General features: G+C 69.2%; 53 protein-coding genes and 3 tRNA genes (1 of these 56 only partly in view). 26 read left to right on the top strand and 30 right to left on the bottom strand.

Features of this window, described 5'->3' with window-relative positions:
* Positions 1–488 carry the end of a patatin-like phospholipase family protein gene (locus ACERZO_RS27300; protein ID WP_372667610.1) on the top strand. 553 nt of this gene lie to the left of the window's left edge, so only the last 488 of its 1041 coding nucleotides appear in the window; the start codon falls outside the window, past its left edge; the stop codon is at positions 486–488.
* Here ACERZO_RS27300 and ACERZO_RS27295 read toward each other — a convergent pair.
* From ACERZO_RS27295 to ACERZO_RS27280, 4 genes are all read right to left on the bottom strand, one after another.
* On the bottom strand, positions 474–1055 hold the full coding sequence (locus tag ACERZO_RS27295; RefSeq protein ID WP_372667609.1) for a class F sortase: 582 nt from the start codon (positions 1053–1055) through the stop codon (positions 474–476). The two genes, ACERZO_RS27300 and ACERZO_RS27295, sit on opposite strands and share 15 nt — an antisense overlap.
* Positions 1052–1804 (bottom strand): hypothetical protein, encoded by a 753-nt coding sequence (locus ACERZO_RS27290; protein ID WP_372667608.1) that lies wholly within the window; start codon positions 1802–1804, stop codon positions 1052–1054. The genes ACERZO_RS27295 and ACERZO_RS27290 overlap by 4 nt, the downstream gene beginning before the upstream one ends.
* A 60-nt stretch (positions 1805–1864) precedes the next feature.
* Positions 1865–2905, bottom strand: coding sequence for a trans-sulfuration enzyme family protein (locus ACERZO_RS27285; RefSeq protein ID WP_372667607.1), 1041 nt, complete (start codon positions 2903–2905; stop codon positions 1865–1867).
* A gap of 71 nt (positions 2906–2976) precedes the next feature.
* Positions 2977–6195 carry a penicillin acylase family protein gene (locus tag ACERZO_RS27280; RefSeq protein ID WP_372667606.1) on the bottom strand — a complete coding sequence of 1073 codons (3219 nt, stop codon included), beginning with the start codon at positions 6193–6195 and terminating at the stop codon, positions 2977–2979.
* Positions 6196–6334: 139 nt separating this feature from the next.
* On the opposite strand from ACERZO_RS27280, the gene ACERZO_RS27275 reads away from it, so the two are divergent.
* Together ACERZO_RS27275 and ACERZO_RS27270 are read left to right on the top strand one after the other, a co-directional pair.
* On the top strand, positions 6335–6709 hold the full coding sequence (locus tag ACERZO_RS27275; RefSeq protein ID WP_372667605.1) for an FKBP-type peptidyl-prolyl cis-trans isomerase: 375 nt from the start codon (positions 6335–6337) through the stop codon (positions 6707–6709).
* Positions 6710–6828: 119 nt separating this feature from the next.
* Complete coding sequence (locus ACERZO_RS27270) at positions 6829–7569, top strand: S1 family peptidase (RefSeq protein WP_372667604.1); 741 nt, start codon at positions 6829–6831, stop codon at positions 7567–7569.
* A gap of 162 nt (positions 7570–7731) precedes the next feature.
* Here ACERZO_RS27270 and ACERZO_RS27265 read toward each other — a convergent pair.
* Positions 7732–7814 (bottom strand) — tRNA-Leu (locus ACERZO_RS27265).
* Positions 7815–7945: 131 nt separating this feature from the next.
* Between ACERZO_RS27265 and ACERZO_RS27260 the strand changes: the two genes are divergently transcribed.
* The 7 genes from ACERZO_RS27260 to pknB all read left to right on the top strand — a co-directional run bounded on the left by ACERZO_RS27260 (position 7946) and on the right by pknB (position 17425).
* Positions 7946–9184: a DUF3662 and FHA domain-containing protein gene (locus ACERZO_RS27260; protein ID WP_372667603.1), complete on the top strand. Its 1239-nt coding sequence runs from the start codon at positions 7946–7948 to the stop codon at positions 9182–9184.
* A gap of 100 nt (positions 9185–9284) precedes the next feature.
* Complete coding sequence (locus ACERZO_RS27255) at positions 9285–9746, top strand: FHA domain-containing protein FhaB/FipA (RefSeq protein ID WP_003079002.1); 462 nt, start codon at positions 9285–9287, stop codon at positions 9744–9746.
* The gene (locus ACERZO_RS27250) at positions 9743–11158 is read left to right on the top strand and encodes a PP2C family protein-serine/threonine phosphatase (RefSeq protein ID WP_372667602.1); all 1416 of its coding nucleotides are present in this window, start codon (positions 9743–9745) and stop codon (positions 11156–11158) included. The genes ACERZO_RS27255 and ACERZO_RS27250 overlap by 4 nt, the downstream gene beginning before the upstream one ends.
* Positions 11158–12645, top strand: a complete 1488-nt coding sequence (locus tag ACERZO_RS27245; protein WP_372667601.1) for an FtsW/RodA/SpoVE family cell cycle protein — start codon at positions 11158–11160, stop codon at positions 12643–12645. The genes ACERZO_RS27250 and ACERZO_RS27245 overlap by 1 nt, the downstream gene beginning before the upstream one ends.
* Positions 12642–14111: a peptidoglycan D,D-transpeptidase FtsI family protein gene (locus ACERZO_RS27240; protein ID WP_372667600.1), complete on the top strand. Its 1470-nt coding sequence runs from the start codon at positions 12642–12644 to the stop codon at positions 14109–14111. The genes ACERZO_RS27245 and ACERZO_RS27240 overlap by 4 nt, the downstream gene beginning before the upstream one ends.
* A 3-nt stretch (positions 14112–14114) precedes the next feature.
* Positions 14115–15464, top strand: coding sequence for a serine/threonine-protein kinase (locus ACERZO_RS27235; RefSeq protein WP_372667599.1), 1350 nt, complete (start codon positions 14115–14117; stop codon positions 15462–15464).
* Positions 15461–17425, top strand: coding sequence for a Stk1 family PASTA domain-containing Ser/Thr kinase (gene pknB / locus ACERZO_RS27230; protein WP_372667598.1), 1965 nt, complete (start codon positions 15461–15463; stop codon positions 17423–17425). The genes ACERZO_RS27235 and pknB overlap by 4 nt, the downstream gene beginning before the upstream one ends.
* Positions 17426–17480: 55 nt before the next feature.
* Here pknB and ACERZO_RS27225 read toward each other — a convergent pair whose 3' ends face one another.
* From ACERZO_RS27225 to ACERZO_RS27210, 4 genes are all read right to left on the bottom strand, one after another.
* Positions 17481–17798 (bottom strand): effector-associated constant component EACC1, encoded by a 318-nt coding sequence (locus tag ACERZO_RS27225; RefSeq protein ID WP_372667597.1) that lies wholly within the window; start codon positions 17796–17798, stop codon positions 17481–17483.
* 100 nt (positions 17799–17898) lie between these two features.
* The gene (locus tag ACERZO_RS27220) at positions 17899–18540 is read right to left on the bottom strand and encodes a hypothetical protein (protein ID WP_372667596.1); all 642 of its coding nucleotides are present in this window, start codon (positions 18538–18540) and stop codon (positions 17899–17901) included.
* Positions 18528–19319: an ABC transporter ATP-binding protein gene (locus ACERZO_RS27215; RefSeq protein WP_372667595.1), complete on the bottom strand. Its 792-nt coding sequence runs from the start codon at positions 19317–19319 to the stop codon at positions 18528–18530. Before ACERZO_RS27215 ends, ACERZO_RS27220 begins: the two co-directional genes overlap by 13 nt.
* Positions 19316–19960 carry an aminodeoxychorismate/anthranilate synthase component II gene (locus ACERZO_RS27210; RefSeq protein WP_372667594.1) on the bottom strand — a complete coding sequence of 215 codons (645 nt, stop codon included), beginning with the start codon at positions 19958–19960 and terminating at the stop codon, positions 19316–19318. Before ACERZO_RS27210 ends, ACERZO_RS27215 begins: the two co-directional genes overlap by 4 nt.
* A gap of 112 nt (positions 19961–20072) precedes the next feature.
* Between ACERZO_RS27210 and ACERZO_RS27205 the strand changes: the two genes are divergently transcribed.
* Complete coding sequence (locus ACERZO_RS27205) at positions 20073–21392, top strand: FAD-dependent oxidoreductase (protein WP_372667593.1); 1320 nt, start codon at positions 20073–20075, stop codon at positions 21390–21392.
* Here ACERZO_RS27205 and ACERZO_RS27200 read toward each other — a convergent pair.
* Both ACERZO_RS27200 and ACERZO_RS27195 read right to left on the bottom strand, forming a co-directional pair.
* The gene (locus tag ACERZO_RS27200) at positions 21389–22045 is read right to left on the bottom strand and encodes a response regulator (RefSeq protein ID WP_372667592.1); all 657 of its coding nucleotides are present in this window, start codon (positions 22043–22045) and stop codon (positions 21389–21391) included. The genes ACERZO_RS27205 and ACERZO_RS27200 overlap by 4 nt on opposite strands.
* Positions 21985–23805 carry a sensor histidine kinase gene (locus tag ACERZO_RS27195; RefSeq protein WP_372667591.1) on the bottom strand — a complete coding sequence of 607 codons (1821 nt, stop codon included), beginning with the start codon at positions 23803–23805 and terminating at the stop codon, positions 21985–21987. Before ACERZO_RS27195 ends, ACERZO_RS27200 begins: the two co-directional genes overlap by 61 nt.
* Positions 23806–23974: 169 nt before the next feature.
* On the opposite strand from ACERZO_RS27195, the gene ACERZO_RS27190 reads away from it, so the two are divergent.
* From ACERZO_RS27190 to ACERZO_RS27180, 3 genes are all read left to right on the top strand, one after another.
* Entirely contained in the window at positions 23975–24688 is a 714-nt protein-coding gene (locus ACERZO_RS27190) for an ABC transporter ATP-binding protein (protein WP_372667590.1), read from the top strand.
* On the top strand, positions 24685–25419 hold the full coding sequence (locus ACERZO_RS27185) for an ABC transporter permease (protein WP_372667589.1): 735 nt from the start codon (positions 24685–24687) through the stop codon (positions 25417–25419). The genes ACERZO_RS27190 and ACERZO_RS27185 overlap by 4 nt, the downstream gene beginning before the upstream one ends.
* Positions 25420–25511: 92 nt before the next feature.
* Positions 25512–25904, top strand: a complete 393-nt coding sequence (locus ACERZO_RS27180) for an SCO5389 family protein (protein WP_372667588.1) — start codon at positions 25512–25514, stop codon at positions 25902–25904.
* Here the strand turns inward: ACERZO_RS27180 and ACERZO_RS27175 are convergent.
* The 3 genes from ACERZO_RS27175 to ACERZO_RS27165 are packed head-to-tail and all read right to left on the bottom strand — an operon-like array spanning position 25873 to position 28078.
* On the bottom strand, positions 25873–26886 hold the full coding sequence (locus tag ACERZO_RS27175) for an LLM class flavin-dependent oxidoreductase (RefSeq protein WP_372667587.1): 1014 nt from the start codon (positions 26884–26886) through the stop codon (positions 25873–25875). The two genes, ACERZO_RS27180 and ACERZO_RS27175, sit on opposite strands and share 32 nt — an antisense overlap.
* Positions 26859–27014 (bottom strand): hypothetical protein, encoded by a 156-nt coding sequence (locus tag ACERZO_RS27170; RefSeq protein WP_086675995.1) that lies wholly within the window; start codon positions 27012–27014, stop codon positions 26859–26861. Before ACERZO_RS27170 ends, ACERZO_RS27175 begins: the two co-directional genes overlap by 28 nt.
* Positions 27014–28078 carry a class E sortase gene (locus tag ACERZO_RS27165; protein WP_372667586.1) on the bottom strand — a complete coding sequence of 355 codons (1065 nt, stop codon included), beginning with the start codon at positions 28076–28078 and terminating at the stop codon, positions 27014–27016. Before ACERZO_RS27165 ends, ACERZO_RS27170 begins: the two co-directional genes overlap by 1 nt.
* Positions 28079–28261: 183 nt before the next feature.
* Here ACERZO_RS27165 and crgA point away from each other — a divergent pair, with 183 nt between their 5' ends.
* Both crgA and ACERZO_RS27155 read left to right on the top strand, forming a co-directional pair.
* Complete coding sequence (gene crgA, locus ACERZO_RS27160; RefSeq protein ID WP_033261030.1) at positions 28262–28528, top strand: cell division protein CrgA; 267 nt, start codon at positions 28262–28264, stop codon at positions 28526–28528.
* 70 nt (positions 28529–28598) lie between these two features.
* Positions 28599–29012: a PH domain-containing protein gene (locus ACERZO_RS27155; protein WP_372667585.1), complete on the top strand. Its 414-nt coding sequence runs from the start codon at positions 28599–28601 to the stop codon at positions 29010–29012.
* Here the strand turns inward: ACERZO_RS27155 and ACERZO_RS27150 are convergent.
* Both ACERZO_RS27150 and ACERZO_RS27145 read right to left on the bottom strand, forming a co-directional pair.
* Positions 29009–29962 carry a rhomboid family intramembrane serine protease gene (locus tag ACERZO_RS27150; RefSeq protein WP_372667584.1) on the bottom strand — a complete coding sequence of 318 codons (954 nt, stop codon included), beginning with the start codon at positions 29960–29962 and terminating at the stop codon, positions 29009–29011. The two genes, ACERZO_RS27155 and ACERZO_RS27150, sit on opposite strands and share 4 nt — an antisense overlap.
* A 38-nt stretch (positions 29963–30000) precedes the next feature.
* The gene (locus ACERZO_RS27145) at positions 30001–30510 is read right to left on the bottom strand and encodes a peptidylprolyl isomerase (protein WP_372667583.1); all 510 of its coding nucleotides are present in this window, start codon (positions 30508–30510) and stop codon (positions 30001–30003) included.
* A gap of 97 nt (positions 30511–30607) precedes the next feature.
* Here ACERZO_RS27145 and ACERZO_RS27140 point away from each other — a divergent pair, with 97 nt between their 5' ends.
* Entirely contained in the window at positions 30608–31144 is a 537-nt protein-coding gene (locus tag ACERZO_RS27140) for a hypothetical protein (RefSeq protein WP_372667582.1), read from the top strand.
* 61 nt (positions 31145–31205) lie between these two features.
* Here ACERZO_RS27140 and ACERZO_RS27135 read toward each other — a convergent pair whose 3' ends face one another.
* Positions 31206–31658 carry a DUF6918 family protein gene (locus ACERZO_RS27135; protein WP_372667581.1) on the bottom strand — a complete coding sequence of 151 codons (453 nt, stop codon included), beginning with the start codon at positions 31656–31658 and terminating at the stop codon, positions 31206–31208.
* A gap of 147 nt (positions 31659–31805) precedes the next feature.
* Positions 31806–32339: a DUF2020 domain-containing protein gene (locus tag ACERZO_RS27130; RefSeq protein ID WP_372667580.1), complete on the bottom strand. Its 534-nt coding sequence runs from the start codon at positions 32337–32339 to the stop codon at positions 31806–31808.
* Between the two features lie 82 nt (positions 32340–32421).
* On the opposite strand from ACERZO_RS27130, the gene ACERZO_RS27125 reads away from it, so the two are divergent.
* The 4 genes from ACERZO_RS27125 to ACERZO_RS27110 are packed head-to-tail and all read left to right on the top strand — an operon-like array spanning position 32422 to position 36291.
* Positions 32422–33039: a hypothetical protein gene (locus ACERZO_RS27125; RefSeq protein ID WP_372667579.1), complete on the top strand. Its 618-nt coding sequence runs from the start codon at positions 32422–32424 to the stop codon at positions 33037–33039.
* A 1-nt stretch (position 33040) separates the two neighbouring features.
* Entirely contained in the window at positions 33041–33679 is a 639-nt protein-coding gene (locus tag ACERZO_RS27120) for a pyridoxine/pyridoxamine 5'-phosphate oxidase (RefSeq protein ID WP_372667578.1), read from the top strand.
* Between the two features lie 52 nt (positions 33680–33731).
* The gene (locus ACERZO_RS27115) at positions 33732–34859 is read left to right on the top strand and encodes an SMP-30/gluconolactonase/LRE family protein (RefSeq protein WP_372667577.1); all 1128 of its coding nucleotides are present in this window, start codon (positions 33732–33734) and stop codon (positions 34857–34859) included.
* 43 nt (positions 34860–34902) lie between these two features.
* Entirely contained in the window at positions 34903–36291 is a 1389-nt protein-coding gene (locus ACERZO_RS27110; RefSeq protein ID WP_372667576.1) for an alpha/beta fold hydrolase, read from the top strand.
* Here ACERZO_RS27110 and ACERZO_RS27105 read toward each other — a convergent pair.
* The 3 genes from ACERZO_RS27105 to ACERZO_RS27095 form a co-directional block, all read right to left on the bottom strand.
* Positions 36275–36853 (bottom strand): lipoyl(octanoyl) transferase LipB, encoded by a 579-nt coding sequence (locus tag ACERZO_RS27105; protein ID WP_372667575.1) that lies wholly within the window; start codon positions 36851–36853, stop codon positions 36275–36277. The genes ACERZO_RS27110 and ACERZO_RS27105 overlap by 17 nt on opposite strands.
* Before the next feature lie 28 nt (positions 36854–36881).
* Positions 36882–36954, bottom strand: a tRNA-Ala gene (locus ACERZO_RS27100).
* Positions 36955–36985: 31 nt separating this feature from the next.
* A complete protein-coding gene (locus ACERZO_RS27095) occupies positions 36986–37153 on the bottom strand; it encodes a DLW-39 family protein (protein WP_372667574.1) in 168 nt (55 codons plus the stop codon).
* A 406-nt stretch (positions 37154–37559) separates the two neighbouring features.
* On the opposite strand from ACERZO_RS27095, the gene ACERZO_RS27090 reads away from it, so the two are divergent.
* The 3 genes from ACERZO_RS27090 to ACERZO_RS27080 all read left to right on the top strand — a co-directional run bounded on the left by ACERZO_RS27090 (position 37560) and on the right by ACERZO_RS27080 (position 43270).
* The gene (locus ACERZO_RS27090; RefSeq protein WP_372667573.1) at positions 37560–37925 is read left to right on the top strand and encodes a maleylpyruvate isomerase N-terminal domain-containing protein; all 366 of its coding nucleotides are present in this window, start codon (positions 37560–37562) and stop codon (positions 37923–37925) included.
* On the top strand, positions 37877–38344 hold the full coding sequence (locus ACERZO_RS27085; protein ID WP_372667572.1) for a hypothetical protein: 468 nt from the start codon (positions 37877–37879) through the stop codon (positions 38342–38344). The genes ACERZO_RS27090 and ACERZO_RS27085 overlap by 49 nt, the downstream gene beginning before the upstream one ends.
* A 570-nt stretch (positions 38345–38914) precedes the next feature.
* Positions 38915–43270 carry a HEAT repeat domain-containing protein gene (locus ACERZO_RS27080; protein WP_372667898.1) on the top strand — a complete coding sequence of 1452 codons (4356 nt, stop codon included), beginning with the start codon at positions 38915–38917 and terminating at the stop codon, positions 43268–43270.
* A 227-nt stretch (positions 43271–43497) separates the two neighbouring features.
* Here ACERZO_RS27080 and ACERZO_RS27075 read toward each other — a convergent pair whose 3' ends face one another.
* Positions 43498–44238, bottom strand: a complete 741-nt coding sequence (locus ACERZO_RS27075; RefSeq protein ID WP_372667571.1) for a hypothetical protein — start codon at positions 44236–44238, stop codon at positions 43498–43500.
* On the opposite strand from ACERZO_RS27075, the gene ACERZO_RS27070 reads away from it, so the two are divergent.
* Positions 44229–44864, top strand: coding sequence for a site-specific integrase (locus ACERZO_RS27070; RefSeq protein WP_372667570.1), 636 nt, complete (start codon positions 44229–44231; stop codon positions 44862–44864). The two genes, ACERZO_RS27075 and ACERZO_RS27070, sit on opposite strands and share 10 nt — an antisense overlap.
* A 139-nt stretch (positions 44865–45003) precedes the next feature.
* On the top strand, positions 45004–46584 hold the full coding sequence (locus ACERZO_RS27065; RefSeq protein ID WP_372667569.1) for a pentapeptide repeat-containing protein: 1581 nt from the start codon (positions 45004–45006) through the stop codon (positions 46582–46584).
* Positions 46585–46640: 56 nt separating this feature from the next.
* On the opposite strand, the gene ACERZO_RS27060 is transcribed toward ACERZO_RS27065, so the two are convergent.
* The 8 genes from ACERZO_RS27060 to dnaN all read right to left on the bottom strand — a co-directional run bounded on the left by ACERZO_RS27060 (position 46641) and on the right by dnaN (position 56203).
* Positions 46641–46714: transfer RNA gene (locus ACERZO_RS27060), tRNA-Ile, on the bottom strand.
* 49 nt (positions 46715–46763) lie between these two features.
* Positions 46764–47417, bottom strand: a complete 654-nt coding sequence (locus tag ACERZO_RS27055; RefSeq protein WP_372667568.1) for a DUF3566 domain-containing protein — start codon at positions 47415–47417, stop codon at positions 46764–46766.
* Between the two features lie 49 nt (positions 47418–47466).
* Entirely contained in the window at positions 47467–50025 is a 2559-nt protein-coding gene (gene gyrA / locus ACERZO_RS27050) for a DNA gyrase subunit A (RefSeq protein WP_372667567.1), read from the bottom strand.
* 42 nt (positions 50026–50067) lie between these two features.
* Positions 50068–52035 (bottom strand): DNA topoisomerase (ATP-hydrolyzing) subunit B, encoded by a 1968-nt coding sequence (gyrB, locus tag ACERZO_RS27045; RefSeq protein ID WP_372667566.1) that lies wholly within the window; start codon positions 52033–52035, stop codon positions 50068–50070.
* Between the two features lie 197 nt (positions 52036–52232).
* On the bottom strand, positions 52233–52727 hold the full coding sequence (locus tag ACERZO_RS27040) for a DciA family protein (RefSeq protein WP_372667897.1): 495 nt from the start codon (positions 52725–52727) through the stop codon (positions 52233–52235).
* Between the two features lie 253 nt (positions 52728–52980).
* On the bottom strand, positions 52981–54135 hold the full coding sequence (gene recF, locus ACERZO_RS27035) for a DNA replication/repair protein RecF (protein WP_372667565.1): 1155 nt from the start codon (positions 54133–54135) through the stop codon (positions 52981–52983).
* 10 nt (positions 54136–54145) lie between these two features.
* Positions 54146–55036: a phosphogluconate dehydrogenase (NAD(+)-dependent, decarboxylating) gene (gene gnd / locus ACERZO_RS27030; RefSeq protein ID WP_372667564.1), complete on the bottom strand. Its 891-nt coding sequence runs from the start codon at positions 55034–55036 to the stop codon at positions 54146–54148.
* A gap of 33 nt (positions 55037–55069) precedes the next feature.
* On the bottom strand, positions 55070–56203 hold the full coding sequence (dnaN, locus tag ACERZO_RS27025; RefSeq protein ID WP_372667563.1) for a DNA polymerase III subunit beta: 1134 nt from the start codon (positions 56201–56203) through the stop codon (positions 55070–55072).
* Between the last annotated feature and the right edge of the window lie 560 nt (positions 56204–56763).

Raw genomic sequence — 56763 nt, 5'->3', positions numbered from 1 at the left:
GGCCGGAGCGCAAGATCGTGCTCAGCGACGCCGGCGTGTACGACAACCTCGGCCTCGACCCGATCGAGAACCAGCGCGCGACCGTCCTGGTCAGCGACGCGGGCAAGAAGATGAAGCACGAGGAAAAGCCGCACCACAACTGGCCGATGCAGCTGTTCCGCGTGCTGACCGTGATGGACAACCAGGTCCGCGAGCTGCGCACCGGCTCGTTGCTGAAGTCCTATGAGGACAAGCAGTTCGCCGGAACGTACTGGGCGACCTACAGCGACATCACGCACTTCGAACTGCCGGACGCCCTGCCGGCCCCGGTCGAGCAGACCCGCGCGCTGGCCGAGACGAAGACGCGGCTGAGCCGGATGTCCGAAAAGGTGCAGGACAACCTGATCAACTGGGGGTACGCGGTCTGCGACGCGGGCATGCGCCGCTGGGTGTGCCCGGGGACGTCGTTGCGGCCGGAGTTCCCGTACCCCGGCTCAGGTGTCGGCTAGGTTCGCGTAGACGACGATGTTGTCCTTGTAGCTGTGTTCGGCGTGGTCGAACGCGCCACCGCAGGTGATCAGGCGCAGCTCGGGCTTGTCGCTGTTGCCGTACACGGCGTCACGCGGGAACGTGTCCTTCGGAACCTGCGTGACGCGGTCGACGACGAACTTGAGCTGCCGGCCGTCGCTGCGGTCGATGTCCACCTCGTCGCCGGGCGCGAGGTCCTTGAGCTTGTAGAAGATGCCGGGCTTCTTGTCGCCGTCGACGTGCCCGAGCACGATCGCCGGGCCGACGTCACCGGGCACCGGCGAGAGCTTGTACCAGGCTGCTTGCATCGGGGTGTGCACCGACGGGACGGAGATCGAGCCGTCGGTCTTGACCGCGACGGCGAGCAGGCTGGACTCCGCGCCGATCTTGGGGATCTTGACCGAGGTGGGCCGCAGTCCCTTGAACGGCACGGTGACCGGCACCGACGCGGGGATGGGTGCGGGCGCGGCTTTTGGCTGCTCCGGGGTGCTGCAGGCAGCCAGCGTCAGGACGAGGGCGAGGGCCGCCCCCGCCCGCCGGACGGTCACCAGGCGGTGCCGCCGAAGCCGGTCTCGACGCCGCCCTTGGGAGCGACCTTGACCTGGGCTTTCGGTGCGGCATTGCCGGCCGGAGTGGCGGTGGTGGTCGGAGTCGTGCTCGAGGTCGCGGTGGTCACCGGCGCGGTGCTCGACGGGATGCTGGTGCTGGTGACCGGCGGCTGCTCCTGCTCGAAGTCGACGGTGCCGGAGCCCTCGACGCCGCCGCAGGTCCAGCTGAACTTGGCGGTCGTGGTGCCGGCGGGCGCATCCACTACCCGCACGGTGTAGTTCCAGAGACCGTTCGCCTCGTCCTGGTCCGGGCCGCCGGTGACGCTCAGGTACTGGGTCGCCACCTCACCCGGCTTGCCGGCCGCACAAGCGATGACCAGGATGCCTTCGCCGCTGAGCCCGACGAAGCCGTGGCCGGTGTTGTCCGGCTGGGTCTCGTCGGCCGGGGCCGCTTCCTGGGTGTCGTCCTTGACGTCGGGCTCGGCCTTGGGCGCGACCCGCTTGTCCGTGGTCTTGACCTCGGGCGGGGTCGGGCTCGCCGTGGTGATGGCCGAGGTGGACGACGGGACCGTCGTCGTGGTCTCGGTCGTGGCCGGTGCCGTGGTGGTCGGGGTTTCCGAGGTGGAGGTGGTCGTTTCCGTGCTCGACGTGGGGGTTTCGTCCTCCGCCAGCGCGGCCGGAGCGGCGGCGAAGGTGGCCAGCGCCGCGGCCGAAACGACCCCCGCGACCCGGTTCAGCGTTCTACCCACGATGACTCCCAACGGCGGTGGACCTGCGATGCCGGACTATCGAGGTCTCACCCGTCCGCGTTACTCCGGGAGGGCGAAGGTCAGATCCGCCCAAAGGTCCTCCGGGTCCTCCAACCCGACGCTGAACCGGACCAGCCCGGGCGGCACGCGCTCCTCACCCGGGAGCCACGCCCGCCGCTCGACCAGGCTTTCGACGCCGCCGAGGCTCGTCGCCGGGACGATCAGCCGGACCGCCGCGCAGAAGCGGTCGGCCGTCTCGGCGTCGGCCAGGTCGAACGAGACCATCATCCCGAAGCCCGGGTAGCGCACGCGCTGTACCGCGGAGTGCTCGCCGAGCCGCGACGCGAGCAGCGCGGCGGTTCGGGACTGCTCCGCCAGCCGCACCGGCATGGTCCGCAGGCCGCGCAGCGCGAGCCACGCCTCGAGCGCGCCCGGCGTCGAGCCGACGCGGGTCCGGGCCCCCTTCAGCTCCGCCGCGACCTCGGGGTCCTTGGCCACGGTGATGCCGAGCAGCAGGTCGCTGTGTCCGCCGATGAGCTTGGTCGCGCTGTGCACGACGACGTCGGCGCCCAGCTCCAGCGGCCGCTGCTGCAGCGGCGTCGCGAAGGTGTTGTCGACGACGACCCGGCCGCGGGCGGCGGCGGCGATCGTCTCGATGTCCATCACGTCGAGGGTCGGGTTGGTCGGCGACTCGAGCCAGACCAGGTCGGACGTCGCCGCCTCGGCCACCCAGGCCCCGGTGTCGGCCGGGTCCAGCTCGGTGACGGCGAGCTTGCCGAGCTTCTGCGCGTGGGCGAGCACCCCGCGCGTCACGGCGTAGCTGAACGTCGGCACGACCACCCGCGACCCGACCGGCAGCAGGTCCAGCACCGCGGACAGGGTGGCAACGCCGGACGCGAACGCCGTCGCGTGGCCGCCCTCCAGCGCCCCGACCGCTTCTTCCAGCGCGTGCCAGGTGGGTGTCCCGTCACCGCGCGCGTACACGAAGTCGCCACCGGCCTGGTACGTGCTGGTGGCGACGAGCGGGGTGTTCAGCGGCTCACCCGGTCCGTGCGGCCGGCCGGCGGTGATGGCCTTGGTGCGGGGCGTCCAGTCGTCCATGCGCCTCACGGTAACCGCGCACCCGGTGGGGTGGCCGGGCCGCCCGCGCGTCCACGGGCGGCCCGGCCTGCTCAGTGGGCGTACACCTCGAACTCGTACAGCGAGTAGCCGTACTTGGTGCCGCGCTGGACGCCCTGCATCTTCACGAACCGCGCCGACGTCGGGGCGAACGAGAGGTTGTCCTGCCCGCCGTCGCCGTCGGTGACCACGGCCGCGTCCGTCCAGTTCACCGCGTCGGGCGAGGTCTGGATCCGGTAGCTCTTCCCGTACGCGGCTTCCCAGCTCAGCAGCACCCGCGAGACCTGCTGGACCGAGCCGAGGTCGACGGTGATCGCCTGGTCGTCGCTCCAGTCGCTGGCCCAGCGGCTCGAGGCGTTCCCGTCGATGGCGTTCGACGCCGGCGAGTTGTAGAAGCCGGTTTCGGCACTCGTGGCGCTGACCGTCTTCCCCGGCGCGAGGTTCGCGATGTTGTCGCCGCGGTGGGCGGTGTACTCGACGACCTGCTGGAACGTCGGGCGGTTCTGCCAGCTGATCTTGTCCTGCGTGATGCCGCCGAGCGGGTTGTGGATGATCGTGTCGGCGCACCACTGGTCGCCCGCGGAGCAGCTCGCGTCACCGGGGTAGACGGTGTTCGCGGCCTGGCCGGCGGCGGTGGTCAGCGAGTCGACGAGCGCCTGGCGGCACGTCGTGACGTTGCCGCCGCCGCAGAACGTCTGGCCGAGCGGGCCGGCCACCGGCTGGCCGAGCACCTGCCGGATGTCCTTGCTGACGTAACCCCACCAGCCGAACTGGAACGACGAGCCCTTGTGCGGCTGGCCGGTGTGCCGGCCGTTGCCGTTCTGCCAGCCGGACGGGCTTTCGTTGATGCCCAGCACGCCGGTCATCGCGTTGTAGGCGTCGTCGCCCATGCCCGGCTTGAACTCGGCCTGGACGAGCAGTGGCCACCAGGCGTCGAAGATGCGGATCGCGTCGGCGTCCGCGTACGCCTTGCTGCCCGGCGAAGTCTCCTTGCGCAGGTGGCCGTTCGAGAGCCACGTCTTGAGCTTCGCCTCGGCGTCCGCGGCCGCGCCGGTGGTCGGCGTCTTGTCGAGCACCTGCAGCAGCAGCGGCAGGACGCGTTCGGCGCGCAGGTCCGCGAGGGCGGCGTCTTCCATCGCCTGGGTCAGGTTGACCCGGGTGACCTTGGTACCGCTGGAGATCAGCTGCTTGACCCGCGAGTCGAGCAGGTCGACGCGGTGCACGGCGGACTTGTCCGCGCCCGCGGCCGCGTAGCCGTTGGCCTGCGCGTTGTTCCAGCTGACGTAGTAGTCCTGGTTGATCGACTGCGGGTGCTGCGACGCCGGCGTGTAGGTCGCGACGTTGCCCGCCGGGTTCCAGCCGTTCCAGTCGTGGCCCTGGTCACCCCACACCGGCAGGTTCGGGTCCACATTGGACTGCCGGGACGGGTTGCTGCCCGAGTTGAAGTACGCGATGTCCTTCGAGTCGGCGTAGAACCAGTTGAACGTGTAGTTGATGTCGGCCGCGGCCTTCTGGAAGTCGGCCGCGGACTTGACGAAGCCCGGGTCGTTCAGCTCCTGGAAGCCGATCAGCGAATCGACCTCGTGGAAATAGGACGAGCGCAGCGCCGCGTACGCCACCGGCTTGCCGCCGACGGTCGCCCGGCTCTGCACCGGACCGTACTTGGTCCGGTAGCTGCGCAGGGTGTACGAGCCCGCCGCGGTCCCGTCGGCCACGGTCGGCTTCCAGGCGTTCTTGACCTCGACGGTCTCCATCGGGATGCACTGGCCTTGCCAGGTGTAGTAGTTCGAGTCCTTCGTCGGCGCCTTGCCGCTCGGGTCGCACAGCGTCAGGGCGTAGGTGTCGATGATGTCCTGCGCCGACGTCGTCGCGCTCCACGAGTAGTCCTGGCCGCGGCCGAGGAGCGTGTACATGCTCAGGCCGGCGAAGGCCGCGCCGCGCGAGCTGATGCCCGGGCCCTGCAGTTCCTGCAACAGCAGCAGCTGCGGGGCGAAGTAGCCGGTCTGCGGGCCGAACACCGCGACCGGGTGGCCGCTGGCGGTCTTCGCGCCGGAAACGAGCAGCGCGTTGGACATGCCGTGCTTCTCGCTCAGCATGTTCGCCGGCAGCACGCCGTTCTCGAACATCCCGCGGGCGGGTTCCTGCTCGGCGGGCGCGGCGACGTCCACAGTGGACGGCGTCGCGGTCGAAGCCGAGCCGGTCTGGTCGAACACCAGCTGCTGTCCGGTCACCGAGCCCTTGTCCGGCAGGGCCTGGCCGACCGCGTTGGCCGGCGTCTTGCCGTACGGGAAGGTCTGGCCGTCGTGCAGCGTCTTGACGGCTTCGGGGTCGTCTTCGGAGCGCAGGCTCTGCCACACTTTCTCGCCCTGCACGACGCCGTACTTCTCCTGCATCGCCAGCTTCGCGATGGCGTTCTGCACCTCGCCACCGCCGCCCGCGCCGAACTCGGCGCCGACCAGCGAGGCGAGCGCGACCAGGTCGGTCAGCTTGAACGGGTCGATCGACCCGGCGTTGGTGATCGAGTCGACGTGCCCGGTCAGCACGTATTCACCCGGGAAGTACCGGCCGTTGTAGGAGTCGCTGATGTACTTGTTGATGCCCTCGACGTAGGCCTGCGCGTCGGCGAGGCCCTGCGCGCCACGCGGGCCGCTGTTCGCGACGCGGTCGATCTGCTGCTGCAGCTCTGCTTCGGTGTACGGCGCGTTCGAGAAGAACTGCTGCTCCAGCTCGCGGTTGGCCTCCGCGCCGCCGGCGAACGGCGTGACCTGCCCGCGCGCGGCGTGGCGCAGGACGTCCATCAGCCACAGCCGGTCCTGCGCGGCCGCGTACCCGGCGCCGAACTCGGTGCCCGAGCGCGTGGTCCCGGTGATGTGCGGGACACCGAGGGCCTTGTCCCGCACGATCGTCACGTCCGAACGCGGCTTGGTCGTGCTCGCGACCTGGTCGGCGGCGACGCCGAACGACGAGTCGTTGAAGTACTGGTTGATCGCGCTCGTGGTCAGCGTCTTGTAGCCGTTGGCCAGCGACGAGTACTTCCCGAGCTGGTCGGACGCGTGCGCCGGGCGGGTGCCGAACACCTTGTGCGCCAGGATGTCGGCGAGGGTGGCGTTGCCGTTCTCGCCGGGCGGCAGGATGTCGCTGCACTGCCCGCCGCAGTAGTCGTCGGGCGACGCGGCCGCCTGCGCGGCCGGAGCGGTGACGGCGACCTGGGTGAGTCCGGCCACGAGGGCCCCCAGTGCCGTCAAGGTCAGGGCGCGGATGCCACGTCGCATGCCGGGCTCCCCTCAGTCAGAAGAGTGACGAAGCGCACGCTACCGAGCAGTAGCCCAAGTGTGAAGACTATTCGCGTTTTTCAGCCCTTGGACGTAGTCCGAACGGCGCAGCCTCGTGCGCGTGGGTACGGTGAGTGCCATGACCTTGGAAAAGCCCCAGATCGACCGCCCCGAGGGCAACCCTCCGGCCGACCTCGAGATCACCGACATCACGGTCGGTGACGGCACGGAAGCCACGTCGGGCAAGACCGTCACCGTGCACTACGTCGGCGTCTCGCACTCGACCGGTGAGGAGTTCGACGCGTCGTGGAACCGCGGCGAGCCGCTGCGCTTCGGCCTCGGCGCCGGACAGGTCATCTCCGGCTGGGACCAGGGTGTCGCGGGCATGAAGATCGGTGGCCGCCGCAAGCTCGTCATCCCGCCCCACCTCGCCTACGGCGACCGCGGCGCGGGCGGCGTCATCAAGCCGGGCGAAACCCTGATCTTCGTGGTCGACCTCGTCGGCGTGAACTAGGTCTGCTTCGTCGCCTTCTGGTCCGGGCGTCACCCGGGTGACGCCCGGCCAGGGAATTCCCAGCGCACGGCCGCGCCAATAACCTCGAACGTCGATCACCCATCCGACGAAGGGGAGAAATGCGCCTGCGCGCCCTGCTCGCCGCTGTTGTCCTGACCACCGCCACCGCCCCCGCCGCCTTGGCCGCGCCGGGGATCGCGCACGGCTCCGACGTTCCGCCCGGGCAGTTCGGGTTCGTCGCGAAGCTCGCGATGACGAAGGTCCCGCGCCCGGACGGCTCCACCTACAGCAGCTACTGCACCGGCTCCCTGATCGCGCCCGGCTGGGTGCTGACGACGGGCCACTGCTTCCACGACGCGAACCGCAACCGCGTCGCCGGCAAGGTCCCGTACCCGACCACGGTGACGCTGGGCCTGGTCGACGAGGCGACGGAGTCCGGCATCGCCCGCCGGGTGACCGAGGTGGTCCAGGCAAAGGAGAACGACGTGGCCCTCGCCCGGCTGGACACCCCGGTGACGGCGGTGCCGCCGCTGAACATCGGCCGCACGGCGCCGAAGGTGGGCCAGCAGCTGACGCTGGCCGGCTGGGGCAGCACGACCGGCACGAACCCCACCCCGGCGAGCCGCATGCAGCAGGGCACGGTCGCCGTCGCCAAGGTGGAGCAGACGACCGTGGGCGTCCGCGGCGCCGCTCCGGAGATCACGACGAGCGCCTGCACCTACGACTCGGGAGCCCCGTACTTCACCGGCGGCGAACTCGTCGCGGTCGAGGCGACCGGGCCGGGCTGCCCCCACGCCGGCATCGAGACGGCCAGCCGGGCCGACGTGCTGGCGGCCTGGGTCGCCAAATCGACAGCTTGATACACCCGAAAGTCCGCCGTGAGCGAACACCACGCAGAGCCAAACGGGTGATATTCCCCACCTGACGAAGGCACCGTGGGGGTCCGGGGGCTCGGCCCCCGGGAGAAATCAGGACAACGGGAAAGGGCCCGGTCGCGCTAGCGACCGGGCCCTTGAACAGCGTGGGCGAGGAGGGAGTTGAACCCTCACGTCCTTTCGGACACACGGACCTGAACCGTGCGCGTCTGCCATTCCGCCACTCGCCCGAGTGCTTCCTTACGGCAGCGAGGAGAAGACTAGCAGGCCGTTTGAACGGGTTTCACCGGGGGCCGTGTAGAGGCTCGCTCACCCGGATAGGATCGATAGCGGAAGCACACGTGTGAGGAGGTTTTCCCCGGTGAGCCGCGTCGAGCGTTTCGACAGACGCCTCGAGAACCTGGTGGGGAACACTTTCGCGCGCATGTTCGGTGGCAACGTCGTCACGCAGGAAGTGGCGATCGCCCTGGAGCGGGAGAGTGAGGAGAACGTTCGTGAGCTGGCAGGCGGTCGGCAGCTCGCCCCCAATCACTACATCGTGTCGCTGGGGGCGGCTGACCACGAGCGCATGGCCGGTGACGAGCAACGCGTCACCCAGGTCCTCGCCAAGGCGGTGGCGGAACACCTCGCCGCGGAGGGCCTGGACACCTATGGTGACGTCGTCGTATCACTCGAGCGCAACGAGGCGCTGCATACTGGACAGTTCAAGACCCGTTCGTCCGTCGATCCCGACGCCCGCCCCTCAGGCGCCGGTTCACCGCGGTCGGCACGACCCAGCAACGCAGGAGACCCAGCAATGAGCCAGCCCCCCGGCTACGGCCAATACGACCAGGGTGACCCGTACGGCCAGCAGGGCCAGTACGGCTACGGACAGCAGGGTGGCCAGCAGCCCGGGTACGACCAGGGTTACGGCCAGCCGCAGGGTGGTGGCTACGACCAGTACGGCCAGCAGCAGCCGGGTGGCGGCTACGACCAGTACGGCCAGCAGCAGGGCGGCTACGACCAGGGCGGGTACGCGCAGCCCCAGGGCGGTGGCTACGACCAAGGTGGCTACGCCCAGCCGCAGGGCGGTGGCTACGACCAGGGCGGGTACGCCCAGCCCCAGGGCGGTGGCTACGACCAGGGCTACCAGCAGGGTGGGTACGACCAGGGCGGCTACGCCCAGCCCCAGCAGGGCGGCTACGACCAGTACGGCGGCCAGCAGCAGGCCGGGTACGACCAGTACGGGCAGCAGCAGGCGTACGGCCAGCCGGCCGCCGACCCGTACGGCCAGCAGCAGGGCGGCTACGGCCAGCCCGCGCCGGGCCGCCAGCTCGCGGCGAGCCTGCAGCTGGACGACGGCTCCAACCGCACGTACTCGCTGAAGCAGGGCGGGAACGTCGTGGGCCGCGGCCAGGACGCGGACTTCCGCCTCCCGGACACCGGCGTCTCGCGCCGGCACCTGGAGATCACCTGGGACGGCCAGAGCGCGACGCTCGCCGACATCGGGTCGACCAACGGCACGACCGTGAACGGCACTCCGGTCCAGACCTGGCAGCTCGCGGACGGCGACGTGATCCGGGTGGGGCACTCCTCGCTCGTGTTCCGTACACAGGGCTGACTGGGGGCACGGAATACTGTTCCCGCAGAATTGACGTGCGGGGGGACCGCGGCGTACCCGCGTCGCGGCTGCACGGACGAGTCGGGAGCGGACACACCAAGTGCCAGAGCTGGTCGTACAACTCACCAGGGTGGGCTTCCTCGTGCTGCTCTGGCTCTTCGTGTTCGCCGCGCTCAGAGTCGTCCGTTCGGACCTCTACGCGGCGTCGGGCATGCGCGTCCAGGTACCGACCTTCGGGCGCAAGAAGGAGAAGAAGCCGCGCAACAGCAAGTCCCCGCAGCAGCTGCTCGTGACGCACGGCGCGCTCGCGGGGACGCGCATCGCGCTGGACGGCCGGCCGATCCTCATCGGCCGGGCCGACGACTCCACGTTGGTGCTCGACGACGACTACGCGTCGACCCGGCACGCGCGGATCGCCCAGCGCGGCGAGGACTGGTACGTGGAAGATCTGGGCTCGACGAACGGGACGTATCTCGACCGGGCTAAGGTCACTGCACCCCTCCGGGTCCCGCTCGGAGTCCCCATCCGGATCGGCAAGACGGTGATCGAGCTTCGCCCATGACTCTCGTCCTCCGCTACGCAGCCCGCAGCGACCGGGGCCTGGTGCGTTCGAGCAACCAGGACTCCGTGTACGCCGGCCCTCGCCTGCTCGCGCTCGCCGACGGTATGGGTGGCCACGCGGCGGGTGAGGTGGCCAGCAAGGTCGTCATCGCCTCGCTCGCCCCGCTCGACGACGACGAACCGGGCGACGACCTCCTCGCGCAACTCCGGGAGGCGGTGGCGAACGGCAACGCCGCCATCGCCGAACTCGTTTCGCAGGACCCCGACCTCGACGGCATGGGCACGACGCTCACGGCAGTCCTCTTCGCCGGCAACCGGCTCGGGCTGGTGCACGTCGGCGACTCGCGCGCGTACCTGCTGCGCGGCGGCCAGTTCGCGCAGATCACCCGCGACGACAGCTTCGTCAACGAGCTGCTCGAGCAGGGCCGGATCACGCCCGAAGAAGCCGCGGTGCACCCGCAGCGGTCGCTGCTGCTGAAGGCGCTGACCGGGCACGAGGTCGAACCGAGCCTGACCGTGCGCGAAGCCCGCTCCGGCGACCGGTACCTGATCTGCTCGGACGGCCTGTCCGGCATGGTCAGCGACGAGACGCTCGCCGAGGCCGTGCAGATCCCGGACCCGCAGCAGTGCGCGGACCGGATGATCGAGCTGGCGCTCAAGGGCGGCGGCACGGACAACGTCACGGTGATCATCGCCGACGTCGTCGACGTCGACTTCGGCGAGGACGCGCCCATCGTGGGCGGCGCCGCCGGGGACGGCAGCGACGAACGGCACCAGGGCGACTCGCCCGCGGCGCGCGCGCGGGCGCTGACCCAGCCGCCGCCGCAGCCGCGGCCCGAGCTGCCGCAGCCGAGCGAAGATCCGAAGGCCAAGCGCCGGAAGCGGTTCCGCTGGCTCGCCGGCGCGCTGGTGGTGCTCGTCGTGCTCGCCGCGGCCGCCATCGCCACCCGGTACTTCGTCCTGAGTCAGTACTATGTCGGCGAAGGTGCGGACCAGGAAGTCGTGATCTACCGCGGCGTCCCCGGCAGCATCCTCGGCATCGACCTGCACACCTACGAGCAGGGCTCGTGCCCGCCCAACCAGGTGTGCACGGACAAGCTGCGCGTCGACCAGCTCCAGGAGGACGCGCGGCTGGCGGTGCAGAACGGCGTCAAGAAGGACAGCCTCGACGACGCCCGGAAGTACATCGACGACTTCCTGCAGCTGCACAAGCGCCTGAACAACTGCGCGCCGGCGGGCGGCCAGCCGTCCACGACGCCGACCCCCACGGTCACGCCGACCCCCACGGTCACGCCGACGTCCACGCCGTCGGCTCCGGCCGGCTCCACTGCTCCGTCGTCGGCGAACCAGCCAGCGGGGAGGGACTGCTCGACGCCGAGTTCGACGGCACCGACGACGGGAGGCGGTAACTGATGAGCCAGCCCGCCGCGCGCGCCGCCGAACCTCTCGCCGCGCAGTTCCAGACGAACCCGCCGCGCGACGTCCCGACCCGCCGCAACACCGAGCTGGTGCTGCTGGGGTTCGCCGCGTTCATCGTCACCATCGCCCTGGTGCTGGTCGAAGCGAACCAGGAGCAGGAGCTGACCTGGTCGATCGTCTGGCTCGGCCTCGCCTACCTCGCCATCTTCGCCGCGGCGCACCTGGCCGTGCGCCGGTGGGCGCCGTACGCGGACCCGGTGCTGCTCCCCTGCGTCGCGCTGCTGAACGGCATCGGGCTGGTGATGATCCACCGGATCGACCTGGCCCTGGCCGAAAAGGCCGTGCAGAACGGGAAGGACTACACCCCCGCCGTCACGGCGCAGGTGCTGTTCACCGTGATCTCGCTCGGGTTCTTCGTCGCCGTCCTGGTCGTGGTGAACGACCACCGCACGCTGACCCGCTACGGCTACACCGCGGGCCTGATCGGGATCGTCGCGCTGGCGCTGCCCGCGCTGCTGCCGTCGAGCCTGTCCGAGGTCAACGGCGCCAAGGTGTGGCTGAAGCTGCCGGGCTTCTCGATCCAGCCCGGCGAGTTCGCGAAGATCCTGCTGATGGTCTTCTTCGCCTCGTTCCTGGTGTCGAAGCGCGACCTGTTCATGGTGGCGGGCAAGAAGTTTCTCGGCGTCGAGCTGCCGCGGGCGCGTGACCTGGGCCCGATCCTCATCGCCGCGGTCGCCTGCATCGGCATCCTGGTGTTCGAGAAGGACCTCGGCACGTCGCTGCTGTTCTTCAGCGTCATCCTGATGATGCTGTACGTGGCGACCGAGCGGATCATCTGGGTCGTTCTGGGCCTGAGCTTCTTCGTCGGCGGCTGCCTGATCGCCTACAACCTCTTCACGCACGTCCAGCAGCGCGTCGCCAACTGGCTCGACCCGCTGGCGACGTACGACAAGCTCGGCGGCGGGTACCAGATCGCGCAGGGCCTGTTCGGCCTCGGCACCGGCGGGATCGGCGGCACCGGGCTCGGCGCCGGCCGCCCGGACATGGTGCCGGAGGCGAACACCGACTTCATCACCGCGGCGATCGGCGAAGAGCTCGGCTTCATCGGGCTGGCCGCCGTCCTGATGCTGTACCTGCTGGTCGCCATGCGCGGCATGCGCAGCGCGCTCGCCGTGCGCGACACGTTCGGCAAGCTGCTCGGCGGCGGGCTCGCGTTCACCATGGTCATGCAGATCTTCGTCGTCGTCGGCGGGGTCACGAAGCTCATCCCGGAGACCGGTATCACCGCCCCGTTCCTGTCCAAGGGTGGTTCGTCGCTGCTGGCGAACTACATCCTGGTCGCCCTGCTGCTCCGGATCTCCGACGCGGCCCGGCGGCCCGCCGCCCGGCCGAAGCCGCAGCCCCAGCAGCAGGCACCGATCGCCGAAGCGCACACCGTGCTCGTCCAGCGTCCCCCGGCGGACGGGGGCAAGCAGGCATGAACACCCCGCTGCGCAAGGTCGGCATGGCGATGCTCGTCATGGTCGTCCTGCTGCTGGCCAACGCGACCTACATCCAGGTCGTCAAGGCCGACGACTACCGCACCGACTCCCGCAACGCGCGCGTGCTCTACGACGAGTTCGCCCGCCGCCGCGGCCAGATCGTGTCGCAGGCGAACGGCGAAGTGCTGGCGAAGGTCGACCCGTCGAACGACAAGTACAAGTACATCCGGTCGTACGTCGACGGCCCGATGTACGCGCCGGTCACCGGCTACTACTCGATCAACTACGGCTCCGGCGGCCTCGAGCGCTCCGAGGACGACGTCCTGAACGGCTCGGACCCGCGGCTGTTCGTGCGGCGGCTGTCGGACATGGTCACCGGCCGCGACCCGAGCGGCGGCAACGTCCGGCTGACCATCGACCCGGCCGTGCAGAAGGCCGCGTACGACCTGATGACGCAGAAGAACTACACCGGCGCGGTCGTCGCGATGGAGCCGAAGACCGGCCGGATCCTGGCGATGGTCTCGACGCCGTCGTACGACCCGAACAAACTGGCGTCGCACACGTCGAAGGCCCAGACCGACGCCTGGAACTCCTACGTCAAGGACCCGAAGAACCCGATGCTGAACCGGGCGATCTCGGAGACCTACCCGCCGGGGTCGACGTTCAAGCTGGTCACCGCGTCGGCCGTGCTCGAGGACGGCAAGGGCCCGGACACCCCGGTCAACCCGGCGCCGAACACGAAGCTCCCCGGCACCAACGTGACGCTGGAGAACTACGCCGGCGAAGCCTGCCCCGGCACCACGTTCAAGGACGCGCTCGCGCACTCGTGCAACGTCCCGTTCGCGGAGTTCGCCGGCCAGCTCGGCGCGGACAAGCTGAAGAAGACGGCGGCGAACTTCGGGATCGGGCAGACCGACCTGACCGTGCCGATGAAGGTCGCGCCGTCGACGGTCGGGCCGCTCGACTCGCAGGGCGCGCTCTACCAGAGCGGCATCGGCCAGCGCGACGTCCGGCTGACCCCGCTGCAGGACTGCCTGCTCGCGGCCACCGTGGCCAACGGCGGGATGGCGATGAAGCCGCAGCTGGTGCAGTCGGTGCTGGCGCCGGACCTGTCGACCATCGAGGACTACAGCCCCACCGAGCTCACCGGCACGGCGGCACTTTCGTCGTCGAACGCCGCGATCCTCAAGGACATGATGATCGCTTCCGAGGGCTTCACCAAGGGCGGCGGCAAGCGCGCCGACATCCAGATCGCGTCGAAGACCGGCACCGCCGAGCACGGCACGGACTCCAAGAACACCGCCCCGCACGCCTGGTACACCGCCTTCGCCCCGGCCAACGACCCGCAGATCGCGGTCGCCGTCATCGTCGAAGACGGCGGCAACCGCGGGCTCGCGGCCACCGGCGGCACGGTCGCCGCGGAGATCGGCCGCGCCGCGATCAACGCCAAGCTCGGGGGTGGATAGCGCATGCTGTCCTCCGGTCAGCTGCTGGCCGACCGCTACAAGCTGACGAGCCGGATCGCCGTCGGCGGGATGGGCGAGGTCTGGCAGGCCAGCGACACCCGGCTGGACCGGACCGTGGCCGTCAAGATCCTCAAGGCCGAGCTCTCCGGCGACGCCGAATTCCTCCACCGCTTCCGCACCGAAGCGCGGATGACGGCGTCCCTCAACCACCCCGGCATCGCCGCCGTGCACGACTACGGCGAAACCATCTTCGACGGTGACCTCTCCATCGCGTACCTGGTGATGGAGCTCGTCGACGGCGACCCGCTGGCCGGGTTGCTGGCCAAGCACGGGCGGCTGTCGGCGGAGTTCACGCTCGACATGCTGGAGCAGGCGGGCAACGCGCTGCAGGCCGCACACGAGCAGGGCCTGGTCCACCGCGACGTCAAGCCGGGCAACATCCTGGTGACGTCGGCCGGGCAGGTGAAGATCACCGACTTCGGCGTCGCGAAGGCGGCCGACGCCGCACCGGTCACCCGGTCCGGCATGGTCATGGGCACCGCGCACTACATCGCGCCGGAGCAGGCGCTCGGGCACCCGGCCGAGCCGGCCTCCGACGTCTACTCGCTGGCCGTCTGCGGCTACGAGTGCCTCGCCGGGCACCGGCCGTTTCTGTCGGAGAACGCCGTCACGGTCGCGATGATGCACATCCGCGACATCGCGCCGCCGCTGCCGCCGGACGTCCCGCCCGCCGCGCGCGCGGTGATCGAGGCGACGCTGGTGAAGGACCCGCGGCAGCGCTACAACAGCGGCGGCGAGTTCGCGGCCGCCGTCGCCGCGGTCCGCGCCGGGCTGCCGCTGCCGACGCCGTCCGGTCTGGTCAACGCCACGTACACGGGCCAGCAGCCGGCGGTGCAGCAACCGCCGCAACCGCAGCAGCAACAGCAGGTGCCGCAGCAACCGGTTCAGCAGCAGCCGGTCCCGCCGCAGCAGCAGCACATGCCGGTGGGCCCGCCGTCGCCGGCGGTGAACCCGATGGTCGCCATCGGCCCGCCGTCGCGGCCCGTGCTGCGTCCGGCCATGGTGCCGGTGACCCGGAAGAAGTCCCAGTGGGGCTGGTGGGCGCTCCTCGCGGCCATCCTGCTCGTTGTCCTGGTGGCGGGCATCGTCCTCGTGGCGAAGATGATCGGCAGCTCGGGCTCGCCACCGCACCCCGGCCAGACGCAGAGCCAGGTGGTCCCGGGCAGACAGCCGCCCGCGGAGGAACCGCCCGTCTCGAGCGCCTACCCGGCGGACACTCCCGGAACGACCGACGATGGCCAGCAAGGCATCATGACCGCACCTTGGACGGAATGGAACGGCACCCAGAGATGAGCACACCCAGACTGCTCTCCAACCGGTACGAGCTGGGCGAAACGCTCGGCTACGGAGGCATGTCCGAGGTCCATCACGGCCACGACGTGCGCCTCGGCCGGGAAGTCGCGATCAAGATCCTCCGTGCCGACCTCGCCAGGGACCCGCAGTTCCAGGAGCGCTTCCGCCGCGAGGCGCAGAACGCCGCCGCGCTGAACCACCCGGCGATCGTCGCGGTCTACGACACGGGTGAGGCCAACACCGAGTTCGGCCCGCTGCCGTACATCGTCATGGAGTACGTCGAAGGCCGGACGCTGCGGGACATCGTCAAGACCGAAGGCCCGATGTCGCAGAAGCGGGCCATGGAGGTCATGGCCGACGTCTGCGCGGCGCTCGACTTCTCCCACCGCCACGGCATCGTGCACCGCGACGTCAAGCCGGCCAACGTGATGATCACGAAGAACGGCGCGGTCAAGGTGATGGACTTCGGCATCGCGCGCGCGATGCACGACGGCCAGTCCGCGATGACCCAGACCGCCGCGGTGATCGGCACGGCGCAGTACCTGTCGCCGGAGCAGGCCCGCGGTGAGTCGGTCGACGCCCGGTCCGACGTCTACGCCGCCGGTTGCGTGCTGTACGAGCTGATCACCGGCGAGCCGCCGTTCACCGGGGACTCCCCGGTCGCGGTGGCCTACCAGCACGTCCGGGAGGACCCGAACCCGCCGTCGTCGGTGAACCCGGCGGTGGCGCCCGAGCTGGACGCCGTCGTGCTGAAGGCACTGGCCAAGGGCCCGGCGAACCGCTACCAGTCGGCGGCGGAGATGCGCTCGGACCTGGTGCGCACGCTCTCGGGTCAGCGCCCGGCCGCGCCGATGGTGATGTCCGAAGACGAGCGCACGCAGGTGATGAACGCCGACCGGCGGCAGCCGCAGCGCTACGAGGAGTACGACGCCGCGGACGACGAGGACCCGAAGGCCAAGCGCCGGCGCCGGACGCTGCTGGCCGCGCTCGCCGCGGTCTTCGTGCTGGGCGCGGTCCTGCTGATCATGTGGCTGTCGGGGTCGTTCAAGAGCGGCAACGAAGAACCGGGCACGGTGGCGATCCCGGACGTCAAGGGGCAGTCGGAGCTGGCGGCCAAGAACACCCTGCGCGAAAAGGGGTTCAACAACTTCGCGCCGAACAAGACCGTGATCTGCGGGGTGCCCGACGCGTCCGGCAACACGCCGTGCACCACGGACCAGGTCAACCAGGTCATCGCGATCACCCCCGATGTCGGCACCCCGGTCGCCACCGCGGCGCAGATCACGCTCACGATCGGCACGCCGCCGGGCAAGGTGGCCGTGCCGGAGCTGAAGGGCCTCAGCCGCGACGACGCCGAGGCGAAGCTGAAGGAAGCCGGCCTCACCCTGAACCAGTCGCCGCCGCAGGAGGTCGACGTCACCGACGACGACCAGGTGGGCAAGGTCGTCAGCCAGAACCCGCAGGCGGGCAACCAGGTCCAGCAGGGCACGAGCGTGTCCATCTCGATCGGCAAGGGCAAGGCGCAGAAGCAGGTCCCGAACTTCACCGGGAAGTCCTTCAGCGAAGCGCAGTCCGCCCTGACCGGCTTGGGCTTCAACGTCAAGCGCGTCGACCAGCAGTCCGACCAGCCGAAGGACCAGGTCCTCCAGCAGACGCCGAACGGTGGTTCGGTGCCGGTCGGCAGCACGATCACGCTGACCGTGTCGACGGGCCAGCCGGACAACAAGATCGAGATGCCGCAGCTGGTCGGCATGACAGCTGAGGACGCGCAGGCGAAACTGCAGAGCATGGGCTGGACCGGTCAGCTGCGGGAGCAGTCCGACCGGACCAGCAACAAGCCCGAAGGCACGGTCACCAAGCAGAGCGTGCCGCCGGGTCAGCAGATCGACAAGGACCAGAACATCACGATCTCGGTGTCCGAGGGCCCGTTGTTCCCGACGTCGACGGGCAGCGGCCCCTGATCCCATCCGCACGATGAAGGCCCGCACGGTTCGCCGTGCGGGCCTTCGTCGTTGTTCAGGCTTTGTCGAGAAACCCTTGCACAGCGCCGAGAATCTGCTCGGCGTCACTCGCGGGACCGCAGTCGAGCTCCAGTTCCTCGGCCGCGCCGGAGCGTTTGACCTTCAGGGAGACCCGGCCTTCGCGGCAGCGCCGCAGCCAGGCGATCAGCGACCGGCAGAAAACGCCGGCGGAGTTGCTGGTCACGCCGACCACGACGGCGTCGAACAGTTGAACGCGGCCGCGGAGCTCGTCCTCGCCGCGCAGCCAGGCGGCGAGCTCCCGGAGCTCGCCTTCGGAGTCTGGCCCGGTGATCGCGACGATCCCCGCCGTCACCCGTTCTCCCTTCGCCCGGAATCGGAGAGGACCCGAACACTAGTCGGCGCCGAGCACCCGCCGGAACCCCGACTCGGGATTTGAAGATTGCAAATTGCACTCAGGAACGACGGTGCACGAGCCGCGAGACGGCGAAGAAGCTGGCGGCTAGTACCGCCACGGACGTCACCAGCGCCAGCACGAGCGGACCGCCGACCGGTTCGTCGTCGGTGAGCGCGTGCAACAGCGGGTGGACCAGCGGGATCTTCGCCAGCAGCACGACGATCAGCGTGACGACGGCGGCGAGCACCGTCCAGCCGATCCGCGGCACGAGCAGCCGCGAGCACGGCAGCGCGATCGCGATGCCCAGCAGCGCGCACGCGAGGTGGGCGAGCAGCCCGATGCCCAGCGCCGACGGCTGGACCTTCAACGACTTGAGCGCCGACCACGCCTCGGTGATCACCGTGAGGACCGCGGCGCAGGCCAGCACGGTGAAGATCGCGCCGGTGATCATCCGCCGCCACTGCCGCGCGTGGCTCAAGGTCACCAGCCGCTGCACCGGATCCTCGATGTCGAGCAGCGCGATCGTCAGCCAGCACGACACGACGAGCAGCCCGCCCGCGCTCATCCCGAACAGCGGCAACGGCGGCGAGTGCGGGTCGGCGTAGAGGATCACGCACAGCGCGAGGTAAGCCAGCAGCGCCGGCAGGTACCGCTGCGAATGGCCGAGCAGCGCCAGGTAGTAGCGGGTCACGGCGAGCACGGCGCCACCTCCCGCACGGACCAGCCGTCCTTCAACGCCCGCAGCAGCACCGCGTCCACGCTCGCGACTTCGACGGTCAGCACGAGCTGGGCGCCTTCGACGACCGCGTGCCGCACGCCGGGCTCGGCCGCCCAGCCGGCGCCGTCGCCGCGCAGCACGATCCGCGTGGTCGGCTCGGCGCTCTCGGCCGTGAGCCTGCCTTCGGTCATGACGTGGACGACGTCGGCGTGGTCGTGCACCACCTGCGGCCGGTGGTCGGTGAACACGACGCTCGCGCCGCGCGCCCGCGTCTCGGCGACGAGCTCGCCGAGGATCGCGTGCGTCCCGACGTCGAGCCCAGACCACGGCTCGTCGAGGATCAGCAGGTCGGGCCGCACCATGACGGCCTGCACGAGCCCGACCTTCTGCGCGTTGCCCTTCGAGAGCGTCCGCAGCGGCGCGGCCGGACCGCCGACCAGCGCGAGCCGGTCGAGCAGCGGGTCGATCACCGAGAGGTCGGTGAGCCCGCGGATGCGCGCCAGGTGCCGCAGGTAGGCCCGCGCGCCCATGCGCTGGCCGGCCGGGAAGCGGTCGGGCAGGTAGCCGATCCGCGGGTTTCCCGTCACCACGCCGGTGGTCGCGTGCGAGACGCCGGCCATGATCCGCAGCAGCGTCGACTTGCCGGAGCCGTTGCTGCCGAGGACGCCGACGACGTGCCCGGGCTCGACGCTCAGGTCGACGTCGCGGAGGACGAAGTCACCACGCCCGTACCGCTTGCCGACCCCCTCGAGCCGGATCACGCAACAGCGGCCTTCTGGAGCGCCTTGGTCGCGCGCTCGAGCTCGTCGACGCGGGCCGGGTCGACGGGGTGGCCCGCCGCGGCCATCCAGTTCGCGAGCATCCGGTGGCCGCCTTCGGTGAGCACGGACTCCGGGTGGAACTGGACACCTTCGAGCGGCAGCTCGCGGTGGCGCATGCCCATCACGATGCCGGTTTCGGTGCGGCCGGTGACCTCGAAGACGTCGGCCGGGATCGTGTCGGGCACCACGGTCAAGGAGTGGTACCGGGTGGCCGTGAACTCCTCGGGCAGGTCCTTGAGGACGCCGGTGCCCTCGTGGCGGACCTGGCTGGTCTTGCCGTGGAGCAGCTCGGGCGCGCGGTCGACGGTCGCGCCGTAGACGACGCCGAGCGCCTGGTGGCCGAGGCAGACACCGAGCATCGGCGTGCGCGTCTCGGCACACTTGCGGATGACATCCATGCTCTGACCAGCGCGTTCGGGCGTCCCCGGGCCCGGCGAGACGAGCACGGCGTCGAACTCGGGCACGCGGTCGAGGTCCACGACGTCGTTGCGCCAGACCGTGCAGTCGGCGCCGAGCTGGGCCAGGTACTGGACCAGGTTGTAGACGAAGCTGTCGTAGTTGTCGACGACGAGAACGCGCATGGCGCCGAGCTTACCGGCTCTCAACTGGTGGACCGTACGGTAAATCACATTTCTAGTTAGGTGACCCTAACTTACCGTGGAGGGTGTGAGCCGATCTCTTCGTGTGGCCGTGGTGGGCGCTGGTCCTGCCGGCATCTACGCCGCCGACATCCTGGACAAGTCCGACGCCGACGTCACGATCGACCTGTTCGAGCGCATGCCCGCGCCGTTCGGGCTGATCCGCTACGGCGTCGCCCCCGACCACCCGCGCATCAAGGGCATCGTGACGGCGCTGCACAAGGTGCTCGACAAGCCGAACATCCGCCTCTTGGGCAACATCGACTACGGCACCGACATCAAGCTCGACGAGCTGCGTGAGTTCTACGACGCGGTGATCTTCTCGACCGGCGCGGCCGCCGACCGCGCGCTCGACATCCCGGGCATCGACCTCGACGGCAGCTACGGCGCCGCCGACTTCGTCTCCTGGTACGACGGCCACCCGGACGTCCCGCGCACCTGGCCGCTCAACGCGTCTTCGGTGGCGGTTCTCGGCGTCGGGAACGTGGCACTGGACGTCGCGCGAATCCTCGCGAAGACGGCCGACGAGCTGCTGACCACGGACATCCCGGACAACGTCTACCAGGGACTGCGCACCAGCCCCGTCACGGACGTGCACGTGTTCGGCCGCCGCGGGCCGGCGCAGGCGAAGTTCACGCCGCTGGAGCTGCGCGAGCTGGACCACTCGCCGAACGTCGAGGTCATCGTGTCCCCCGAGGACATCGAGTTCGACGACGGCAGCATCGCGGCGCTGCGGGCGTCGAAGCAGATCGACATGGTCGTGAAGACGCTGCAGGAGTGGGCGATCCGCGAGCCGGGCAACCGCCGGAAGCGGCTGCACCTGCACTTCTTCCACTCACCGGCCGAGGTCCTCGGCGAGGACGGCCGCGTGACGGGCCTGCGCACGGAACGCACCGAGCTGACCGGCGACGGCAACGTCCGCGGCACGGGCGAGTTCCACGACTGGGACGTCCAGGCTGTGTACCGCGCGGTCGGCTACCTGTCCTCGCACCTGCCGGAGATCCCGTTCGACCACGTGGCCGGCGTCGTCCCGAACCAGGCCGGCCGCGTGCTCGACCTGGACGACAACCAGCTGCCGGGCGTGTACGTGACGGGCTGGATCAAGCGCGGCCCGATCGGCCTGATCGGCCACACCAAGGGCGACGCGGCGGAGACGATCGCGAGCCTGCTGTCGGACGCGGACACGCTCACCGCCCCCAAGTACGACTCCCCGGACGCGATCCTCGACTTCCTGGCCGCGCGCGGGATCCCGTTCACCACTTGGGAAGGCTGGGGCAAGCTCGACTCGCACGAGAAGGCACTGGGCCTGGCGGCGGGCCGCGAGCGGATCAAGGTCGTGGAGCGCGAAGAGATGACGCGCGTTTCGCGCGGCTAAGCGGCACCGAGGTACGCGAGTACGGCGAGCACCCGGCGGTTCGTGTCGTCCGAAGCCGAGATGCCGAGCTTGGCGAAGATGTTCGCCGTGTGCTTGCCGACCGCGCCTTCGCTGAAGTGCAGCCGGGACGCGATCGCCGCGTTCGAACACCCTTCCGCCATCAGCCCGAGGACTTCGCGCTCGCGCGGGGTCAGGACGGCGAGGGGGTCGGATGCGTTGCCGGACAGGAGCTTCGCGATCACCTCGGGGTCCATCACCGTGCCGCCGGCCGCGACCCGGCGGACCGCGTCGATGAACTGGTCCGCGTTGAACACGCGGTCCTTCAGCAGGTAGCCGATCGCGCCGGTGCCGTCGGCGAGCAGTTCGCGCGCGTAGAGCTGCTCGACGTGCTGGGACAGCACCAAGATCGGCAAGCCCGGGATTTCCCGCCGGGCGGCCAAGGCGACCTGCAGTCCTTCGTCCGTGTTGGTCGGCGGCATCCGGACGTCCACAATGGACACTTCCGGTTTCTCGCGTCGCAACGCCGAAGCCAGCTCTGGACCGCTGCCGACCGCCGCGACGACGTCGAAGCCGTGCGCCGCCAGCAGGTGCGTCAAGCCATCTCGGAGGAGGTACTGGTCTTCGGCGACGACGACTCGCTGTCGAGCTGACACGGGATCTCCAAAGTCGCCTTCGTCGGGCCGCCGATCGGGCTGGTCAGCGTCAACCTACCGTCGAAGGCCCCGAGCCGGCGCTCGATTCCACGCAGTCCCGAACCGCGGGCGGGAACAGCGCCACCCGGGCCGTCGTCGGTCACCACCACCGTCAGCTGGTCGTCGGCGAACCCGACATCGATCGACGCGCGTTTCGAGCCGTGCTTCGCCGCGTTGCCCAGCAGTTCCGACACCGCGAAGTACGCGCACGCCTCGACCGGCTCCTCGACGCGGCCGGGCAGCGAGCCGGTGACCTCGGTCTTCAACGGGCTGTCGAGGGCCAGCGCGCGCACGGCGTCGAGCAGCCCGCGCTCGGACAGCACCGGCGGGTGGATGCCGCGGATCAGCACGCGCAGTTCGGTGAGCGCCTCCGACGACGCCGCGCGCAGCTCGGCCGCGAGCCGTTTGGCCGCCGCCGGATCCGTGTCGACGAGCGCCTCGACCGCGCCGAGCTTCATGCCCATCGCGACCAGCCGCGACTGGATCCCGTCGTGCAGGTCGCGCTCGATCCGCCGCAGCTCCGCCGCCTGCGTGACCGTGACGTCCGCGCGGGTCTGCTTCAGCCGTTCGACGCGCGCGGCGAGCCGGGTCGCCTCCGTCGGGCCCAGCCAGACCCGCGCGAACCGCGCCTGCTGCCGCGCGAGCCACGTCGCCGGCGCCAGGCCGGCGCCGACCATCGCCAGCATGACCGGCGTCTGCGCGAGCGCGCCGAGGTGCGTCGAGACCTCCGGGAACGGCCACCAGGTCACCGGCGAAGAGACGAACGGCCGCCACACCCAGAGCGCCCCGAGGCCGACGAGTCCCCGCGTGACCAGCACGATCGTCGGCACGAGCAGGACGAACGAAACCAGCGTCCCGAGCACGGCGCCGGCGAGGTCGCGCCAGGTGGCGCGGTCGCGCAGGACCCATCGCGTGCGAGCGTGCTGGACCGGCCAGAACGGCTCCTCGTGCAGCTGCTTGCCGACCTGGTAGAGCCCGTCGGGGCGCGGCACCGGCAACCCCGGCGGCGGCAGGTACGGCCGGGCGATCCGTACCCCCGTCCAGTTCCCGGCCTCCCGGCGCAGCGTGTCCGTGATCGATCGCGTCCACAGCACGACCGGGACCGCCAACGGCGGGAAGCCGGCCATCAGGACCAGCTGCGGCAGCGAAAAGATCAGCTGCACCACCGAAAGCGCGAAGATGCCGCCCTGGTGGCCCAGCGCTTCGGCGTGCCGGTGCAGCCAGTTCTTGCGCGGCCCGGCGGGCGGCCGGGGGCCGAGCCACCAGCGGGTCCACCGGCCGTAGCCGCGCAGCACCACCGGGCCGCCGAGCAGCACGCCCACCGGCAGCAGCACCGTGACCAGCGGGTTCACCAGCTGCCAGGTGAACTCGCGGCCCGCCGCCGGGTCTTCCAGCGCCCACGTCAGCCGGCGCTGCCAGCGGACCCAGAACGCGCGCTTGTAGAGCTGCTTGCCGTCGCGGTACCAGCCGTCGCGTTCGCGGACCGGTTCCGGCGGCTCGGGCTGGTACGGCGCCGCGATCCCGGTGCCGCACCAGCGCAAGGCCAGCTTCCGAGCCAGCCTCGATCGGCCGCGCGTCCATTCGACCGCGGGACCGAGGAAGAAGACCAGGCCGACGCACAGCAGCGCGAACGCGATCAGCTCGACCAGCACGTCGACCCAGCTGAGCAACGCGAACGCGGCCAGCGCGCAAGCCCGCCCGAACGCCCGCAGGTACGTCATCCGGCACCTCCTTCCCCCGGGATCTTCGCCGGACCACGCGTGTCCGCGCACTGGCCGAAGCTCCCCGGCCGGGGTGGGGCCAGGCCCACCCCCGCGTCAGCAAAACCCTACTTGAGCTGGGGATTCAGCGTCATTCTGCGGACGGCCGCGAGTTCGTAGCTTCGGAGCCATGCCCCTCATCGAAGTCACCGACCTCCGCAAGCGCTACGGCACCCGGGTCGCGGTCGACGGCGTTTCGTTCACCGTCGAGCGCGGCGAAATCTTCGGCATCCTCGGCACGAACGGCGCCGGCAAGACGACCACGGTCGAATGCCTGCAGGGTCTCCGCCGCGCCGACGGCGGAGAGATCTCCGTGCTCGGCCTCGACCCCGCGGCCGACCGAGCCGCGCTGACCCGCCGCGTCGGCGTGCAGCTGCAGGAAAGCCGACTGCCGCCGAAGCTGCGGGTGCGCGAGGCGCTGGAGCTGTTCGCCTCCTTCTACCCGGACCCCGCCGACGTCGGCGTCCTGCTGGACCAGCTCGATCTCCGCGACCACGCGCGCAGCTACTTCGGGAAGCTGTCCGGCGGCCAGAAGCAGCGCGTGTCGATCGCGCTCGCGCTGGTGGGCAACCCCGAGCTGGCCATCCTCGACGAGCTGACCACCGGGCTCGACCCGCACGCCCGCCGCGAGACGTGGCGGCTGGTCGAAGGCGTGCGCGCCGCCGGCGTCACCGTCCTGCTCGTCACCCACTTCATGGACGAGGCCGAGCGGCTCTGCGACCGCGTCGCCGTCTTCGACGCCGGCCGCGTGGTCGCGACCGGCACGCCCGCCGAGCTCCGCGCCGCGACCGGAGCCTCCACTTTGGACGACGCGTTCGTCTCGCTCACGAGGAGCCAGCTGTGAACACCTTCGCCAAGATCACCGCCACCGAGACCCGGCTCTTCCTCCGCACGCCGGTCATGGCGCTCGCCGGGATCCTGCTGCCGACCGCCGTGCTGCTGGCCGTCGGCGCCATCCCGGGCATGACGGAACCGAGCCCGGCCGCCGGCGGGTACCGGTTCATCGACGCCTGGGTCCCGTCGCTGATCGTCATCAGCCTCGCGATGCTCGCCCTGCAGTCGATCCCGGGCGCCGTCGCGACCTACCGCGAGCAGGGCGTGCTGCGCCGGCTGGCCACCACGCCGGTGCACCCGGCCAACCTGCTGGGCGCGCAGCTGCTGATCCACGTCGTGGTCGCGCTGGCGGGCATCGGCCTGGTGCTCGCGGCGGCCAACGCGGTCTACGACGTCCCGCTGCCGAAGCACCCGCTGCTGTTCCTGCTGACGCTGCTGCTCGGCACGGTCTCGATGTTCTCGTTCGGCCTGCTGGCGGCCGCGGTCGCCCGGACGGCCAAGGCGGCGGGCGGGTTCGCGCTGATCGCGTTCATCCCGACGATGTTCTTCGGCGGCGTCTACCTGCCGCGGCCGCTGCTGCCCGAGGTCCTGCGCCGGATCGGCGACTACCTCCCGCCGGGCACACAGCCGCTGCAGGACGCCTGGGTCGGCACCGGCGTGCAGCCGCTGCAGCTGCTCGTCCTCGCCGGCTTCGCGGCCATCGGCACGGCGCTGGCGGCGAAGCTCTTCCGATGGGAGTGATCCGCCATATTGGTGATGATCATCGTTTTCTCTTGTGGCGGGGTCGCCCGGCCGGTAGCCAGGAGGGTGGCCCTGCTCAACTTGGAGGTTCGATGTCCCTGGACGTGTCACCCGCGCTGCTGGAGAAGGCCGAGCGCGGGGAGGTCACCGACGCCGAGTTCGTCACCTGCGTCAAGGAATCCCTGCCGTACGCCTGGGAGGTCATCACCGGCGTCATCGCCGACGCCGATGCAGCGGCGGACGGGTTCGCCGACAACGAGACGCCGCCGCCGAGCGAGGCCGCCCGCGGCCAGCTGCTGCGGGCCCTGGCGTCGGACGCGATCCGCGGCGGCCTCGAGCGCCACTTCGGCGTCAAGCTGGCCTTCCAGAACTGCCACCGGGTCGCCGTCTTCAAGAAGTCCGAAGTGGACGGTGACCGCTACCGCGCGTTCGTCTCGCCGCGCGGCCAGCTGCTCAACCAGAGCCCGGAGCTGCGGGACTGCTAGCCCGCAGCGCGGGCAGCACCTCGGTGCCGATCCGCGCGATGTTCGCGTACGTGCCCTCCGGCGTACCGGACGCCTCCACGAGCATCAGCACGTGGGAGACGCCGGTGCGCCGGAGGCTCGTTTCCAGGGTCCGGACGCAGTGCGCGGCGTCGCCGACGGGGTGGATGGCGCAGAGCCGTTCGGTGTACTCCCCCGGGTCCTTGCCCGGCCCCGGCCGCCCGTCGACCGTGACGTGCGCGCCGAGCCCGTCCTTAAGCCACGCGGGGAGCGCCCGCCGGACGACCTCGGCGTCGCCCACCTGGCAGAGCATGGTCGAGACGTGGGCCGCGGGCTTCCCGTAGGCGGCGACGGTCTCGGCTTTCTCGTCATCGTCGGCGTGCAGGCCGAGCAGCAGCGGCAGCCCCCGATCGGCGGCTTGCCGCACGGCGGCCGACTTCGGCCCACCACACGCGACCACGACGTCCGGCCGCCGTTCCGGGGTCGGGACCAGCGGCACCTCACGGAAGGCGAAGTGCCTTCCGTCGGCGCGCGCCCGACCGGTGGTTGCCTCGAGGAAGACGTCGAGGGTCTCTTCGAAGCCGGTCTCGTACCGGTCCAGCCCGGTACCGAAGACCTCGAGGTCCTGCCAGGGACCACCGCGCCCGACGCCGAGCCGCAGCCGGCCACCGGAAACGGCGTCGAGCATCGCCCACTGCTCGGCGAGCGCGACGGGGTGCGTGGTCGAGAGGACGCTGACGGCGGTCCCGACCGTGATCCGCGAGGTCCGCCCGAGCACGTGCGCGGCGAGCGTGATCGCAGACGGGCAGACGCCGTAGGGCATGAAGTGGTGTTCGGCGAACCAGACGTCGTCGAAGCCGGCTTCTTCGGCCAGCTCGGCGGCGCGGACCGACCGGCGGAGGACGTCGCCGTCCGCCTGGCCGGGGAAGCGGCCGCTGACCAGGAAGACGCCGAACCTCAGTTGACCGCGACCTCGTTGAACCACAGCCGTGGCTCCAGCCACGGGAACACCACGAACATCAGCAGCGCCACCACGCCCAGGGCGAGGACCACCGCGATCGTCAGCTTGACCGCGAACGGGCCGGGGAACTTCCGCCAGAGCCAGGCGTACATCAGGCCTCCCCGATCTTCGAGAGCAGGTCGCCGTAGTCCTTGACCTGGTTCTTCGGCACCTGCTGGGTCAGCACCGAGGTGATGATGAGCCGCTCGCGGGCGGAGAACTGCGGGTGGCACGTCGTGAGCGTGAGCAGCGCCGCCTGCTGGGCCTTCGGCAGCGTGTCGGCGTCCTTGTACGGGACCGGGTTCACCGCGGTGCCCTGGCTGGGCAGCACGACCTTGCGGCCGAACGTCTCGCTGTACGCGCCGCCCTCTTCGGCGTTCGGGTCGCGCAGGGTCGAGACGCCCTTGCACTTCGGGTCGGCGCCCTTGCCGCCCGCCCAGTCCTCGATCTCGTCGTCGTAGGGCAGGACCTTGTAGATGTAGAAGTCGGTCGAGGTTTCGATCACGATCTGGTCACAAGAGGAGAGGTTGTCCAGGTCGTTGAACGGGGCGCCCTTGCCGACGCGGTGGCCGGCGACGGCGAAGTTGCCGGGCTCGCCGGGCAGCGCCGTGCCCTTGTAGTGGCCGGGGCCGACCTCCAGGGAGGCGTCGTCGGTGCCCTCCTGGATGGTGAAGTTGTAGTCGACGCCGAACGTCGGGATGTGGATGCGGGCGAACGCCTTGCCGTCGATGAGCTCGGGGTGCAGCGTGCGGTCGTGCGCCCACTCGCCGTCGAGCTGGTCGCTCGCCTCGGACTGCTTGCCCGCCGAGAACAGGTCGGTGACGTACAGCTCGTAGACCATGAACAGCAGCACGACCAGGCCCAGCGTGATGAGCACTTCGCCGGCCGTCCGGATCGCGACGCCGCCCTTGCCCAGCGGCGGCGGGGCCGGCTTCTCCTTGGTCGCGGTACCGCCCTTGACCGGGGCGAACACGACCGTCTCCTCGTTCGCGCCGGGCGGCGGAGGCGGGCTCGTGTAGCGGCGGGGCGGCGGGCCCTGCGGACGGCGCGGCGGCTGACCGGGGGCCTGGCGGGGCGGCAGCTGCCCACGTGGGGGCGGGACCGGGCGGCGCTGGGGCGCGGGCCGCTGCCCGGGGTGTCTGCGCCGGTCGTCATCCGGTCCTTCGCGCGTAGTCACGCAAGCTCCTCTCAAGCCGCGTCCGACACTTGGTGACCCCGACGTCACGGTACGGGAAATCCAGCCACTCCCGGCCGCTGCTTTCCTGCGGTCGTTTACGTTAACGTGTGCACGTGGCGTAGGTTGCGCACCCCGAGCGGGACATCGCCACCGACCAGCCCGAAGAGCACCGCGAGGAACACGATGCCCAAGTCCAAGGTCCGCAAGAAGACGGCTTACACCCCGCCTGCCGACCGGCGCACGCCGGTGAAGGTGCGGGCCGCCGGTCCCACCGGTCTCGCCTGGAAGATCCCCATGTTCGGGCTGATGCTCGTGGGTCTGGTCTGGCTGCTGGTGAACTACATCGCCGGGGACAAGATCTCCTGGATGGCCGACCTGGGCAACTGGAACTTCGCCGGCGGGTTCGCGCTGATGATCGCGGGTCTGCTCATGACTATGCGCTGGCGCTGATTATTACTCCGAATGGCGGCTTGACGCCGAATTACACCGGTGTGACTCATCCCCAGTGTGGATAACCCCTGTGGATAACTACCCCACCTCGTGGGCGCCGCGGCGGGCCCTTGTGGTATCGGCGTGGGCGGTCACCGCGTTGCTGCTGGTCGGCGTGGTGGCCGACGCGCTCACCGACGACCGCGGCGGCCTGGTGCTGTTCGCACTGGCCACGCTGGCCGTCGGCGCGTTCGCCGCGCACTCGACGCTCGTCCGGCCCCGCCTGGCCGCCGGTCCCGAGGGCCTGGTGGCCCGGACGCTCGGCGGCACGCACCGGCTGCCGTGGGCCGAGACCCGCACCCGGCTGCGCACCACCCGCCGGCTGGGCCGCGACGGCGTCACGCTCGAGGTGGAGCACGAAGACGAGCTGTACGTCTTCGGGTGGCTCGACCTCGGCGAGGATCCCCGCGACGTCCTGGACGTCCTCAGCACGCTGCGCAGCTAGCCGCAGCTGTAGAGCTCCTGGCCGCGGTACTGGGCGAACTGGCAGGTCTGGGTCGCGACCTCGGTGTCCTTGTAGATCAGCAGCCCGATCATCGCGACGACGAGGATGGCGACCCCGGCCGCCTGCCAGGTCGTCTGGCGCGCCTGCGGCGCGTACAGCATCGCCACGGTGACCAGCGCGCCGGTGACCAGGCCGCCGACGTGGCCGAGGATCGAGATGTTCGCGACGCCGAAGGTGATGAACGCGTTCAGCGCGAGCGTGATGATCAGCCCGGTCGGGTTGAGGCGCAGCTTCAGCACGATGACCGCGTAGGCGCCCATCAGGCCGAACAGCGCGCCGGACGCGCCCGCGGTGCCGCCGTCGAGGTTGTCGAAGAGCAGCACGGCCGTGGACGCGCCGAGCATCGAGACGAAGTAGAGCGTCAGGTACCGGACCTTGCCGAAGACCGGTTCGAGCGCGCGGCCCATCATCCACAGCGAGAACATGTTGACCGCGATGTGGATCGGGCCGTAGTGCAGGAAGCCCGAGGTGAACAGGCGCCACCACTCGTCGGCGCCGAACGTCGCCTGGCCCCAGAGCACGCCCAGCTGGAAGACGTTCGACACCTGGTTGTCGTTGAGGCTGCGCGCCTGGACGACCGTCACGAGGAAGACCAGCACGTTGACGGCGAGGATGGCCTGCGTGGCCAGGAACGACCCGGACGGCCGCGCACCGGCGATGGTGCGCACGCCGAGGCCGGCGTCTTGGTAGCCGCGGTGCTGGCGGCGCTGCTGCTGGGTCTCGCTGTGGACGCAGTCGGTGCACTGGAAGCCGACGGGGGCTTCGCGGAGGCAATCCGGGCACGCCGGACGCCCGCACCGGGAACAGCTCAGCCCGGTCGGGCGGTTCGGGTGCCACCAGCACCCGGGGAGCGCGGCTTGCTCGGCGGCGGGGTTCGGCGGTTGGTTCACGATGTCACCAACCTACCGAAACCACGCTGCGGAAGCCGTCAGTGCTCGATGGTGACCTTCTCGATGACGACGTCGGTCAGCGGGCGGTCCGCCGGGCCGGTCGCCGTGCGCGCGATCGCGTCGACGACGTTGCGCGACTCCTGGTCGGCCACCTCGCCGAAGATCGTGTGCCGGAAGTTCAGGTGGGTGGTCGGCGCGACCGTGATGAAGAACTGCGAGCCGTTCGTGCCGGGCCCGGCGTTGGCCATGGCCAGCAGGTACGGCTTGCTGAACTGCAGCTCGGGGTGGAACTCGTCGCCGAACTTGTAGCCGGGCCCGCCGCGGCCGGTGCCGGTCGGGTCGCCGCCCTGCAGCATGAAGCCGTCGATGACCCGGTGGAAGATCGAACCGTCGTAGAAGGGGCCGGAGTTCGTGCCCGCCGCGTTCGGCTGGGTGTACTCCTTGGTGCCTTCCGCGAGCCCGACGAAGTTCGCGACCGTCTTCGGCGCGTGGTCGGGGAGGAGGTTCAGGTTGATGTCACCCTGGTTGGTGTGCAGCGTCGCTTTCACGGCTTCATCGTGCCATCAGCAGCGGGCGGCGGCGAAAAGGGGCACGATAGGTTACGGGTAACAGAGCAGTGTCAAAACGAATGATGAGGTGAAGTCCATGTCCCGGGCGACAGCCCAGGCCGCCGAGACCGCCGACAAACTCGTCTCCGAGGGCGTCAAGCACGGCCGGCGTGCGCAGAAGCAGCTCGCGAAGAAGACCGAGCTCACCCGCAAGGAGCTCAAGAAGAGCTCGAAGGCCGCCCGCCAGGAGGCCCTCTCCCGCCTGTCCGAGCTGCGCAAGCCGGGTCGCAAGGCCAAGAAGGCCGCCATCAAGGCCGCGAAGGCGGCCGGCGAGTCGAAGCGCCGCGGCAAGAAGGACTTCAAGGCGGCGAAGAAGGACTTCTACGCCGCTGTCGTCGAGGCGAAGGCCGCGGCGAAGGGCACGCGCAGCCGTCGCAAGTGGCCGTGGCTGGTCGGCCTGCTCGTGGTCGGCGCCGGCGCCGCCTACGTGCTCCGGTCGAAGCAGGAGCCCCCGGTCGCCCCCGCGCCGCCGAAGGCCACCCCGCCCGCGCCGAAGCCCGCCGAAGCGGCGAAGCCGAGCCCGCAGGCGAACGGCAAGGCGCCGTCCCCGGCGCCCGCCGAGAAGAAGAACTGAGCGGCGCACGAAGAGGCCCCTCGGGCGTGCACCCGAGGGGCCTCTTCAGTGGTGCGTGCGATCAGGCGTTCGCGGCGTGCTTGTCGATGAGCTGGCCCAGGCGGGGCAGCGCCTCTTCGACGTTCTTCTTGCCGTTCGGGCGCAGCTTCGAGTAGACCTTCTTGATGCTGTCACGGCTGCTGCGCTCGGCGCGCGAGTCGGTGACGCTCAGCAGCGCGTCGGAAGCCTCGTCCGAGCGGCTGGTCAGGTAGGCGCCGAAGTCGTTGCCGCCCTTGGCGCGGTAGTCGCCGTAGAACGGCTCGAGCGCGGTGGCGAAGTCCGGCAGCAGCGTGTCGACGGCCGAGGGGATGATGCCCGGCTTGATCTTCTTGACCGCGGCGAAGCCGGTCTTGACGACGGCACCCGAAACGCCGCCCTTGTCCGAGACCTCGGCGTCGACGAGGGTCTCGAAGTCGGTCACGACAGCCGGACGACGGCTGGAGTCGAGCAGGATGTCCTTGAGGGTGTCAGCCACGAATCTTGTCCTTTGCGTTGCAGATTTTGTGCCCGGCCCCCGGGGTGGGGATCCCCCGATGGCTGCGGTGCGCGAGTCCACGAAGCCTGCGCGTGACGCACAGGGTAATACAAGATCAACATCACTCACCCGTGTGGAGCCCGCTACCTAGAGCTTCAGGGCAGCGATAGCCTTCTTGACCACTGTGCGTGCTTTCACGCTTTGCTTCTGGTTGGTGGTCGCGATGACCGCCGCGGACCCCTTCGCGACCGCGTAGACGGCCCCGTCGTCGGTCGACTCGTAGCCGCCCTTCCAGCCGGAAGGGTCGCTGGCCGGGTTCGACGAGTCGACCGGCGCCGCCTTGTTGACCAGCGCGGTCGCCGTCTTCGCGTCCCCGACGTAGACACGGACGGTGAGCTGGATCTTCCCGTCCGGGCGGTAGAAGAAGCACGCCGGGTGCGGCTGGTCCGCCGAGATCCGCACCTTGGAAACGTGCTGGCCGTTCGAGTCGGCCACGAACTCGCTGTCGAGGTACGGGCAGTCCTCGGTCGCGGCCGGCTGGGGGTCCGGCGGCAGCTCCGAACCGGCGGCCGTACCGGCGGAAGCCGTCGGCGAACTGGGGGTCGCGGTACCGGCCACGATCGAGGGGCCGCAGCCGGCCAGCAGGACCACGGCGGGCGCGAGAAGTACGAGTCGTCGCATAGCGCGCACAGTCAACCATGAAGCATGTGTGAAAACCGCTGGCTGAAGTCGACGTGACCGCGGGGCGTGCGACGATGGCGTCGTGCTTACCCCCGAGCAGTACCTCGGCGTGGTGGCCGAGCGCATCCAGCGGTCCGGCGGCAACTTCGGGACCGTGCAGATCGGGCCCGCGCTCTGCCCCGTCGGGTTGTTCGCCGAGTCGGTGATGCTCTCGACGATGAACTACTGCGTCATCGCCGCGGCCGTCCCCGAGATCAACGCGGCCGCGCTGTACGACTTCACCGGCCGCGCCACGCAGTACGCGCGCGCCAACCTGGTCGGCACCATGGGCTGGACCGCGGCCTCGGTCGTGATCGCCGGCCTCGTCGGCCAGCACGTCCACCCGGACGCCGCGCAGGCCGCGTCGGCGAAGACGAGCAACCAGTTCGGCGGCGAGACGCGGATGGTCGCGGTGGACCTCACCGCCGGCCAGACGTACGCGTTCACCGGCGGGAAGTTCTGGGGCGCGGCGATGCACGGCGCGATCCGGGCCAAGCTGACGTTCTGCTTCCCGCCGCCAGCCGAGGCCTACCAGCAGATGCAGTGGCAGCAGGCGCAGGTCCAGCCGCCGATGGGCGCGCCGCAGGTGCCGCCCCCGCCGGCCGCCGGACCGCCGGCGCCCGGCTACCCGCCGCCGGGGCAGCCGCCGTACGGTTACTGACATGGTCGCGTTGCGCGGATGGCCCTCGTTCCCCGAAGAACTCCCGGTGTTCACGCCGGAAACGGCGGCCGCGGACCCGCAGACGCTCTTCGTCGAGTGGCTGACCGAAGCCGGAGAGCACGTGCTGGCGCCGCACGCCGTCACACTGTCCACAGTGGACGCCGATGGCGCGCCGGACGCGCGGGTGGTCATCCTCAAGGACGTCGGCCCGGCCGGCTGGGCGGTCGCGACCAGCTCGGAAAGCCCGAAAGGCCTGCAGCTGCACAAGGATCCGCGCGCCGCGCTGACGTTCTTCTGGCCCGGCCGCGGCCGTCAGGTCCGGCTGCGCGGCCCGGTCTCCCCCGCGGCGCCCGAGGTGTCCGCGGCGGACTTCCTGGCGCGGCCGCCCGCATCGCGCGTCGAGGCGTTCATCGGGCACCAGTCGCAGGTGCTGCACGACCCGGCGGACCTCGACGCGGCGGCCGCGGAGGCGGAGCGCTGGGTCGCGGAAAACCCGGACGTGGCCCCGGAAACGTGGACGCGGTACCTCGTCGACCCCGACGAAGTCGAGTTCTGGCAAGCCAGCCACGACCGCCGGCACGTACGGCTGCGGTACCGCAAGACCGACGGCGGCTGGGTCCGCGAGCGCCTCTGGCCTTGACGGACCGGACGCGGCGGCGTAGGCAGGAAATCCGACAAAACGGAGGCCCTGCATGCGCCGCACCGTCGTCCTCGCCGCCACCGCCGCCTTGTCCGCCGGGCTGCTCTCCGGCGCTTCCGCCGGTGAAGTCGCGCTTTCGCAGCACCCCGCCGTGTTCGAGACGGTGTTCGCGTCACCACTGGGCCTCGAAGGCCTGACCACCGACGGCCGCGGCAACCTCTACACGCCGGCGCGCGGCGCCGATCCGTGCCCGGTCTACCGCGTCGCGGCCACCGGCGGCCCGGCCGCGGTCGTCGGCACGATCCCCGCGCCGTGCAACCCCGCCGGGCTCGCGTTCGGCCGCGGCGGCCGCCTGTACGTCGCGAACGCCGACACGGTGGTGTCGTTCGTGCCGGACGCGGCGAACCCGCCGGCGGCGACGGTGTTCACGAGCGGCGTCCCGGGCGCGAACGGCCTGGCGTTCGACCGGTCGGGCGCGCTCTGGATCTCCGACGGGGTCACCGGCCAGGGCCGGGTGTGGCGGGCGGGTGCGGACGGCGTCGCGCTCGAGCAGTTCCGCGTGCAGCCGCTGGTCAGCGACGTCATCCCCGGCGGGATCGGCCGGGACGTGCGTGGCCTGCCGCCCGGCACGGTCACCATCACGCCGAACGGCCGGACCGCGGCGGACACCGCCGGCTCGCAGCACCTCGTCGCGAACTGCCTGGCGTTCACGGCGGACGGCACGTTGCTCGTCGCGGACACGGCGCGCGGCGCGATCTGGCGTGTGCCGATGGACCGCGGTGGCCGCCCCCGCGCGGCGACCGGCTGCGACACCGCGTTCCCGGCGGACACGCTGTGCCTGGACGACGTCGACGTGCAGCACCCTTACCTCGAGGGCGCGGACGGAATCGTCCTGGACCGCGCTGGCAACGTCTGGACGGCGGCGAACGAGCGCAACGCGATCGTGCTGGCCCGCCGCGACGGCCGCGTCGTCGAGTACTTCCGCAACCCGGCCGACGCGACGTCGAAGCTGCGCAACGCCGGTCCGCTGGAGTTCCCGACCAGCCCGGTGCTGCTCCCGGACGGCCGCCTGTGCGTGACGCAGTCCGACGGCAGCCGCCGCGACAACGCGCCGAACACGGCGGGCGAAGCGAGTCCGACGGGTGCGGTGCGGGCGAAGATTTCCTGCGTAAGGCCCTGATCGGGGGTATGCCGCGCCCCGGTCGGTGTGGCGATGATGGATCATGCGCTCGAAACTGCTGACCGCCGGGCTGGTCCTGGCGCTGACTGCCGCACTCGGGGGTGTGGCCTCGGCCGACGCGCGTCCTGGGGGACGACCGACGCTGACGGACCCGCATCCGTGCCCGGGCCAGCCGGGCTTCACGTGCTCGACGTTGACCGTCCCGCTCGACCGGTCCGGCCGGGTGCCGGGCACGATCGACCTGCCGGTGGCGACCGCGGACAACGTGACCGCGCCCAAGGGCGTGCTGCTGTTCCTGACCGGCGGCCCCGGCCAGGGCGGCGTCGGCGCCATCACGCGGATCGCGACCCAGCGGCTGCCGGAGGTCGCCAAGGACTACCGGTTCGTCATGCTGGACCAGCGCGGCACCGGCGCGAACGCGTTGCAGTGCCCGGGTTTGCAGGCCCAGATGGGCAGCTCGGACATCGCGACGCCGACGCGTGACGCGGTCACCGAGTGCGCGCGCATCCTCGGCGACACGGCACCGCTGTACTCGACCGACCAGACCGTCGCGGACTTCGACCAGCTCCGCCAGGCACTGGGCGTGCCGAAGATGGTGGTGGACGGCGTCTCGTACGGCTCGTTCACGGCGGCGCGGTACGCGATCGCGCACCCGGGCAACGTCAGCAAGGTCATCCTCGATTCGGTGCTGCCGCACCACGCTTCGGCGTCAGCGTCGTTGTATTTGACGGGCCTGACGGCCGAGGCCCGCGTGCTGCGCGCGGCGTGTTCGGTGGCCCCGGCCTGCGGTTACGACCCGGCGGAGGACCTGGCGTGGGTGGTCCGCCACCGCGGCACGGCCGACGGAGTGAAGATCTTCGACCTGATCGTGACGTACGAGTTCGTCGACCCGACGTACCGGTCGGCGGCCGCGGGCGACGTGATCGGGGCGCTCCACGCGGCCCGCGCGGGCTCGCCGGCGCAGCTGGACGACCTGCTGGAGGCGTACAAGTCGGGCGGCGACGACCCGGCATCGTTCAGCTCGGGGTTGCACGCGGCGACGCTGTGCGCGGACCAGCGCTTCCCGTGGGGCTCGTCGGCGACGCCGGTGCCGTTGCGGCAGCCGCTCTTGTCCCTGGCGGCGCGTTCGCTGCCGGCGTCGGCGACCTGGCCGTACACGACGGAAGTGGCGACCCAGCAGGGCTTCATCCAGAGCTGCCTGCCGTGGCCGGCGGAGCGTCCCGGCTCGAACCCGGCGTCACGGCTGCCGAACATCCCGGTGCTGCTGCTGAACGGCGACCGCGACTTGTCGACACCGCTGGAGTGGGCGCGCGAGGAAGCGCGGGCCACCCCACAGGGCCGGTTGGTGATCGTCCCGGGCGAATCCCATTCGATCCAGAACCGCGAACGCGGCCACGCGGGCCGGGACGCGGTGCTCAGTTTCCTGCGGTAAGGCTTTCGTAGACGGCGTCGCGCACTTCGGCGTCGGTCGGTGTCCCTCGCTGTCGTTCGGCCGCGAGCTCGGCGAGGGACACCATGGTGACGTCGGCGAGGCCGCAGGCGGTGAAGTGGTGGAAGGCCGTCATGTCCGGGTCGACGTTGAGCGCGAAGCCGTGGCTCGTGACGCCGCGGCGGATGCGCATGCCGATGGAGGCGACCTTGCGGTGGTCGGGCGTCCAGACGCCGGCGAGGCTGGACTGCCCGGGCGGCGTTTCCCTTCGGACAGCGGGGAAGCCGAGTTTCGTCAGCGCGTCGACGACGAGGTAGCCGACGAGCTGCCCAGGCCCGTGGTAGGTCGCGAATCCCCCGCGATCGACCTCGACGGCGGGGAGATCGGTGGGCAGGTCTTCGGGCTTGGTGCGCGGCCCGTAGGTGACGATCGGCGGGTGGCTGAGGAGGAAAAGCCGGTCCTCGGCAAGGTTTTGCTGCCGCTGCGCGACCCAGGTACGCATGTCGGCGAGGGCTTGGTGGTAGCCGACTTCACCGAGGTCGACGCGTTTGACGGGCCATCCCACGAAGCCAGGCTACGCCGGGAATCCAGTGTGGAGCTGAGGGGAATCGAACCCCTGACCCCCGCCTTGCAAAGGCGGTGCTCTACCAATTGAGCTACAGCCCCGGGCGCGGGCGAGTGCCGCCCGCGGGGAAACTCAGTTGTGGGACGCACCCGCCGACTTGGCCGGGGTGGTGCCGTTGTTCGAGGGGACCGGCGCGGTCGCCTCGCGCCACAGGTCGGCTTCCGCCTTGGCCGCCTTGTTGCGCTTCACGACGAACAGGACGCCGCCCGCGATGACCGCGAGTGCCAGCAGCTTCTTCACCGAAGCCCCCTTCTCAGCTTGCTTCCCTTACCCCGTGATGTTACTGCACCGGCGTCGGCCACCGTCGGGGGTGGTGGTTCCACGTGGAACCACGATCGCGCAGGTAACGCAGGTCACATCCAGCCGGAAATACGGGGGCGGGGTGTCTCGTTGTACCCACTGGTCGACGTGCCCACCGTGTCCCCCGGGCCTCAACCACCGCCTTCGCGGAGTTCCGTTCGGCTGGAGCCGCGTCGAGCCAATTCGCCGAGAGGCGACCGTGGCGCGCGCCGACCGTGACCGCTCAGCCCTGCCGGTTCATTCTCTTCCCGGCAGGGCTGACCTGTATCCGGGCTCCGTCGATTCCGGCCATCCTCGTTCGACGCGTTGTCGAAGGCGAACCATTCGACCGACCGAGGGGCGAGCAATGACCGAACTGAGCACGGACCAAGCCCGGCGAGCGATCATCGACCACACCCGGCAGCTGGCGGAAGCAGCCATCGCGGCCGGCCCCGGCGCCGCCGTGCCGACCGCCCCGGCGTGGACTGTCTCCGACCTGGTCGCGCACATCGGCCAGACCCAGCACTGGGTCGCGGAGATCATCGAGCGGCGCATCACCGACCCCACCCAGCTGCCCACCGAGCTGCCCGAATGCCCGCCCGACCCCGCGAATGGCGAGCATGGCTGGCGGAGTCCGCACAGCGCGTCGCGACCGCGTGTTCCGATGACGCGCTGGACGCACCGGTGTTCAACGCCGCGGGGGACGAACGTTCCGGAACGCAGTTCTGGCTGACGAGCATGGTCAACGAGGCGGTCATCCACGGCTTCGACGCGACGAACGCGGCGAACCGCCCGGCCGACATCGACGCGACCGTCGCGGCCGCGCTGATCGGCAACCACTTGACGATGCTGACCTCGCCGACGTGGGAACTGCAGCGATCCGAGTCGGCACACAGCATCCGCGGCACCGGACAGACTTTGCTGTGGCAGGCGACCGACACCCCGGCCGCGTGGTTCGTCGAACGGCGGCCGGAGGGAGCGAAGTGGCAGCCCGGCGCCCGGCCGGCCGACGTGACGGTGACCGGACCGGCGAGCTCGCTGCTGCTGACGTTGACCCGGCGGCTTCCCTTGGGCGACCTCGGCATCACCGTCGACGGCGAGACCGCCCTTGCCCGGCACTGGCTCGAAAACACCGCCCACGACGCCGGCTGAAAAGACAAAGGCCGGTTCACGAACTGCGAACCGGCCTTGTTCTGTGGGCCTACCAGGACTTGAACCTGGGACCTCTTCGTTATCAGGGCAAGAGCACAGCTTTCTGATTAAGCAGATGGTCAGTGACCTCACGTTCAGCGTCCGCAGACGTCCGCCAATGATCGCAGAGCATCGCCGTGGTTGTCGCCCAGTTTGTCACCCAAGCTCTACAGCGTTACCAGACGAGGAAGTCTCCTGGGCAGTGTTCGCTGTTATCTTCCATTGCCAAGGGGTTCGCCGGCAGTTGGTGATTCACCAAGAGAAACGTCCGGATCACATGTCGATCGATCACGGTGACAAAAATCGAACATTCAGAAATGTCGATAACCACGTTCAAGACTTAACTCGCGCCCGCTTGCGCGAGCCATGCAACGTCGTCACCTCGGCCTGAATGATCGAATTATCCACAGGTTGCACCCGCCACACTGAAAGGAGACATGTCAATTAATCACACAATATCTGTATATTTTGCCAAGTGCGGCTACCGCGACGGGTCGCAGCGTCGACTATATACTCTCGATCGTGGACCTTATGTCGGTAGCTGTTGCCCCGTTGGCAAAAGCGATCTTGTCGCGAGCAGGTAAAGAGATCGGCATCGTCGCGGCCAAGGGTGCTCGTAAGTGGGTGCTGGGCACCTCAGAGGAGAAGGCATTGGAGCGCGCGCTGGGACGTGCGTTCACCGAGGTTGAGAGGATCCACGGTGGCCAGTTGGCAGGTTTTGACATCAACGCGGGGTTCTGGGAACACGAGGGCGCTGACGAGTTGTCGAAGGTGTTGGTGGCTGGTCTGACTCCTTCCGCGGCGAAATTCGCGGAACGGGCGGTTGACTCACTGGGCCCATCGCGGTCGGACGACGAGCGGCTTGATCGAATTCTTGCATTGCGGCCGCTATTCAAGGCGATGCTAACAGCATTGGAACGCGAAGTTCGCACTGAGTCTGCGCTGCATGCATTTCTCGAGCGTGCGGACGCGGCCCGCACAGCCGACGCGACTACCTCAATCGCGGAAGCGATGGCTGCCGGGCCATCATCTGAGGATGATCGGGTTGGCTATCTGGGATGGCTGATTGATCAGCACCGCTATGTGCGTACCGCCGGTGTGGTGCGTAATACGACGGTGCAGTTGCCACTGGAGGAGGTCTTCGTCGGGCTGAGAGCACGGGCCGATCGCCACCCCGGTGATCGGGCCCGGTTGTGGTTCGAGCAGGAACGCCAGAAGGCGGCCGCGCTGCTGGAGGCGGGGGATCTTGATCAAGTCGGTTACGAGGCTGTCCTAGACCGGTTGCAGACACAGTACGGCCGCAAGTTCGCCATCGACGTTGGTGGCGAGATCGACCAGCCCGTGCTGGTGTTGGATTCGGTGAGAGACGCCTCGCAGGTTTTGGTGCTGGGTGATCCCGGTACAGGTAAAACGACTCTGCTGCGGTACCTGGCACTTCGCCATGCGCGCGCGGTACTCAAGGGCGAGCCAGTGCAGGGGCGGCCGGCGCGGTTGCCGATCTATATACGGATCGGGGATTACGCCCGTCAGGAGCACCCACGGGTAGGAATCAGCGACTTCTTACCGGACTATTTAAACCGCTCGGAGTGTCGCCTTCCCGGGCTGGTTAGCATGTTGAAGCAGCAATTGGAGGCCGGTCGTTGCCTGATCCTACTGGACGGACTGGACGAGGTTGCGTCGGCTGAACTGCGCCGCGAAGTGGTCACATCGGTGGTGAATTTTGTAGCCGCCCACAGTCGATCCGGTAACCGGTTTGTGGTGACCAGCCGGGTCGCCGGCTACCAAGCTGCTCCGTTACCACAGCCGTTTACAGCGATGCGCCTGAATGACATGGATGACGACACGATCAGCCAGTTCCTGCAGGTCTACTGCCGACAGGTGGAACAGGCAGAGACGCCGGATAAGAGTAAGGCTGCGATCATCGAGGCCGGTGCGCGGGAGACCGCCGCGATTGAGCAAGCGCTGCGTTCAAACGCTGGGGTACGCCGACTGGCAGCCAATCCGCTGTTGCTGACGGCGCTGGTATTGGTCCATCGGGCCAGTGGACGGCTGCCGCACCGGAGGGTGGAAGCCTACGTGGAGGTGTGCACCGCGCTGGGCCGCACATGGCGCAGCGCCCAGGGGGTCGCTGACGCCGATTTACCAGACGAACGGATTCTGAACAAATGGCTGATCGAACTCGGTGCATGGATGCATCAGAACCGTCCCGAGGGCGCGGCCACCAAATTGGAGTTGCTGCGGGTCCTCGGCCCGCTGTGGGCGGCACATCAGGGCAGCACTTGGGATCCGGACGCGCTGTTAACGGCTGACCCTCTGGACACCGAGGCCGGCCGGGGTGTGCTGGAATTCATCGAGAAGGCCGATAGTCACACTGGTCTTCTGGTCGAGCGGGCGCCAGGCCGGTATGGGTTCGCGCATTTGACGTTCGAGGAGTACTACACTGGGCGGTCGCTGGCGTTCCGTGGCACGGCTACAGAACGGGTCCCTGTAATGCGTGGCCATCTGCACGATCCCCGCTACGAAGAACCGATCCTCCTGGCGCTCGGCCTGATCGGAACCGACTACGCCGATCAGATCGACGACGTTGTTGCCCAGGCCATCTATCCCGGTACGGAGCCCAGCCCGTACGAGGATCTGCTTGGACGCGATTTTCTGTTCATGCTCCGCGTCCTAGCCGACGACACTCCCGTACAGACCGCCACGATCGACCACACCATCACTCTGGCGATCAACGAACGACTCGACCCCGAGCGCAGCCGGTGCCGTTTCACCAGTTACTTCCAGGCGCTGGAAAGGCATCTCGCCGCGCTGACCGGCACAAAAGCCGCCGACCGCTACATCACCGCCGTGGATAAACGAGCCGATTTGCTCACGCCGGAGACAGTGCGGCCCTGGGTCGCGTTGGCAGATATCGCCGCTCAGTTCGGCGCGCTACTGCCCGCAAGTGTTACCGCCCTGGTTCAGTTCGCCGCCGACCCCGACATCGACCCGTCCGTGCGGGTGCGGGCGGGATCGGCGCTGGCCGACGGTGGACAGCTGAGCAAGCCGGTAATCGCCGCCTTGGTTCAACTCACCGCCGACCCCGACATCGACACGTACGTGCAGGGGCGGGCGATATCGGCGCTGGCTCGTAGTGGACAGCTGAGCAAGCCAGTGATCACCGCCCTCCTCGAACTCACCGCCGACCCTGACATCGACCCGTCCGTGCGGGTGCAGGCGGGATCGGCGCTGGCCGACCGTGGACAGCTGAGCAAGCCAGTGATCACCGCCCTCCTCCAACTCACCGCCGACCCCGACATCGACCCGTCCGTGCGGGTGCAGGCGGGATCGGCGCTGGCCGACCGTGGACAGCTGAGCGAACCAGTGATCACCGCGTTGGTTCAACTCACCACCGACCCGTTCGTTGAGTTGGAGGCGCGATCAGTGCTGACTGGTGGTGGAGAGCCAAGCGAGCCGGTGATCACCGCCCTGGTTCAACTCGTCACCGACCCCGACATCGAGCCGTCCGTGCGGGTGCAGGCGGGATCAATGCTGGCTGACGGTGGACAGCTGAGCCAACCGGTGATCACCACTCTCCTCCAACTCGCCACCGACCCCGGCCCCGACCCGTTCATGCGGATGCGAGCGATATCGGCGCTGGCTGGTAGTGGACAGCTGAGCGAGCCGGTGATCACCGCCTTGATTCAACTCACCACCGCCCCCGACATCGACCCGTACGTGCGGGTGCAGGCGGGATCGGCGCTGGCCGACGGTGGACAGCTGAGCCAACCGGTGATCACCGCCCTGGTTCAACTCGCCACCGACTCGTACGTGCGGATGCGGGCGACATCGGCGCTGGCCGACGGTGGACAGCTGAGCCAACCGGTGATCACCGCCCTGGTTCAACTCACCACCGACCCCGACATCGACCCGTCCGTGCGGGTGCACGCGGGATCGGCGCTGGCCGACGGTGGACAGCTGAGCGAGCCGGTAATCACCGCCCTGGTTCAACTCACCACTGACCCCGACATCGACCCGTCCGTGCAGGAGCGGGCGATATCGGCGCTGGCTCGTAGTGGACAGCTGAGCAAGCCAGTGATCACCGCCCTCCTCGAACTCACCGCCGACCCTGACATCGACCCGTCCGTGCGGGCGCACGCGGGATCGGCGCTGGCTGGTAAAGGACAGCTGAGCGAGCCGGTGATCACCGCCCTGGTTCAACTCACCACCGACCCCGACATCGACCCGTCAGTGCAGGAGCGGGCGATATCGGCGCTGGCTGACGGTGGACAGCTGAGCGAGCCGGTGATCACCGCCCTGGTTCAACTCACCACCGACCCCGACATCGACCCGTCCGTGCGGGTGCACGCGGGATCGGCGCTGGCCGACGGTGGACAGCTGAGCGAGCCGGTAATCACCGCCCTGGTTCAACTCGTCACCGACCCCGACATCGACCCTGTCATCGACCCCGGGATCGACCCTAGCCCCGACTCGACCGTGCGAGTGCGGGCCATAGGAGTGCTGGCTGGTGGTGGACAGCTGAACGACCCGGTGATCACCGCCCTGGTTCAACTCGCAACCCACGACGCGGACTACTCGATACGGGAACAAGCTGTAACAGCACTACAACAAGCGCTACCTACGCGAAGTCTCAGAGAAGCTGTCGCCAAACTTTTCCGAGATGAAGACAACGATGTGCGCCTCGCGACAGCGGCCACATTTGTCGAGTGGAGCCGTCGACATCCACAATATTTTAATGAAATAGGTGAAGATCTGGCAAGAGCTTGTACGGACCCAGCCTTGAAATTAAGAGATAAATACGAAAATCGGACGGGATGGGATTACGCACAGAGGGGGCTAGCAGCCCACGTAGAGGCCTTCAATCATTCAATGAGCGAAGATCGATGATCTGGCGCACGCGCATTCTGCAGTTCGTAGACTATATGAAAGGATCCTTCTTCAGCTGAAAATCGTAGCATTGCGGTAACCACACTGGCGCAGCCGGTTGACTCCAATCCAGTCAATTCTGGGGAATATCAGTCTTGTTATAAGGCGCACCAATAACCCTCAGTTAGACTCTGCAAGGCGTGCGGTCATACCGCGTATCGGCCGTTCGAGGACGCAGCGTTCGCCAGTTATTCGACCACCCCATAGTGGGCGGCGAGCGCGGCGAACTCTGGCCCACGACGCCGGGTTGCTCGATCGACAAGACGGCGCATCGTGGTCTTACCGAGTGGCTGGTAGCGCACCCAGTCAGGCGCCAGGTCGCGTGCCTCGGCAAGCCACGCCAGCGCGTCTCGGTCGTGACGGAGATCCGCAGCCGCAGCTGCGAGGAGCAGCCGGTGACCTGCCTCCCAGAACGCCGGTACGTCGCCCGTTGCGTCCGGCACAGCGGCCCCCAGGCGGAGGGCCTGTTCGGGGTCGCCAGCCCTCGCCGCAAGCTCGACGTTCTGGAGTGCGGCGACGCGCGGGCCGAAGATCGCGGCCTCCGAGGCCGTGTCGCCTCGTGACCGAATCGCAGCAGCGTGAGCAGCGGCAAGAAGGTCCTCAGCGCGGCTGGCACTCCCAGTGCGCAGCGCAGCGGTCGCGGCGTTGAACAGCAGGTTGCCGAACACGCCGGCACGCACCGGGTCACGGTCGAGCATCCGCGGTTCGATCTGGGCGGCCGCCTGCGTAGCGACCCGTTCAGCGTCCTCGGTGCGACCCTGGCGGACCAGTGTCCACGCCAAGTACCGCAGCGAGATCGCGGCCTCTACCTCGGGCGCGTCCGACTCTGTGGCCGCCTCGATCGCCCGAGCCGCCGAGGTGTACGCCAGGTCGTCGAAGCCAAGCCGACCTGCAATGCCGGCGCCGAGCCGGTAAGCGGTTGACAGCACGCGAGGCCGTAGCGGTGCTCGCCGCCGCGGAGGCGGAGGACTCCACGTACGGCGACTACACGGTGGTTTCGCTGCTGACCGGCGCGCGGACCGAGGAGGCGCGCCCGCTGGCGTGGCCGGAGGTCGACATAATCGGGAAGCTGGACGCGGAGCCGCCGATTCCTCCACACGTCAACGTGTGGAGGTCGGTACGGGCAGGTGGGGACACGAAGACCAAGAAGTCACGGCGTTCGCTCGCGCTTCCCGGTCGGGCGGTCGACGCGCTGGAGCGCCAGAAGCTCCGCCAGAAGCGTCAGCGCGAGTCGGCCGGCGACCGGTGGCAACAACTCGGGATCGTGTTCGCGTCGGACGTCGGGACGCAGCTCGACGCGGCCAATGTCCGGCGCGGGTTCCGCCGCATCTTGAAGCTCGCAGGGCTCGAACCGAGGGACTGGACACCGCGAGAGTTGCGTCACAGCTTCGTGTCGTTGCTCTCCGACAGCGGACTCACCATCGAGGAGATCTCGCGGTTGGTGGGGCACTCGGACACAAAGGTGACCGAGCTGGTTTACCGCCACCAGCTACGGCCGGTAATCCAGGATGGAGCGAAAGCGATGGACGCGATCTTTCCGGATTCGGCGGCGTAGTCACTCTGAAACCGACCACAAGGACCGGTTCGCGCGTTTCGCGAACCGGCCCTTGACCTGCGTGACTACGCCAACATCGGACGCTTACACGGCTGGGCCTCGATGTAGCACAGCGTCCCTTAACAGCGACTGACGGTGCGTGACAGAGTGGAAGCCGAAGTTGCGTCGTCAGCTGGAGTTGAACTGGGCACCTGCGCGCGGCGCGTTTGCGCTCGGTGTGACCGCGCTGGTAGCTGGGATGACAGTGTCATTCGGGTGGGTCAACTGGTCGGCATTAGGCCAGTGGGCACGTCCGCACGCCGTGCCGTTCGCCCTGTTCGTTGCTGCCGGGCTAGCTATCACCGCCGCGAGTTGGCGGCTACGTGGCCAGCATGCACCACGGACGCAAACGTCGGTAATGAGCTGGTGGGTTGTCGCCGCGGCCGCGATCGTCGTAGTCGTCGTGGCTTGGGCCGCGACCAGCTGGCTGCTGAGTGAGGCCTCCGCAGCGAAGGATCCAGGTGCTGCGCGGGTCGACGCCATCAAGACGGGCCTCGGCATCGGCGCAGGCACCACGGGTATTTTCGCGCTTCTGCTGGCAGTGCGTCGCCAGTGGCACAACGAAAGTGACGCTACGGAGAAAAACGTCACCGACCTGTATACCAAAGCCGCCGACCAGCTCGGCTCTGCTGAGGCTCCAGTGCGACTGGCCGGCCTCTATGCCTTGGAACGCCTCGCGCATAACAATCCAGGACAGCGACAAAGCATCGTCAACGTCATATGCGCATACCTGCGCATGCCCTACATGCCTCCGGACGCCACGCTGGCCTCCGACAGTACGGAACTTCAAGAGCGGATCCAGGAACGCGAAGTCCGACTCGCTGGCCAGCGAATACTCACCGATCACCTTGCTCCGCAGGACCGCCGCAAGTTCTGGGGCGACATCGACATCGACCTCACCAACGCACACCTCATCGAGTTCACCCTGGAAGACTGCAAACCACGGAATGGTCGCTTCAGCGGCGCCACGTTCGGGGGTGCATCGCGGTTCAGGAATACGACCTTCACGGGTGGCGCGTGGTTCGACGACGCGATCTTTACCCATGAAGCCTCGTTCGACGGCGTGATCTTTACCCGCGACGCCTGGTTCAATGGTGCGACCTTCGGCGAAGATGCTGAGTTCAACAACGCGATGTTCGCAGGCGAAGTAGGGTTCGGCGGTGCGACGTTCACCGGCGTCGCGTGGTTTGGCGACGTGACCTTCACCGACAACGCCTGGTTCAACGACTTGACCTTTACCCGCGACGCCTGGTTTGCCGACTCAACATTCACTCGCGGAGTCTTGTTCAACGGTACGGCCTTTACCGGCGAAGCCCGGTTCAGCGGTGCGACCTTCCTCCGTGCAGCAGCGTTCGGTGACGTGATCTTCGCGAGCGACGCTCGGCTCACCGCGACAACTTTCAGCCGCGAAGCCTGGTTCAGCGGCGCCACCTTCGTAGGCGAGGCCTCGTTTGGCAAAGCGACCTTCGCCGGTGACGCCTCCTTCGACACCGCCACGTTCGCCAGTGCTCTACCGAGGATCGATCGTCCGCTCGCTGAGACCGCAACATTCGCCAATGCCATCCTCACCAGCTACTCGCCGGACCGTACGGCCGTTGCTGGCATCGTCGTCGACGTCCGTGGAACGCGCGCAACTCCCGATGAAGTCGAGGTCCGACTAGGCCCGCAGTCACCCACTTAGTCACCCAGGTCACGCAAAAGCCCGGTCCGCGGGACACGGACCGGGCTTGACCTGCGTGGGCCTACCAGGACTTGAACCTGGGACCTCTTCGTTATCAGCGAAGCGCTCTAACCGCCTGAGCTATAGGCCCTTGAACGAGGAGAACTTTACAGGACCCCCGGAGGGGCCCTGCAACCGGGTTACTCTCGCTCCGACAGCGTGACTTCCAGGCCGCCTGCCAGGTCAGCCGACACGTTGTAGATGAACGCGCTCACCGTGGCCAGCGCCGACACCAGGACGATGTTGATCGCTCCCAGGATCGCCGCGATGCCGAACACGCGGCCTGCGCTGATCAGCGGTTCCGAGGATGCGTTGGCTCCTTCGCCGCCCACCAGGGATGAGTACGTTCCGTTCAGCTTGTCCCACACGCCCATGCCGTCCAGCACCGTGTACAGGACGCCGACCGCTACCAGCCAGACGAAGAACATCGCCACGCCCAGCACCAGGGACAGCTTCAGCACCGACCACGGGTCGAACCGCTTCACCTGCAGCGACGCCCTACGCGGGCCGCGGCCCGGACGGCGGAGGGCGCTCGGGCGGGCTCGCTGGGCCGAGGCCGGGGGCACCTCGGCGCCGGACGGTGGGGTGTCGCCGAACAGCTTGGGGGCCGCGCTGCCCGTTACCACCGGGCGCTGGTCCGGGGAGACCGGCTGGGTCTCCCCGGACGGCAGCGCGTCCTCCGTGGCCAGCTTGACCGTCGCTTCGGAGTCGCCGTCCTTGCCAACCCTCTGCCAGGGCGGGCTCGCCGGAGTCCCGTTCGAACCCGCTGCCTCGGGATTCTCGGATGGTGTCACGAAGAGTCAGTCCTTACCCGTGCCGTGGGGCCGCCGTCGGAGAGCAAATTTACTGCTCCGGCGTGGCCGTCGTTTCCTCACCCGCCGCGTCAGGTGCTTCCGGAGCCGGCGCGTCTTCGGGGGTGTCACCATTGGCGACGTCCGAAGGCTCGTCCGCGTTGCGTGCGACGGCGAGAAGAGTGGTTCCTTCGCCGAGATTCATCAGCCGGACCCCCTTCGTCTGCCGCCCTGCCTTGCGCACGTCGCCCGCCGGCGTGCGGATCACGCCGCCGCTCGAGGTGATCGCGTAGAGCTCGTCCTCGGCGTCGACGATGAGCGCACCCACCAGCCTGCCACGTTTGCGGTCGTGCTGAATGGTGAGCACGCCCTTGCCGCCGCGGCCCTGGACCGGGTAGTCCTCGATCGGCGTCCGCTTGGAGTACCCGCCGTCCGTCGCGACCAGCAGGAACTTGCCCTCCTTGACGACGCTGATGCCGAGCAGCTCGTCGCCGTCGTTGAAGCGCATGCCCATCACGCCGGACGTCGGGCGGCCCATCGGGCGCAGTGCCTCGTCGGTCGCGTGGAAGCGGATCGACTGGCCCTCGGCCGACACCAGCAGCAGGTCGTCCTCGGCCGCCGCGAGCACCGCGCCGACCAGCTCGTCGCCTTCGCGCAGGTTGATGGCGATGAGGCCGCCGGAGCGGTTGGAGTCGAAGTCGGTGAGCTTCGTCTTCTTCACCAGGCCGCGCTTGGTGGCGAGCACCAGGTACGGCGCGACCTCGTAGTTCTTGATCTGGATGACCTGGGCGATCTGCTCGTCCGGCTGGAACGCCATGAGGTTCGCCACGTGCTGGCCGCGCGCGTTGCGGTTGGCCTCGGGCAGCTCGTAGGTCTTCGTCCGGTAGACGCGGCCCTTGTTCGTGAAGAACAGGATCCAGTCGTGCGTCGAGCAGACGAAGAAGTGCTGGACGATGTCGTCCTGCTTCAGCGTCGCACCCTGCACGCCCTTGCCGCCGCGCTTCTGCGAGCGGTACAGATCCGTTTTCGTTCGCTTGGCGTACCCCGTGCGGGTGATGGTGACGACGACGTCCTCGACCGCGATGAGTTCCTCGTCGGTGACGTCGCCGCCGAAGCCGACGATCTGCGTGCGCCGGTCGTCGCCGTACTTCTCGACGATCGCCATCAGCTCGTCGCGGATCAGCGCGCGCTGCCGCTCCGGCTTGTCGAGGATGTCCTTCAGGTCGGCGATCTCGAGCTCGATCTCGGCCAGCTGGTCGATGATCCGCTGGCGCTCCAGGGCGGCGAGGCGCCGCAGCTGCATGTCGAGGATCGCGGTCGCCTGGATCTCGTCGACGTCCAGCAGCTCCATCAGGGCCGGCCGGGCCTCGTCCGCGGACGGCGACCGCCGGATCAGCGCGATGACCTCGTCGAGCATGTCCAGCGCCTTGACGTACCCACGCAGGATGTGGGCCCGCTCTTCGGCCTTCTTCAGGCGGAACTTGGTCCGCCGGACGATGACCTCGACCTGGTGCTTCACGTAGTGCCGGATGATCTGGTCGAGCCGCAGCGTGCGCGGCACGCCGTCGACCAGCGCCAGCATGTTGACGCCGAAGTTCTGCTGCAGCTGGGTGTGCTTGAACAGGTTGTTCAGCACGACCTTCGCGACGGCGTCCCGCTTGATCGTGACGACGATCCGCATGCCCGACCGGCTGTTGGACTCGTCGGCGATGTCGGCGATGCCGGTGAGCTTGCCGTCGCGGACCAGGTTCGCGATGTTCTCGACCAGGTTGTCCGGGTTGACCTGGTACGGCAGCTCGGACACGACCAGGATCGTGCGGCCCTTCGCGTCCTCTTCGACCTCGACGACCGCGCGCATCCGGATCGAGCCGCGGCCCGTGCGGTACGCGTCTTCGATGCCGGACGTGCCGAGGATCATCGCCTTGGTCGGGAAGTCCGGGCCCTTGACGCGGACCAGCAGCGCGGCCAGGAGTTCGTCGTCGGTCGCCTCGGGGTTCTCCAGCGCCCAGACGACGCCGTCGGAGACCTCGCGCAGGTTGTGCGGCGGGATGTTGGTCGCCATCCCGACCGCGATCCCGGAACCGCCGTTGACCAGCAGGTTCGGGAAGCGCGACGGCAGGACGTCGGGCTCCTGCGTGCGGCCGTCGTAGTTGTCGGAGAAGTCGACGGTGTCTTCTTCGATGTCGGCCAGCATCTGCATGGCCAGCGGCGCGAGCCGGGACTCCGTGTACCGCATGGCGGCCGCGGGGTCGTTGCCCGACGAGCCGAAGTTGCCCTGGCCGTCGATCAGCGGGTAGCGCAGCGACCACGGCTGGGCGAGCCGGACCAGCGCGTCGTAGATCGCCGAGTCGCCGTGCGGGTGGTAGTTGCCCATGACGTCGCCGACGACGCGGGAGCACTTGTTGTACCCGCGGTCCGGCCGGAAGCCGGAGTCGAACATCGAGTACAGGATGCGGCGGGCGACCGGCTTGAGGCCGTCCCGCACGTCCGGCAGCGCGCGCGACACGATCACGCTCATCGCGTAGTCGATGTAGGAGCGCTGCATCTCCTGCTGGATGTCGACCGGTTCGATCCGGTCGTGGTCCGGCGCCGGCGGCAAGGTTTCCGTCATGGGTCCTTCTCGAGTGCGGGGTGTCGAACGGGAGGGGGACGGCTAGACGTCCAGGAAGCGCACGTCCTTGGCGTTGCGCGTGATGAACGACCGGCGGGCCTCGACGTCCTCGCCCATCAGGACCGAGAACAGCTCGTCGGCCTGGGCGGCGTCGTCCATCGTGACCTGGCCCAGCAGCCGGTTCGCCGGGTCCATCGTGGTCTCCCACAGCTCCTCGGCGTTCATCTCGCCGAGACCCTTGTAGCGCTGGATGGCGTCGTCCTTCGGCAGCTTCTTGCCGGCCTCGACGCCCGCCTGGATGACGGCGTCGCGCTCGCGGTCGGAGTACGCGTACTCCGGTTCCGCCCGCGGCCACTTGATCTTGTACAGCGGCGGCCGCGACAGGAAGACGTGGCCGTGCTCGATCAGCGGCGCCATGAACCGGAACAGCAGGGTGAGCAGCAGCGTGGTGATGTGCTGGCCGTCGACGTCGGCGTCGGCCATCAGCACGATCTTGTGGTAGCGCAGCTTCTGGAGGTCGAACTCGTCGTGGATGCCGGTGCCCAGCGCGGTGATCAGCGACTGGACCTCGGTGTTCTTCAGGACGCGGTCGATGCGGGCCTTCTCGACGTTGATGATCTTGCCGCGGATCGGCAGGATCGCCTGGTACATCGAGTCCCGGCCCTCCTTGGCCGAGCCGCCGGCCGAGTCACCCTCGACGATGTAGAGCTCGCACTCCGCCGGGTTGGTCGAGCGGCAGTCCTTGAGCTTGCCGGGCAGGCCGCCGATCTCCAGCGCGCCCTTGCGGCGGACCAGGTCACGCGCCTTGCGCGCGGCCATCCGGGCCTGGGCCGAGGAGATCGACTTGTTGATGATCGTCTTCGCCTCGGTGGGGTTGCGCTCGAACCAGTCCGCCAGCCACTCGTTCGACGTCTGCTGCACGAACGTCTTGGCCTCGCTGTTGCCCAGCTTGGTCTTGGTCTGGCCCTCGAACTGCGGCTCGGCCAGCTTGATCGAGACGATCGCGGCGAGGCCCTCGCGCACGTCGTCACCGGTCAGGTTGGCGTCCTTCTCCTTGAGCAGCTTCTTGTCGCGCGCGTAGGAGTTGACGACGCGGGTCAGCGCGGCGCGGAAGCCCTCTTCGTGGGTGCCGCCCTCGTGGGTGTTGATCGTGTTGGCGAACGTGTAGACCGACGGCGTGAAGCCGGTGTTCCACTGCATCGCGACCTCGACCTCGAGGCCGGTGCCCTTCGCGTCGAAGGAGATCACGCTGGAGTGGATCGGGTCCTTGCTGCCGTTGATGTGCTTGACGAAGTCCTCGAGCCCGCCCGGGTAGCAGTAGGTCTTCTCCTTGACCCGCGCGACCTTGCCCTCGGCGTCCTCTTCGGTCTCCTCGTCGGCGACGCGCTCGTCGCGCAGGGACAGCGTCAGCCCCTTGTTGAGGAACGCCATCTCCTGCAGCCGGCGCGAGATGGTCTCGAAGTTGTACGTCGTGGTCTCGAAGATGTTGCTGTCGGCCCAGAAGGTGATCGTGGTGCCGGTCTCCGACGCCGGGCCGAGGTCCTCGAGCGGGCCGGGGATCTGGTCGGTGTACTCCTGGCGCCAGCTGCGGCCGCCGTACTTGACCTCGGCGAGCAGCTTCGTCGACAGCGCGTTCACCACCGAGACGCCGACGCCGTGCAGGCCGCCGGACACCGCGTAGGAGTCGCTGTCGAACTTGCCGCCCGCGTGGAGCACGGTCAGCACGACCTCGAGGGTCGGCTTCTGCTCCTTGGGGTGCATGTCGACGGGGATGCCGCGGCCGTCGTCGACGACGCGCACCCCACCGTCGGCGAGCAGGGTAACCTCGACCTTGGTGGCGTAACCGGCCATCGCCTCGTCGACGGAGTTGTCCACGACCTCCTGGACGAGGTGGTGCAGGCCGCGTTCACCGGTGGAACCGATGTACATGCCAGGGCGCTTGCGGACCGCTTCGAGGCCTTCGAGCACCGTGATCGACGACGCGTTGTACTCGCTCTTGTTCTCGGTCACCGGCGTTGTTTCTCCTCGTCTCGCCCGAGCGGACGCTCGCTCCCTCCCAGTGTACTTGGCCGCGTCCGCTGGCATGCGGCAAGGACACCCCTGAGCGCGTCGCAGACGGACGAAATCGGTCCGAGCCGAGTCTTGACGTATTTCGGGAGGCCTGGATGCGTTCTCGGGGCATTCAACCGAGCATCGCGCAACCCGGGTCAGCCGTACGTGTCACGCGGGCCGCGACCCGGCACGTGCCGGGGCCCTTTCCGCCAGCTCGGGGCGGTCGGACCCTGGATCCGCATGCGCTTGACGACGCCGTTCCCGACCCCCGCCGCGATCTTGTGCAGCAGCTTCCCCTGCAGTAGCCGCAGCTGCGTCGCCCACGCCGTGGAGCTGGCGCGGACGGTGAGCTCGCCGTCCTTGAGCGCGACCGGCTGAGCGTGTTCGGCGACGTCCTCGCCGACCAGCCGGGCCCACTGCGCGAAGACGCGGGCGGTTGTGACGCTCTCGTTCCAGCCCCGGTCGGTGACCAGCCGCGAGACGAGCCGGCCCAGCGGCTGCGGGTCACGCGGGTCCGCTCCCGGCCCCGACCAGCGGCGACGCCGGGGGTTCTGGCCCCCGCCACCACCGACCGCGCGGCGCCGGTAACCCGGCGACGTCCCGCGTTCCTTGGCCTTGGCCTTCGCCGCTTCGAGCGCGGCGTGGGCCAGGTCCCGGCCCGTCTGCCCATTCGGAGCAGTGCCACCTTCACTCTGCGTACTTGAAGTAGCCGACCCACGTGGGTTAACCCCCGTGCGAGGGGCGTCAAGCGGCTGTTCCGGGGTTTTGGTCACGCGCGGCGATAACTCGGGCACGGGTTTATCCACACTGTCCACAGGTTTGTCCCCAGATCGGTGGGTAACTGCTGTGTCGGCGATCACACGCGGTGCGCGAGTCGATCTTGCCGACCCCGGTTCGCCCTGCTCAGCCACGCGTGATCTCACCATCCGCCACCACGAACCGGCCGCCGGCCAGCTCGCTGGGCACGTCTTCGTCGACCGCGGCGGTCACCAGCACCTGTTCGGCGCTCGCGGCCACCTCGGCCAGCCGGGCCCGGCGCTTGCGGTCCAGCTCGGCGAACACGTCGTCGAGCAGCAGCACCGGTTCGCCCGCCTCCCCGCGCAGCAGCTCGTAGCTGCCGAGCCGGAGGGCGAGCGCGAACGACCACGACTCGCCGTGGCTCGCGTACCCCTTGGCCGGCGCTTCGCCCAGGATCAGCTCCAGCTCGTCCCGGTGCGGGCCGACCAAGCTGATCCCGCGCTCGAGCTCGGCCTTCCGAGCTTCACCGAGCGCCTTGAGTAGGACGTCCTTCAGGACTTCGGGTTGCGCCCGTTCACCATCCGGTACGCCGTACGTCTCCGGCAGGGCCTCACCCAGCGACGACTTGTACGAGATCTTCGCCGGCCGCGAGTCCGGCGCCACCCCCATGTACGCCGCGGCCGCGTACGGCCCGAGGTCCGCGACGAGGTTCAGGCGCGCGGCCAGCAGCTCCGCGCCCGCCACCGAGAGGTGGTCGTCCCAGACTTCCAGCGTCGAGAGCGCGTACGGGTCTTCGCGGCCTGTACGGCGTTTCCCCGCCGTCTTGAGCAGGGCGTTGCGCTGCTTCAGCACCTTCTCGTAGTCGGCCCGGACCCCCGCGTACCGCGGCGCGCGCAGCACGAGGAGCTCGTCGAGGAACCGTCTTCGCTCGCTCGGGTCGCCTCGGACGAGCGCCAGGTCCTCCGGCGAGAACAGCACCGTGCGCAGGATCCCGAGCACGTCGCGCGGCCGGCCGACCGCGCCGCGGTTGACCCGGGCGCGGTTCGCGCGGCCGTTGGTGATCTCGAGCTCGACCGTCAGCTCGCGGTCGTCGTTGACCACCGCGACCCGCACCAGCGCGCGCTCGCAGCCGTGCCGGATGAGCGGCGCGTCCGTCGCGACGCGGTGCGAGCCCAGCGTCGCGACGTACCCGATCGCCTCCAGCAGGTTGGTCTTGCCGCGACCGTTCTGGCCGACCAGCACGGTCGGCCCCGGGTCGAGCGCGAGATCGGCCTGCGGCCAGGAGCGGAAGTCGGTGACCTGCAGGTGACGCAGATACACCAGCTGCTCCTTACCCGCCGACCTTCTTCACGGCGTGCCCGCCGAACTGGTTGCGCAGCGCGGCCACCGCGCGCATCGCGGCCGAGTGCTCCTGGCGCGAGGCGAACCGCGCGAACAGCGCGGCCGAGATGACCGGCGCCGGCACCGCGTTGTTGATCGCCTCTTCCAGCGTCCACCGGCCTTCGCCGGAATCCTCGACGTAGCCCTCGAGGTCGTCCAGCTCCGGGTCCTCGTCGAGCGCGCGGACGAGCAGGTCGAGCAGCCAGGACCGGACGACCGTGCCGCGCTGCCAGCCCTTGATCACGGCGGGCACGTCCTTGACGACCTTCGCGGCCTCGAGCAGTTCGAAGCCCTCCGCGAAGGCCTGCATCATGCCGTACTCGATGCCGTTGTGGATCATCTTCGCGTAGTGCCCCGCGCCGACGTCGCCCGCGTGCGAGAAGCCCTCTTCGCGCGGGCCTTCCGGGCGCAGCGCGTCGAAGATCGGCATGGCCTTCTCGACGTCGGCCGCGGTACCGCCGACCATCAGGCCGTAGCCGTTCTCCTTGCCCCACACGCCACCGGAGACGCCGCAGTCGACGTAGCCGATGTTCTTGGCCGCGAGCAGGTCGGCGTTCAGCTTGTCGTCGGTGTACTTCGAGTTGCCGCCGTCGATCACCATGTCGCCGGCGGAGAGCAGGTTGCTCAGCTCGGTGACGGTCTGGCGCGTCGGGTCGCCGGCCGGGACCATGATCCAGACGATCCGCGGGCCGTCCAGTTTGGACACCAGGTCCTCGAGCGACGTCGTGTCGCTGACGTCCGGGTTGCGGTCGTAGCCGACCACCTCGTGACCGGCCGCGCGCAGCCGCTCACGCATGTTGAAGCCCATCTTGCCCAGGCCGATCAGACCGAGCTGAACCATGAGATCCCCTTACGTGCTAACGAAAGTTGCGGGTCAGCCCGGGAGGCGGACCGGCATCAGGAGGTAGAGGTAGCCGGGGACGACGTTGCCCTCGGGGTCGGCGGGCTTGATCAGCGCCGGCCGGTTCGGCGTGGTGAACGTCAGCTCCGCCCGGTCGCTGTGGAGCGCGCCGAGGCCGTCGACGAGGTAACCCGGGTTGAACGCGATGGTCACCGGCTCACCTTCGTACTCGACCTGAAGCTCCTCTTCGGCGCTTCCCTCGTCGTCACCGCCCGCGGACAACCGCAGCGAGTTGTCCCCGAACTCCAGTCGTACCTGAGTCCCCCGCTCCGCCACCAGCGAAACACGCTTGATGGACTCGGTGAGAGCGGACACGTCGATGACCGCGCGCGAGGTGTGCGACGCGGGCAGCAGCTGGCGGTACGGCGGGAACTCCGCGTCGAGCAGGCGGGTCGTCGTGTAGCGACCGGAACCGGACAGGCCGAGCAGGCCCTCGCCGCTGGCGAGCGCGAGGCGGATCGTGGCGCCGCTCGCGCCGAGCGTCTTGGCGGCCTCGGCGAGCGTGCGCGCCGGGACGAGCACCGCGGCGTCGGCCAGCCCCTCGGCCGGCTGCCAGGTGAACTCGCGCATGGCGAGCCGGAACCGGTCGGTCGCGACGAGGGTCAGCGAGCTGCCGGAGATCTCGAGCCGCATGCCGGTGAGCATCGGCAGCGTGTCGTCCTTGCCCGCGGCGACGACGACCTGGGTGACGGCCTGGCCGAACGCGTCGCCCGCGAGCTCGCCCGCGAAGGCGGGCTGGGACGGCAGCTGCGGGTAGTCCTCGACCGGCATGGTCGGCAGGGAGAACCGCGCGGTGCCGCACGTGATGGTGGCGCGCGAGCCGTCGACGGAGATCTCGACCGGCTGCGCGGGCAGCGCCTTGGTGATGTCGGCGAGGAGGCGCCCGGAGACCAGCAGGCGGCCGCCGTCGGCGATCGTCGCCGGGACGCCGACCGTGGCGGAGACCTCGTAGTCGAAGCCCGAGACGGTCAGGGCGTCGGAGTCGCCGTCGGAACCGGCGTCGAGCAGGACACCGCCGAGAACCGGCACGGGAGGCCGGGAGGGGAGGCTTCTGGCCACCCACGCGACGGCGTCGGCGAGCCCGTCACGCTCGACGCGGATCTTCATGCGCGCATCCTTTCGACGACCGAGCGCTCGTGGCTCGGGCCAGGCCTGGTTCTCGCGGGACAGTGACCGGCTGCCCCCTCCGGCCGGTCCGCCCTCCCGCTTGCGCGGCCGGAGCGCGGACCAGGTGCAGGCGTCCACGTTAGGCCGTCGCGGGCCCCGCCGTCACCTCGGCCTCCCCTTGACTTTGTCGACTTGCCGACACGTTCTCGCGGCTGTCCCCAACTTCGTCCTTCGCCTGTTTTTGTTTTGTTCTCTCTTAGAAGAGATCTAAAGGCAGTAGCAGTAGTAAGCGGTGTGGATTGTGTGGATCGAGCCCGTTCGCGCAGGTCGGAGCGGTCGCGGGCATGTGGGTAACCGTGGTGGCGGACCTGTGGGTAGATCGGGCCGTCCGTGGATGGTTTCGGGCGACCCCCGATTCGTCCACAGAAGGGCCCGGTTGTCCCCACGGTTGTCCCCAGGTGTGGGGCGTTCCGTCCCCAGGGTCTGGGGGTGCGCGGAGGCGTCCGGTTCGCCCTACCGAGTGACCGGGCCGTCCTGTGCACAGAATGTGGGCAACCTGT

Origin of the sequence: Amycolatopsis kentuckyensis (assembly GCF_041679295.1) — a bacterium.
Lineage (GTDB): Bacteria > Actinomycetota > Actinomycetes > Mycobacteriales > Pseudonocardiaceae > Amycolatopsis > Amycolatopsis kentuckyensis_A.
This window is presented reverse-complemented; position numbering and strand designations above follow the sequence as displayed.

Bases quoted from the DNA above. Each gene is read 5' to 3' on its own strand.
- gyrA (WP_372667567.1), bottom strand. From the start codon at position 50,025: ATGACGGAAACCTTGCCGCCGGCGCCGGACCACGACCGGATCGAACCG.
- ACERZO_RS27210 (WP_372667594.1), bottom strand. From the start codon at position 19,960: ATGCGCGTTCTCGTCGTCGACAACTACGACAGCTTCGTCTACAACCTG.
- ACERZO_RS27170 (WP_086675995.1), bottom strand. From the start codon at position 27,014: ATGTACGCCTGGCTCTGGCGGAAGTTCCCCGGCCCGTTCGCGGTCAAG.
- ACERZO_RS27180 (WP_372667588.1), top strand. From the start codon at position 25,512: ATGTCCCTGGACGTGTCACCCGCGCTGCTGGAGAAGGCCGAGCGCGGG.
- ACERZO_RS27270 (WP_372667604.1), top strand. From the start codon at position 6,829: ATGCGCCTGCGCGCCCTGCTCGCCGCTGTTGTCCTGACCACCGCCACC.
- ACERZO_RS27115 (WP_372667577.1), top strand. From the start codon at position 33,732: ATGCGCCGCACCGTCGTCCTCGCCGCCACCGCCGCCTTGTCCGCCGGG.
- ACERZO_RS27195 (WP_372667591.1), bottom strand. From the start codon at position 23,805: ATGACGTACCTGCGGGCGTTCGGGCGGGCTTGCGCGCTGGCCGCGTTC.
- crgA (WP_033261030.1), top strand. From the start codon at position 28,262: ATGCCCAAGTCCAAGGTCCGCAAGAAGACGGCTTACACCCCGCCTGCC.
- ACERZO_RS27245 (WP_372667601.1), top strand. From the start codon at position 11,158: ATGAGCCAGCCCGCCGCGCGCGCCGCCGAACCTCTCGCCGCGCAGTTC.
- pknB (WP_372667598.1), top strand. From the start codon at position 15,461: ATGAGCACACCCAGACTGCTCTCCAACCGGTACGAGCTGGGCGAAACG.
- ACERZO_RS27280 (WP_372667606.1), bottom strand. From the start codon at position 6,195: ATGCGACGTGGCATCCGCGCCCTGACCTTGACGGCACTGGGGGCCCTC.
- ACERZO_RS27090 (WP_372667573.1), top strand. From the start codon at position 37,560: ATGACCGAACTGAGCACGGACCAAGCCCGGCGAGCGATCATCGACCAC.
- ACERZO_RS27120 (WP_372667578.1), top strand. From the start codon at position 33,041: ATGGTCGCGTTGCGCGGATGGCCCTCGTTCCCCGAAGAACTCCCGGTG.
- gnd (WP_372667564.1), bottom strand. From the start codon at position 55,036: ATGGTTCAGCTCGGTCTGATCGGCCTGGGCAAGATGGGCTTCAACATG.
- ACERZO_RS27275 (WP_372667605.1), top strand. From the start codon at position 6,335: ATGACCTTGGAAAAGCCCCAGATCGACCGCCCCGAGGGCAACCCTCCG.
- ACERZO_RS27190 (WP_372667590.1), top strand. From the start codon at position 23,975: ATGCCCCTCATCGAAGTCACCGACCTCCGCAAGCGCTACGGCACCCGG.
- ACERZO_RS27110 (WP_372667576.1), top strand. From the start codon at position 34,903: ATGCGCTCGAAACTGCTGACCGCCGGGCTGGTCCTGGCGCTGACTGCC.
- ACERZO_RS27140 (WP_372667582.1), top strand. From the start codon at position 30,608: ATGTCCCGGGCGACAGCCCAGGCCGCCGAGACCGCCGACAAACTCGTC.
- ACERZO_RS27235 (WP_372667599.1), top strand. From the start codon at position 14,115: ATGCTGTCCTCCGGTCAGCTGCTGGCCGACCGCTACAAGCTGACGAGC.
- ACERZO_RS27250 (WP_372667602.1), top strand. From the start codon at position 9,743: ATGACTCTCGTCCTCCGCTACGCAGCCCGCAGCGACCGGGGCCTGGTG.
- dnaN (WP_372667563.1), bottom strand. From the start codon at position 56,203: ATGAAGATCCGCGTCGAGCGTGACGGGCTCGCCGACGCCGTCGCGTGG.
- ACERZO_RS27240 (WP_372667600.1), top strand. From the start codon at position 12,642: ATGAACACCCCGCTGCGCAAGGTCGGCATGGCGATGCTCGTCATGGTC.
- ACERZO_RS27130 (WP_372667580.1), bottom strand. From the start codon at position 32,339: ATGCGACGACTCGTACTTCTCGCGCCCGCCGTGGTCCTGCTGGCCGGC.
- ACERZO_RS27285 (WP_372667607.1), bottom strand. From the start codon at position 2,905: ATGGACGACTGGACGCCCCGCACCAAGGCCATCACCGCCGGCCGGCCG.
- ACERZO_RS27080 (WP_372667898.1), top strand. From the start codon at position 38,915: ATGTCGGTAGCTGTTGCCCCGTTGGCAAAAGCGATCTTGTCGCGAGCA.